At 71.1% G+C, this 54,576-nt stretch carries 56 protein-coding genes and 2 tRNA genes (2 of these 58 running past the window's edge); 35 read left to right on the forward strand and 23 right to left on the reverse strand.

All coding sequences use genetic code 11. From position 1 onward, the window contains the following. Both gltB and BO64_RS15700 read right to left on the reverse strand, forming a co-directional pair. Positions 1 to 3,290: the 5' portion of a glutamate synthase large subunit gene (gltB, locus tag BO64_RS15695; protein ID WP_496404250.1), read on the reverse strand. It extends 1,255 nt beyond the left edge of the window; only the first 3,290 of its 4,545 coding nucleotides appear in the window; the start codon lies at positions 3,288 to 3,290; the stop codon falls past the left edge of the window. A 5-nt stretch (positions 3,291 to 3,295) separates the two neighbouring features. Then, on the reverse strand, positions 3,296 to 4,732 hold the full coding sequence (locus BO64_RS15700) for an NAD(P)-dependent oxidoreductase (RefSeq protein WP_496404251.1): 1,437 nt from the start codon (positions 4,730 to 4,732) through the stop codon (positions 3,296 to 3,298). Positions 4,733 to 4,939: 207 nt separating this feature from the next. Here BO64_RS15700 and BO64_RS15705 point away from each other — a divergent pair, with 207 nt between their 5' ends. Further along, the gene (locus tag BO64_RS15705; protein ID WP_496404252.1) at positions 4,940 to 5,743 is read left to right on the forward strand and encodes an undecaprenyl-diphosphate phosphatase; all 804 of its coding nucleotides are present in this window, start codon (positions 4,940 to 4,942) and stop codon (positions 5,741 to 5,743) included. Between the two features lie 35 nt (positions 5,744 to 5,778). On the opposite strand, the gene BO64_RS15710 is transcribed toward BO64_RS15705, so the two are convergent. Next, a complete protein-coding gene (locus BO64_RS15710) occupies positions 5,779 to 6,756 on the reverse strand; it encodes a complex I NDUFA9 subunit family protein (RefSeq protein ID WP_496404253.1) in 978 nt (325 codons plus the stop codon). 153 nt (positions 6,757 to 6,909) lie between these two features. Here BO64_RS15710 and BO64_RS15715 point away from each other — a divergent pair. The 5 genes from BO64_RS15715 to lptB all read left to right on the forward strand — a co-directional run bounded on the left by BO64_RS15715 (position 6,910) and on the right by lptB (position 9,600). After that, positions 6,910 to 6,995, forward strand: a tRNA-Leu gene (locus tag BO64_RS15715). 48 nt (positions 6,996 to 7,043) lie between these two features. After that, positions 7,044 to 7,661 (forward strand): ribonuclease D, encoded by a 618-nt coding sequence (locus BO64_RS15720; protein ID WP_496404254.1) that lies wholly within the window; start codon positions 7,044 to 7,046, stop codon positions 7,659 to 7,661. Positions 7,662 to 7,674: 13 nt separating this feature from the next. Next, positions 7,675 to 8,298 carry an LPS export ABC transporter periplasmic protein LptC gene (gene lptC / locus BO64_RS15725; protein ID WP_496404255.1) on the forward strand — a complete coding sequence of 208 codons (624 nt, stop codon included), beginning with the start codon at positions 7,675 to 7,677 and terminating at the stop codon, positions 8,296 to 8,298. Between the two features lie 7 nt (positions 8,299 to 8,305). After that, positions 8,306 to 8,842: an LptA/OstA family protein gene (locus BO64_RS15730; protein WP_496404256.1), complete on the forward strand. Its 537-nt coding sequence runs from the start codon at positions 8,306 to 8,308 to the stop codon at positions 8,840 to 8,842. A 32-nt stretch (positions 8,843 to 8,874) separates the two neighbouring features. Next, positions 8,875 to 9,600, forward strand: a complete 726-nt coding sequence (gene lptB, locus BO64_RS15735) for an LPS export ABC transporter ATP-binding protein (RefSeq protein WP_496404339.1) — start codon at positions 8,875 to 8,877, stop codon at positions 9,598 to 9,600. 31 nt (positions 9,601 to 9,631) lie between these two features. Here the strand turns inward: lptB and BO64_RS15740 are convergent, their stop codons facing one another. The 3 genes from BO64_RS15740 to BO64_RS15750 all read right to left on the reverse strand — a co-directional run bounded on the left by BO64_RS15740 (position 9,632) and on the right by BO64_RS15750 (position 13,054). Continuing rightward, positions 9,632 to 9,985 carry a response regulator gene (locus BO64_RS15740; protein WP_496404257.1) on the reverse strand — a complete coding sequence of 118 codons (354 nt, stop codon included), beginning with the start codon at positions 9,983 to 9,985 and terminating at the stop codon, positions 9,632 to 9,634. Beyond that, positions 9,982 to 12,186, reverse strand: coding sequence for a PAS domain S-box protein (locus BO64_RS15745; RefSeq protein ID WP_496404258.1), 2,205 nt, complete (start codon positions 12,184 to 12,186; stop codon positions 9,982 to 9,984). The genes BO64_RS15740 and BO64_RS15745 overlap by 4 nt, the downstream gene beginning before the upstream one ends. Before the next feature lie 139 nt (positions 12,187 to 12,325). Next, a complete protein-coding gene (locus BO64_RS15750) occupies positions 12,326 to 13,054 on the reverse strand; it encodes a CPBP family intramembrane glutamic endopeptidase (RefSeq protein WP_496404259.1) in 729 nt (242 codons plus the stop codon). 184 nt (positions 13,055 to 13,238) lie between these two features. Here BO64_RS15750 and BO64_RS15755 point away from each other — a divergent pair, with 184 nt between their 5' ends. Together BO64_RS15755 and BO64_RS15760 are read left to right on the forward strand one after the other, a co-directional pair. Continuing rightward, the gene (locus BO64_RS15755) at positions 13,239 to 13,361 is read left to right on the forward strand and encodes a MerR family DNA-binding transcriptional regulator (RefSeq protein WP_496404260.1); all 123 of its coding nucleotides are present in this window, start codon (positions 13,239 to 13,241) and stop codon (positions 13,359 to 13,361) included. A gap of 28 nt (positions 13,362 to 13,389) precedes the next feature. Continuing rightward, entirely contained in the window at positions 13,390 to 13,611 is a 222-nt protein-coding gene (locus tag BO64_RS15760) for a MerR family DNA-binding protein (protein WP_496404340.1), read from the forward strand. A gap of 48 nt (positions 13,612 to 13,659) precedes the next feature. Here BO64_RS15760 and BO64_RS15765 read toward each other — a convergent pair whose 3' ends face one another. Together BO64_RS15765 and BO64_RS15770 are read right to left on the reverse strand one after the other, a co-directional pair. After that, positions 13,660 to 13,992 carry a hypothetical protein gene (locus BO64_RS15765; protein WP_496404261.1) on the reverse strand — a complete coding sequence of 111 codons (333 nt, stop codon included), beginning with the start codon at positions 13,990 to 13,992 and terminating at the stop codon, positions 13,660 to 13,662. Positions 13,993 to 14,114: 122 nt separating this feature from the next. Further along, positions 14,115 to 14,822 (reverse strand): helix-turn-helix transcriptional regulator, encoded by a 708-nt coding sequence (locus BO64_RS15770; protein WP_496404262.1) that lies wholly within the window; start codon positions 14,820 to 14,822, stop codon positions 14,115 to 14,117. Between the two features lie 96 nt (positions 14,823 to 14,918). Here BO64_RS15770 and BO64_RS15775 point away from each other — a divergent pair, with 96 nt between their 5' ends. The 5 genes from BO64_RS15775 (at position 14,919) to BO64_RS15795 (ending at position 19,033) form a co-directional block, all read left to right on the forward strand. Further along, on the forward strand, positions 14,919 to 15,497 hold the full coding sequence (locus BO64_RS15775; RefSeq protein WP_496404263.1) for a glutathione S-transferase family protein: 579 nt from the start codon (positions 14,919 to 14,921) through the stop codon (positions 15,495 to 15,497). A gap of 111 nt (positions 15,498 to 15,608) precedes the next feature. Beyond that, positions 15,609 to 17,114 carry an RNA polymerase factor sigma-54 gene (gene rpoN, locus BO64_RS15780; RefSeq protein WP_496404264.1) on the forward strand — a complete coding sequence of 502 codons (1,506 nt, stop codon included), beginning with the start codon at positions 15,609 to 15,611 and terminating at the stop codon, positions 17,112 to 17,114. A gap of 90 nt (positions 17,115 to 17,204) precedes the next feature. Next, positions 17,205 to 17,828 (forward strand): exopolysaccharide biosynthesis protein, encoded by a 624-nt coding sequence (locus BO64_RS15785; RefSeq protein ID WP_496404265.1) that lies wholly within the window; start codon positions 17,205 to 17,207, stop codon positions 17,826 to 17,828. Positions 17,829 to 17,860: 32 nt separating this feature from the next. Continuing rightward, a complete protein-coding gene (hpf, locus tag BO64_RS15790) occupies positions 17,861 to 18,496 on the forward strand; it encodes a ribosome hibernation-promoting factor, HPF/YfiA family (RefSeq protein ID WP_496404266.1) in 636 nt (211 codons plus the stop codon). Positions 18,497 to 18,568: 72 nt separating this feature from the next. Beyond that, entirely contained in the window at positions 18,569 to 19,033 is a 465-nt protein-coding gene (locus BO64_RS15795; protein WP_496404267.1) for a PTS sugar transporter subunit IIA, read from the forward strand. A gap of 100 nt (positions 19,034 to 19,133) precedes the next feature. Here the strand turns inward: BO64_RS15795 and BO64_RS15800 are convergent, their stop codons facing one another. Beyond that, on the reverse strand, positions 19,134 to 19,403 hold the full coding sequence (locus BO64_RS15800; RefSeq protein ID WP_496404268.1) for a DUF1150 family protein: 270 nt from the start codon (positions 19,401 to 19,403) through the stop codon (positions 19,134 to 19,136). A gap of 100 nt (positions 19,404 to 19,503) precedes the next feature. Then, entirely contained in the window at positions 19,504 to 19,926 is a 423-nt protein-coding gene (locus BO64_RS15805) for an Hsp20 family protein (RefSeq protein ID WP_496404269.1), read from the reverse strand. Between the two features lie 155 nt (positions 19,927 to 20,081). Here BO64_RS15805 and BO64_RS15810 point away from each other — a divergent pair, with 155 nt between their 5' ends. Then, positions 20,082 to 21,371 (forward strand): phytanoyl-CoA dioxygenase family protein, encoded by a 1,290-nt coding sequence (locus tag BO64_RS15810; RefSeq protein WP_496404270.1) that lies wholly within the window; start codon positions 20,082 to 20,084, stop codon positions 21,369 to 21,371. Between the two features lie 18 nt (positions 21,372 to 21,389). On the opposite strand, the gene BO64_RS15815 is transcribed toward BO64_RS15810, so the two are convergent. After that, complete coding sequence (locus BO64_RS15815) at positions 21,390 to 21,896, reverse strand: hypothetical protein (RefSeq protein ID WP_496404271.1); 507 nt, start codon at positions 21,894 to 21,896, stop codon at positions 21,390 to 21,392. Positions 21,897 to 21,955: 59 nt separating this feature from the next. Next, positions 21,956 to 22,714, reverse strand: coding sequence for a hypothetical protein (locus BO64_RS15820; protein ID WP_496404272.1), 759 nt, complete (start codon positions 22,712 to 22,714; stop codon positions 21,956 to 21,958). A 165-nt stretch (positions 22,715 to 22,879) separates the two neighbouring features. Between BO64_RS15820 and BO64_RS15825 the strand changes: the two genes are divergently transcribed. Further along, complete coding sequence (locus BO64_RS15825; RefSeq protein ID WP_496404273.1) at positions 22,880 to 23,752, forward strand: AraC family transcriptional regulator; 873 nt, start codon at positions 22,880 to 22,882, stop codon at positions 23,750 to 23,752. A 56-nt stretch (positions 23,753 to 23,808) separates the two neighbouring features. Here BO64_RS15825 and BO64_RS15830 read toward each other — a convergent pair. Both BO64_RS15830 and BO64_RS15835 read right to left on the reverse strand, forming a co-directional pair. Continuing rightward, positions 23,809 to 23,884: transfer RNA gene (locus tag BO64_RS15830), tRNA-Ala, on the reverse strand. Positions 23,885 to 23,987: 103 nt separating this feature from the next. Continuing rightward, entirely contained in the window at positions 23,988 to 24,452 is a 465-nt protein-coding gene (locus BO64_RS15835) for a TIGR02300 family protein (RefSeq protein WP_496404274.1), read from the reverse strand. Positions 24,453 to 24,574: 122 nt separating this feature from the next. Between BO64_RS15835 and aroA the strand changes: the two genes are divergently transcribed. The 12 genes from aroA (at position 24,575) to BO64_RS15895 (ending at position 34,754) form a co-directional block, all read left to right on the forward strand. Further along, a complete protein-coding gene (gene aroA, locus BO64_RS15840) occupies positions 24,575 to 25,906 on the forward strand; it encodes a 3-phosphoshikimate 1-carboxyvinyltransferase (protein ID WP_496404275.1) in 1,332 nt (443 codons plus the stop codon). Then, positions 25,903 to 26,568 (forward strand): (d)CMP kinase, encoded by a 666-nt coding sequence (cmk, locus tag BO64_RS15845; RefSeq protein WP_496404276.1) that lies wholly within the window; start codon positions 25,903 to 25,905, stop codon positions 26,566 to 26,568. Before aroA ends, cmk begins: the two co-directional genes overlap by 4 nt. 125 nt (positions 26,569 to 26,693) lie before the next feature. Next, positions 26,694 to 28,403 carry a 30S ribosomal protein S1 gene (rpsA, locus tag BO64_RS15850; RefSeq protein WP_496404277.1) on the forward strand — a complete coding sequence of 570 codons (1,710 nt, stop codon included), beginning with the start codon at positions 26,694 to 26,696 and terminating at the stop codon, positions 28,401 to 28,403. 169 nt (positions 28,404 to 28,572) lie between these two features. Beyond that, positions 28,573 to 28,860 (forward strand): integration host factor subunit beta, encoded by a 288-nt coding sequence (locus tag BO64_RS15855; protein ID WP_496404278.1) that lies wholly within the window; start codon positions 28,573 to 28,575, stop codon positions 28,858 to 28,860. Positions 28,861 to 28,883: 23 nt separating this feature from the next. Then, entirely contained in the window at positions 28,884 to 29,312 is a 429-nt protein-coding gene (mscL, locus tag BO64_RS15860) for a large-conductance mechanosensitive channel protein MscL (RefSeq protein WP_496404279.1), read from the forward strand. 95 nt (positions 29,313 to 29,407) lie between these two features. Continuing rightward, the gene (locus tag BO64_RS15865; protein ID WP_496404280.1) at positions 29,408 to 30,052 is read left to right on the forward strand and encodes a phosphoribosylanthranilate isomerase; all 645 of its coding nucleotides are present in this window, start codon (positions 29,408 to 29,410) and stop codon (positions 30,050 to 30,052) included. 10 nt (positions 30,053 to 30,062) lie between these two features. Beyond that, positions 30,063 to 31,283, forward strand: a complete 1,221-nt coding sequence (trpB, locus tag BO64_RS15870; RefSeq protein WP_496404281.1) for a tryptophan synthase subunit beta — start codon at positions 30,063 to 30,065, stop codon at positions 31,281 to 31,283. Beyond that, positions 31,280 to 31,420 (forward strand): hypothetical protein, encoded by a 141-nt coding sequence (locus BO64_RS15875; protein WP_496404282.1) that lies wholly within the window; start codon positions 31,280 to 31,282, stop codon positions 31,418 to 31,420. The genes trpB and BO64_RS15875 overlap by 4 nt, the downstream gene beginning before the upstream one ends. Continuing rightward, positions 31,417 to 32,250: a tryptophan synthase subunit alpha gene (trpA, locus tag BO64_RS15880; protein WP_496404283.1), complete on the forward strand. Its 834-nt coding sequence runs from the start codon at positions 31,417 to 31,419 to the stop codon at positions 32,248 to 32,250. The genes BO64_RS15875 and trpA overlap by 4 nt, the downstream gene beginning before the upstream one ends. Before the next feature lie 5 nt (positions 32,251 to 32,255). Continuing rightward, a complete protein-coding gene (accD, locus tag BO64_RS15885) occupies positions 32,256 to 33,179 on the forward strand; it encodes an acetyl-CoA carboxylase, carboxyltransferase subunit beta (protein ID WP_496404284.1) in 924 nt (307 codons plus the stop codon). Further along, positions 33,154 to 34,512 (forward strand): bifunctional folylpolyglutamate synthase/dihydrofolate synthase, encoded by a 1,359-nt coding sequence (locus tag BO64_RS15890; protein WP_496404285.1) that lies wholly within the window; start codon positions 33,154 to 33,156, stop codon positions 34,510 to 34,512. Before accD ends, BO64_RS15890 begins: the two co-directional genes overlap by 26 nt. Beyond that, positions 34,512 to 34,754: a hypothetical protein gene (locus tag BO64_RS15895; protein WP_496404286.1), complete on the forward strand. Its 243-nt coding sequence runs from the start codon at positions 34,512 to 34,514 to the stop codon at positions 34,752 to 34,754. The genes BO64_RS15890 and BO64_RS15895 overlap by 1 nt, the downstream gene beginning before the upstream one ends. Positions 34,755 to 34,759: 5 nt before the next feature. On the opposite strand, the gene trxA is transcribed toward BO64_RS15895, so the two are convergent. The 7 genes from trxA to BO64_RS15930 form a co-directional block, all read right to left on the reverse strand. Continuing rightward, positions 34,760 to 35,089: a thioredoxin gene (gene trxA / locus BO64_RS15900; RefSeq protein WP_496404287.1), complete on the reverse strand. Its 330-nt coding sequence runs from the start codon at positions 35,087 to 35,089 to the stop codon at positions 34,760 to 34,762. Positions 35,090 to 35,191: 102 nt separating this feature from the next. Beyond that, complete coding sequence (addA, locus tag BO64_RS15905; protein WP_496404288.1) at positions 35,192 to 38,632, reverse strand: double-strand break repair helicase AddA; 3,441 nt, start codon at positions 38,630 to 38,632, stop codon at positions 35,192 to 35,194. Then, positions 38,629 to 41,619, reverse strand: a complete 2,991-nt coding sequence (gene addB, locus BO64_RS15910) for a double-strand break repair protein AddB (protein ID WP_496404289.1) — start codon at positions 41,617 to 41,619, stop codon at positions 38,629 to 38,631. Before addB ends, addA begins: the two co-directional genes overlap by 4 nt. After that, positions 41,616 to 42,329: a nucleotidyltransferase family protein gene (locus tag BO64_RS15915; RefSeq protein WP_496404290.1), complete on the reverse strand. Its 714-nt coding sequence runs from the start codon at positions 42,327 to 42,329 to the stop codon at positions 41,616 to 41,618. The genes addB and BO64_RS15915 overlap by 4 nt, the downstream gene beginning before the upstream one ends. Beyond that, positions 42,326 to 43,456 carry an N-acetylmuramate/N-acetylglucosamine kinase AmgK gene (amgK, locus tag BO64_RS15920; RefSeq protein WP_496404291.1) on the reverse strand — a complete coding sequence of 377 codons (1,131 nt, stop codon included), beginning with the start codon at positions 43,454 to 43,456 and terminating at the stop codon, positions 42,326 to 42,328. Before amgK ends, BO64_RS15915 begins: the two co-directional genes overlap by 4 nt. Next, on the reverse strand, positions 43,440 to 43,916 hold the full coding sequence (tsaE, locus tag BO64_RS15925) for a tRNA (adenosine(37)-N6)-threonylcarbamoyltransferase complex ATPase subunit type 1 TsaE (RefSeq protein ID WP_496404292.1): 477 nt from the start codon (positions 43,914 to 43,916) through the stop codon (positions 43,440 to 43,442). The genes amgK and tsaE overlap by 17 nt, the downstream gene beginning before the upstream one ends. After that, positions 43,913 to 44,797: a GNAT family N-acetyltransferase gene (locus tag BO64_RS15930; RefSeq protein ID WP_496404293.1), complete on the reverse strand. Its 885-nt coding sequence runs from the start codon at positions 44,795 to 44,797 to the stop codon at positions 43,913 to 43,915. Before BO64_RS15930 ends, tsaE begins: the two co-directional genes overlap by 4 nt. 98 nt (positions 44,798 to 44,895) lie before the next feature. Between BO64_RS15930 and BO64_RS15935 the strand changes: the two genes are divergently transcribed. Continuing rightward, the gene (locus BO64_RS15935; RefSeq protein ID WP_496404294.1) at positions 44,896 to 46,392 is read left to right on the forward strand and encodes a CoA-acylating methylmalonate-semialdehyde dehydrogenase; all 1,497 of its coding nucleotides are present in this window, start codon (positions 44,896 to 44,898) and stop codon (positions 46,390 to 46,392) included. Between the two features lie 36 nt (positions 46,393 to 46,428). Here the strand turns inward: BO64_RS15935 and BO64_RS15940 are convergent, their stop codons facing one another. Continuing rightward, on the reverse strand, positions 46,429 to 46,899 hold the full coding sequence (locus BO64_RS15940; protein ID WP_496404295.1) for a hypothetical protein: 471 nt from the start codon (positions 46,897 to 46,899) through the stop codon (positions 46,429 to 46,431). 91 nt (positions 46,900 to 46,990) lie between these two features. Between BO64_RS15940 and zapE the strand changes: the two genes are divergently transcribed. Continuing rightward, positions 46,991 to 48,112 (forward strand): cell division protein ZapE, encoded by a 1,122-nt coding sequence (gene zapE / locus BO64_RS15945; protein ID WP_496404296.1) that lies wholly within the window; start codon positions 46,991 to 46,993, stop codon positions 48,110 to 48,112. Here zapE and BO64_RS15950 read toward each other — a convergent pair. Continuing rightward, positions 48,109 to 48,993, reverse strand: a complete 885-nt coding sequence (locus BO64_RS15950; RefSeq protein WP_496404297.1) for a LysR family transcriptional regulator — start codon at positions 48,991 to 48,993, stop codon at positions 48,109 to 48,111. The two genes, zapE and BO64_RS15950, sit on opposite strands and share 4 nt — an antisense overlap. A gap of 173 nt (positions 48,994 to 49,166) precedes the next feature. Between BO64_RS15950 and sdhC the strand changes: the two genes are divergently transcribed. The 6 genes in view from sdhC to BO64_RS15980 are tightly spaced (at most 32 nt apart) and all read left to right on the forward strand, a layout consistent with a single transcriptional unit that may run on beyond the window. After that, a complete protein-coding gene (gene sdhC / locus BO64_RS15955) occupies positions 49,167 to 49,574 on the forward strand; it encodes a succinate dehydrogenase, cytochrome b556 subunit (RefSeq protein WP_496404298.1) in 408 nt (135 codons plus the stop codon). Then, a complete protein-coding gene (gene sdhD / locus BO64_RS15960; protein WP_496404299.1) occupies positions 49,574 to 49,960 on the forward strand; it encodes a succinate dehydrogenase, hydrophobic membrane anchor protein in 387 nt (128 codons plus the stop codon). Before sdhC ends, sdhD begins: the two co-directional genes overlap by 1 nt. Before the next feature lie 7 nt (positions 49,961 to 49,967). Then, a complete protein-coding gene (sdhA, locus tag BO64_RS15965) occupies positions 49,968 to 51,755 on the forward strand; it encodes a succinate dehydrogenase flavoprotein subunit (protein WP_496404300.1) in 1,788 nt (595 codons plus the stop codon). A gap of 22 nt (positions 51,756 to 51,777) precedes the next feature. Continuing rightward, positions 51,778 to 52,560: a succinate dehydrogenase iron-sulfur subunit gene (locus tag BO64_RS15970; RefSeq protein ID WP_496404301.1), complete on the forward strand. Its 783-nt coding sequence runs from the start codon at positions 51,778 to 51,780 to the stop codon at positions 52,558 to 52,560. Further along, on the forward strand, positions 52,458 to 53,669 hold the full coding sequence (locus BO64_RS15975; protein ID WP_496404302.1) for an endonuclease/exonuclease/phosphatase family protein: 1,212 nt from the start codon (positions 52,458 to 52,460) through the stop codon (positions 53,667 to 53,669). Before BO64_RS15970 ends, BO64_RS15975 begins: the two co-directional genes overlap by 103 nt. A gap of 32 nt (positions 53,670 to 53,701) precedes the next feature. Beyond that, on the forward strand, positions 53,702 to 54,576 hold the 5' portion of the coding sequence (locus BO64_RS15980; protein ID WP_496404303.1) for an NAD(P)/FAD-dependent oxidoreductase. Its footprint extends 364 nt past the window's final position; 875 of the gene's 1,239 nt are visible here — the first part of the coding sequence; the start codon lies at positions 53,702 to 53,704; its stop codon lies beyond the right edge, outside the window.

The raw sequence follows: 54,576 nt of genomic DNA on the forward strand, positions 1-54,576 counted from the left end.
TGACGCAGGTTGTTCAGGGTGAGCACCTGATGGGCCTCGGACAGACCCATCTCGAACGGCGCGCCGGCGTACTTGATCGAGGTCTGGGGCGAGGCGCCGGTGCCGCCGACGTTGCCCGAGATGAGGATGATGTCCGCCTTGGCCTTGGCCACGCCCGCGGCGATCGCCCCGATGCCGGTCATGGCGACCAGCTTCACGGTCACCCTGGCGTCAGGATTGATCTGCTTCAGGTCGTAGATGAGCTGGGCCAGGTCCTCGATCGAATAGATGTCGTGATGCGGCGGCGGGCTGATCAGCATCACGCCGGGGGTGGCGTGGCGCAGCTTGGCGATCAGCTCGGTCACCTTGAAGCCGGGCAGCTGGCCGCCCTCGCCGGGCTTGGCGCCCTGGCTCACCTTGATCTCGATCTCGCGACACTGGTTCAGGTACTCGGCGGTGACGCCGAAGCGGCCCGAGGCGATCTGCTTGACGGCCGAGTTGGGATTGTCGCCGTTCGGCAGCGGCCGGTAGCGCGAGCGGTCCTCGCCGCCTTCGCCCGAGACGCTCTTCGCGCCGATCCGGTTCATGGCGATGTTGAGGACCCCGTGCGCCTCGGGGCTGAGGGCGCCCAGGCTCATGCCGGGGGTGACGAACCGCTTGCGGATCTCGTTGACGCTCTCGACCTCGTCGAGGGAGATCGGCTTGGCGTCGGTGCGCCATTCCAGGAGGTCGCGCAGCTGGATCTGCGGCAGGCCCCGCAGGGCCGCCGAGTAGCGCTTGAACAGCTCGTAGTCGCCGCGGTCGCAGGCGCTCTGCAGCATGTGGATCGAGCGGGCCTCGAAGGCGTGGGCTTCGCCCGAGCGGCGGGACTTGTAGAAGCCGCCCACCGGCAGGCTGACGGCCGCCGGGTTCCAGGCCTTGCGGTGCAGCTCCACGGCCTTGGCCTCGATACCGGCCAGGCCGATGCCGGAAATGCGCGAGGGCATGCCGGGGAAGAACTCGGCCACCAGGCTGCGCGACAGGCCCACCGCCTCGAAGTTGTAGCCGCCGCGGTACGAGGAGATGACGCTGATGCCCATCTTGGCGATGATCTTCAGCAGGCCGCCCTCGATGGCCTTCTTGTGGTTCAGGCACAGGTCGCGCAGCGACAGGTCGCCGGTCAGGCCCCGCTCCTGGCGGTCGAGGAAGCTCTCCTGGGCCAGATAGGCGTTCACCGCCGTGGCGCCGACGCCCACCAGGACCGCGAAGTAGTGGGTGTCCAGGCACTCGGCCGAGCGGACGATGATCGAGACGTAGGACCGCAGGCCCTTGGCCACCAGCCAAGCGTGGACCCCGCCGGTGGCGAGGATCATCGGCAGGGCGACCCGGTCGGGGCCCGAGCCGGTGTCGGTGAGGACGATGGTCGAGCAGCCGCGCAGCGCCGCTTCCTCGGCCTCGGCGCGGATCCGGTCGAGATTGGCGCGCAGGGCGTCGCCGGGCCGGGCGTCCTGGGCGGGGATCGGCATGGTGCAGTCGATGACGGCGATGTTCTTCTCGCCAATCACCTCGATGACGCGCTCGTACATGCCGGTGGTCAGGACCGGCGAGTTCAGGACGAACACATCGGTCTGGGTCTCGTCCTCGGCGAGGATGTTGCCGAGGTTCTTGAACCGGGTCTTGAGGCTCATCACCGCCGTCTCGCGGAGCGAGTCGATCGGCGGGTTGGTCACCTGGCTGAAGTTCTGCCGGAAGAAGTGGCTGAGCGGCCGGTAGGTGTCGGACAGCACCGCCAGGGGCGTGTCGTCGCCCATGGAGCCCACCGCCTCCTTGGCCTCCTCGACCATGGGAGCGAGGATCAGCTCGAGGTCCTCGAGGGTCAGGCCGGCGGCGGCCTGGCGGCGCACCAGCTCCTCGCGCGGGAACATCCGCGGCTCGGGGCCGGGGCCGATCTTGTCCTCCAGCTCGACCGTGTTGCTGAGCCAGCGGTCATAGGGGTGCTGAGCGGCGAGGCGGTCGACGATGCCGTCCTCGTCGTAGAGCCGCCCCTCGTTGAGATCGACGGCCAGCATCCGGCCGGGCTCGATGTGAGCCTTGCGGATGATACGGGACTCCTCCACCCGGCACATGCCGGCCTCGGAGCCGATGATCAGCAGGCCGTCCGAGGTCTGGGCGACGCGCATCGGGCGCAGGCCGTTGCGGTCCTTGCCGGCCACGACCCAGCGGCCATCGGTGGCGCAGACGGCGGCGGGGCCGTCCCAGGGCTCCATCACCGCGTTGCAGTAGGCGTAGAGGGCCCGGTGGCTCGCCTTCATCTGGGCGTCGGAGCGGGTGTTCCACGCCTCCGGGATCAGCAGGGCCTTGGCCATGGGCGCATCGCGCCCGGCCCGGACCAGCACCTCGAAGACGTTGTCCAGGGCCGCGGAGTCGGAGCCGCCCGGCTGGATCACCGGCTTCACGTCGTCCTGGTAGTCGCCGAAGGCCGAGGCCGCCATGCGGATCTCGTGCGACTTCATCCAGTTGGTGTTGCCCTTCAGCGTGTTGATCTCGCCGTTGTGGGCGAGCATCCGGAAGGGCTGGGCCAAGCGCCATTCGGGGAAGGTGTTGGTGGAATAGCGCTGGTGGAAGATGGCCACCGCGGCGGTGAACCGGGGGTCCTTCAGGTCGGGGTAGAACTCGTCGATGTGCTCGGCGAGGAACATGCCCTTGTAGATCAGCGACCGGGCCGACAGCGAGCAGATGTAGAAGTGCTGGATGTTGGCCGCGGCGACGCGCTTCTCGATCCGCTTGCGGCAGAGGAAGAGGGCGCGGTCCAGCTGCTCGCCGTCCATGCCGGGCGGCGGGGCGAGCATGATCTGCTCGATCTCGGGACGGGTGGCGTTGGCCTTCTCGCCGATCACCGCGGTGTTGGTGGGCACCTGCCGCCAGCCGTAGATGTAGAAGCCGAAGCGCAGGGCCTCGCTCTCCACGATGGTCCGGGCGGCCTCCTGGGAGGCGAGGTCGGTGCGCGGCAGGAAGACCTGGCCCACGGCGATGGGGCCCGGGCGCACCTCATGGCCGATCCGCTCCACGTGGGCGGCGAAGAAGTCCTGCGGGACGCTGACCAGAACCCCGGCGCCGTCGCCGGTCTTGCCGTCGGCGTCGACGGCCCCCCGGTGCCACACGGCCTTCAGGGCGCGGATGGCCAGCTCCACCACCTCGCGGCGGGGCTTGCCGTCGATGGCGCAGACGAGGCCGACGCCGCAGGCGTCGTGCTGGGCCGTGATGTCGTAACCGCCGTTGGCCTCGAGGAGGGCTTCCCGGTCGCGTTCGTAGCGGGCGAGGATGTCCGTCATGGGTCCTACTCCGCCGCCATCAGGGCGGCGCTGGCGTGGGCGGTGAGGTAGCGGTGCATGGCCTCGGCGGCGTCGCGGCCGTCGCGGATGGCCCAGACGACGAGGCTGGCGCCGCGGACGATGTCGCCGGCGGCGAAGACGCCGGGGATCGAGGTCATCATGCTCCGGTAGTCGGTCTTGAGCGTGCCCCAGCGGGTCACGGCCAGGTCCTCGGCGCGGAAGGCCGTGGGCAGGTCCTCGGGATCGAAGCCCAGGGCCTTGATCACGAGATCGGCCTTCAGCTCAAAGTCGGCGCCTTCGATCTCCTCGGGGCTCTGGCGGCCGGAGGCGTCGGGCGAGCCGAGGCGCATGCGCACGGCGCGCACCCCGGCGGCGGCCAGGGCTTCGCCGGTGATCGCCTTGGGCGCGGCGAGCCATTCGAAGACCACGCCCTCCTCCTCGGCGTGGGCGACCTCGCGGGCCGAGCCCGGCATGTTGGCACGGTCGCGGCGATAGAGGCAGGTCACCGAGGCGGCGCCCTGGCGGATGGCGGTGCGGACGCAGTCCATGGCGGTGTCGCCGCCGCCGACCACCACCACATGCTTCCCCGCGGCGCTGAGGCGCGAGTCGACCGGGCCGTCGCCCAGCTGCTCGCGGTTCGAGGCGATCAGATACTCCAGGGCCGGGACCACCCCGTCCGAGCCGGCGCCGGGGACGGACAGGTCGCGGGCGGCATAGACGCCGGTGGCCAGCAGCACGCCGTCATGGCGCTGCCTGAGCTCGGCGAGGGTGGCGTCGCGGCCGACCTCGAACGACAGCTTGAACTCGACCCCGCCCTCGGCCAGGCGGCGGGTGCGCCGTTCGACGACGTGCTTCTCGAGCTTGAAGCCGGGGATGCCGTAGATCAGCAGGCCGCCGGGGCGGTCATGGCGGTCGTAGACGGTGACCTTGTAGCCGAGCTCCACGAGGCGTTCGGCGGCGGCCAGGCCGGCGGGGCCCGCGCCCACCACGCCCACCGACTGGCCGCGCGGCTCGCCGGCCCGCAGGGGCTGAACCCAGCCTTCTTCCCAGGCCTTGTCGGTGAGGTAGCGCTCGACCGCGCCGATGGTGACGGTGCCGTGGCCCGACTGCTCGATGACGCAGTTGCCCTCGCACAGGCGGTCCTGCGGGCAGATGCGGCCGCAGATCTCGGGCATGGAGTTGGTGGCCTGAGACAGGGCGTAGGCTTCCTCGAGCCGGCCCTCGGCGGTCATCCGCAGCCAGTCGGGGATGTTGTTGTGCAGCGGGCAGTGCGACTGACAGAACGGCACGCCGCATTGCGAGCAGCGCGAGGCCTGCTCGGCCGCCTTGGCGTCGATGAAGTCGCGATAGATCTCATGGAAGTCGTGCGCCCGCGCCTCGGCCGGACGCTTCTCCGGCGTCGACCGCTCAACGACAGTGAATTTCAGCATGCGCTCGGCCATGGGTCCCTCCGCAAGCCGGGCATTTAGAGGCGGAGCCGGCCTCCGCAAAGACGGTAATCAAAAATCGGGACTATCAGAATCTTTGTCACGCCTGATCGGCGTTCGAAAACCGGGCGTCGATTCACATTAGTCCAATTTTGAGATGAACCGGATGTTCACCATAGTGCCGCCCCTTTGCCGCCCTGCCTCATGCTTTGGAGCGCCGTCGTGCCGGACTGGGTCTATGCCGTCATTCTCGGGGTCATCGAGGGGCTGACCGAGTTCATCCCGGTGTCCTCCACGGGGATGATGCTGCTGGCCAAACAGGCCATGGGGCTGAAGGACCCGTTCTGGAACACCTTCGCGGTGATGATCCAGCTGGGCGCCATCCTCGCCGTGGTGGTGCTCTACTTCCAGAAGCTCTGGGGGGCGGTGGCGACCCTGCCGTCCAGCCCGGACAGCCGGCGGTTCGCCCTGTCGATCCTGGCGGCCTTCGTCCCGTCGATCATCCTGGGCCTGCTGCTGCACGACTTCATCAAGTCGGTGCTGTTCGACAGCCCGATGGTGCAGTGCATCTCGCTGGTGATCGGCGGGATCATCCTGCTGTTCATCGACCGCAAGGCGCCGGCGGCCGTACACGACGACGCCATGCGCCTGCCGCTGCGCACCGCCTTCCTGATCGGCTGCTATCAGGTGCTGGCCATGATGCCCGGCGTCTCCCGCTCGGGCTCGACCATCGTCGGCGGCATGCTGATGCGGGTGGAGAAGCGGGCGGCGGCCGAGTTCACGTTCTTCCTGGCGATCCCGACAATGCTGGGCGCCTTCGTCCTCGACGCCTGGGAAAGCCGCGAGCAGCTGGCGGCCGCGGGCAGGGTCGAGCTTCTGGGGATCGGCTTCGTCACCGCCTTCGTGGTGGCGGTGGTGGTCATCAAGGCCATGCTGGCCGTGGTGACGCGGCGGGGCTTCGCCCCGTTCGGCTGGTTGCGAATCGCCATCGGCGGGACCGGGCTTGCGATCCTCGCCCTGACCTGAGCAACGGGGGCCGGCCCTGCGCCCCCGTTCGGCTTCTAGGCGTGGCCGCCCGCGATGGCGCGGGCTTCCTGGTCAGCGTACTGCCCGCCCTTGCGATAGCGGTAGAGGTAGGTCGGCAGCACCGCCTCCAGCGTCGTCGGCGCGAGGCCGAGGTCGGCGAGGCCCGGATACTGGCCGCTGACCACATTGTCGGCCCGCAGGCTGCGCACCTGGTCGGAGGTGACGGGCGGCGGGACGACGCCGGCGACGAGGTCGCCGAGGCCGCCCAGCAGGCCGGCGACGCCGAACGGCACGGGCAGCAGAATGCGGCGTCGGCCGGTCTCGGCCAGCATCATCTCCATGAGCTGGCGGAAGGTGAACTCGGCCGCCCCGCCCAGCTCATAGGTCTGGCCGGCGGCTTCGGGGGCGGCGACGGCCTTGGCGACCGCTTTGCCCACATCGCCCACGAACACCGGCTGGAACCGGGTCTCGCCGCCGCCGATCAGCGGCAGCACCGGCGAGAACGAGGCCATGGCCGCGAACTTGTTGAAGAAGCGGTCCTCGGGGCCGAACACCACGGAGGGGCGCAGGATCACCACATCGGGCCGCGCGGCGCGGACCGCCGCCTCGCCCTCGGCCTTGGTGCGGGCGTAGGCCGAAGGCCCTTCCGGGTCGGCGCCCAGGGCGGACATCTGCACCACGCGGGCGACGCCTCCCGCGGCGGCGGCTTCGGCCACGGCGCGGGCGCCGTCCACGTGCACCGCCTGGAATTTCTGGCGGCCGGTCTCGTAGAGGATGCCGACGAGGTTCACCGCGGCCGCGGCGCCTTCCAGGGCGCGGCGGACCGAATCAGCGTCGCGGACATTGGCCTGGACCACGTCGATCTGGCCCACGTCGCCCAGCAGGCGCATCCGGTAGCCGAGATTCGGGTTGCGCACGGCGACGCGGACGCGCCAGCCGGCCTTGGCGAGCTGGCGGACGGCCTGGTTGCCGACGAAGCCGGATCCGCCGAAGACGGTGACGAGGTTCTGCATAGCCGCTGCCGCTCGGAAAATAGGGGACTTCAGAGGTCTGCGGATTAGACGATGCAGCCCCGCGCCGCAACGCGACTCAAAACTTCTTCAGCAGCAGCGTTGACCCGGCCCGGCCGGCGCCATATGTAGCCGCCTCCCGATCCGACGGACCGGGCCCAGGTGGCGGAATTGGTAGACGCGCTGGTTTCAGGTACCAGTGGTTAATAGCCGTGGAGGTTCGAGTCCTCTCCTGGGCACCACCCCTTCGATAGCGGGGGTGGAGCAAACGGCGTCGGAGTAGAGGCGAAGTGACCACCTACGTTCACGAGGGCGATCTTCCGGCTGGCGCGCTGGCCGGCGCGGCGTTCGTCGCGATCGATTCGGAGACCATGGGCCTCCGGCTCGGGCGGGACCCGCTGTGCGTGGTGCAGCTTTCGGCCGGGGACGGCGACGCCCACCTGGTCAAGCTGGACCGCAAGACCTACGACGCCCCCAACCTGAAGCGGCTGCTGACCGACCCGCAGGTGGTGAAGATCTTCCACTTCGGGCGCTTCGACATCGCCATGTTCTGGCTGCACCTGGGCGTGGTCACCCAGCCGGTCTACTGCACCAAGATCGCCTCGAAGCTCGCCCGCACCTACACCGACCGGCACGGGCTGAAGGACATCTGCCGCGAGCTGCTCGGCGTGGACCTGTCCAAGGCCCAGCAGAGTTCCGACTGGGGCGCGGCCACCCTATCTGACGACCAGGTGGCCTACGCCGCCTCGGACGTGCTGCACCTGCACGCCCTGAGAGAGAAGCTCCAGGAGATGCTCATGCGGGAAGGGCGTGACGGACTGGCCAAGGCGTGCTTCGAATTCCTGCCGCATCGCGCGGTGCTCGATGTCGCCGGCTGGGAAGACGTCGACATCTTCGCCCACTCGTGACGTGGAGGTCGCCATGACGGCGTCCGACGCTACGTTCCAGGCCCCGCCCCGCCGCGCCGATTTCGAGCGCTGGCGCCGGCGTTCGAAGCTGATCCGCCTGCTGCGCATCGTGCTGCCGGCCCTCATCGGCCTGATTTTCCTGGGCCTGGCGGGCAGCGTCGCCTGGTCCACCTTCCGCGCCCAGCCGCGTCAGGCGCAGGGCGAGGACGAGACGATCCGGCTGGTGAACCCGCGCTTCGTGGGCCGCGACGACAAGGGCCGCGCCTTCGTGCTCACCGCCAACTCCGCCGTCCGCGACCGGCAGGACTACCAGCGCGTGCTGCTCGACAAGCCGGCCCTGGTCCTGGACGAGGGCGGTCCCGATCAGCTGCGGCTGAACGGCGCCAAGGGGGTGTTCCACGAGTCCACCGGCAAGCTGCAGCTTTCGGGCGGGGTGAACATGGCCGACCCCCAGAACGCCTTCCAGACCGCCGCTTCGCTGTTCGACACCAAGACCGGGGAACTGGTCGGTTCAGGCCCCATTCAGGGCTCGGGCGGCCTTGGTGAAATCGAAGCGAAGTCCTATGGCGTTTACGGCAAAGGCGATCGCATGGTCTTCAAGGGCGGGGTCCGCGCCCGGGTGAACACGAAACAATAGAGCCCAGATGAAGTCTCCCGTCCTCTCCATCGCGCTGCTCGCGGCCCTGGCGCTCTCGGCTCCGGCGGCGGCCCAGCTCGCCCAGAACACCGACGCGCCCATCGACATGACGGCCGACGAGCTGGAGGTGGCGCAGTCGGCCTGCACGTCCACCTGGCGCGGCAACGCCGAGGCGCTGCAGGGCAACGCCCGCCTGCGGGCCAATGTCATCCGCACGTTCTTCGACTCCAAGCCCGCATCCAAGCCCGGCGCCGCCGGCGGCGGCTGCGGCGACCTGCGCCGCCTCGAGGCCGAGGGCGGGGTCTACTATGTGACGCCCCAGCAGCGGGTGCGCGGCGACAACGCCGTCTATGACGCCCGGACCGAGACCATCGTGCTCACCGGCGACGTGGTGGCGGTGCAGGGCCAGAACGTGCTGCGCGGCTCGCGCATGGTGTTCAACGTCAACACCGGCGAGGGCAAGATGGAGGGGAGCGCCAAGGGCCGGAACCAGGCTGCGCGTCCCCGGGGCGTCTTCTACCCCAGCAAGAAGTCCAACCCGTGACCAAGCCGGAGCGGATCGACACGCGCGCCGGCCTGCCCCTGGAGGGGCTGGTGGTGGACAACATCGGCAAGTCGTTCCGCGGCCGGCCGGTGGTGAAGGGCGTCAGCCTGCGGCTCGCCCGGGGCGAGGTGGCCGGCCTGCTCGGCCCCAACGGTGCGGGCAAGACCACCACCTTCTACATGATCACCGGCCTGATCCCGGCCGACTACGGCGCCATCTATCTGGACGGGGAGAACATCACCGCCCAGCCGATGTACCAGCGCGCCCGCATGGGCGTGGGCTACCTGCCCCAGGAAACCTCGATCTTCCGCGGCATGACCGTGTGGGAGAACGTGATGGCGGTGGTGGAGCTGCGCCAGCGGGACCAGAAGCAGGCCCGGGCCACGGTGACGCGCCTGCTGGAAGAGCTGCACATCGAGCACCTGCGCGATTCGCCGGCGGTGTCGCTGTCCGGGGGTGAACGGCGGCGGGTGGAGATCGCCCGGGCCCTGGCCTCCGAGCCGTCGTTCATGCTGCTGGACGAGCCCTTCGCCGGGATCGACCCCCTGGCCATCGCCGACATCCGCGAGGTGATCGGCTATCTGAAGCAGCGCGGCATTGGCATCCTGATCACCGACCACAACGTCCGCGAGACCCTGGACATCATCGACCGGGCTTCGATCATCCATGCGGGCGAGGTGCTGTTCGAGGGCAGCCCCGACGAGATCGTCGACGATCCGGAAGTGCGCCGGGTCTATCTGGGCGACCGTTTCACCTGATCCGCCGTCGCCGGGCTTTCGCCTGCTCCGGTCAGAGGATCGTGGCCAGGGTGTCCGGGGTGATGGGCTTGATGACGCAGCGGGCGCTGCGCCACTCCGGCGGCATGTCGTCGAGATTGTAGCCGGTGGCGAAGAGGAACGGGGCCGAGCGCCGACGCAGGGCCTCGGCCACCGGGAAGCTCTTCTCCCCGCCGAGATTGACGTCGAGGATGGCGCCGTCGATGGCCGGTTCGGCCTCGATCAGGGCCAGGGCGCGGGTCACGGTCGGGGCGGGACCGACGACCACGGCGCCGGCCTCCTCCAGGAGGCAGCGGATGTCCTCGGCGATCAGATACTCATCCTCCACGAGCAGGATGCGCCGTCCGGCGAGTCGGTTGAGGGTCATGCGAGGATCCGATCCGGCGGGATGGGTACGGCGATGGTGCAGCAGACGCCATCGGCGGTGAGATCATAGGTGGTCTCGGCTCCCAGCTGGTAGGGCAGGGAGCGTTCGATGAGTTCGCGGCCATAGCCGCCGCCGCGCGGCGGGCCGTCGGCGCCGCGCATGTCGGCGCCCCGCTCACGCCATTCGACCAGGAGGCGCCGGTCCTCGCCCTCGCCGGAGACGCTCCAGCGCACGGTCAGCGCCCCCCCGGCGCCGGCGAAGGCCCCATATTTCACGGCGTTGGTGCCGAGCTCATGGAGGGCGAGGGCGAAGATCTGCACAGAGGAGGAGCGCAACTCGACCCCGGGCGGCCCGTCGAGGGTCAGGCGTTCGGCCGGGGCGCCCAGGGCGGACAGCTCGGAGCGCAGGAGTTCGTCGAAGGTGACCCGGGCGCCGGCGGAGAGGCGTGACAGCAGTCCCTGCACCCGGGACAGGGCCTCGAGCCGCGCCGCGAACCGGGGCTCGAAGTCGGCGAGGGTGTCCGATTCGCCGAGGGTCCGGCGGGCCAGGGCGCCGACCACGGTGATCAGGTTGCGGGTGCGGTGCTGGAGTTCGGCCACCAGCACCTGCTGACGCTCCTCGGCCTTTCGCCGCTGGGTGATGTCGCTGATCACGGTGATGGCCCCCGTCACCCGGCCCGCATCGTCGAAAACCGGGGCCATGGCCACGTTGGTCCACACCTCGCGGCCCTCCTCGTCCGTATAGAGCATCTCCTGGCCGGGCGTGACGTGCTCGCCCCGCAAGGCCCGGGAGCCGGGAAACTGGTCGCGGGGCAGCGGCCGGCCCTCGGCGTCCCAGCTGCGCCAGAGGCCGCCGCGCTCGGGATCGCGGGACGGGATGACTCCACTGGGCAGGAAGCGGCGGTATTCGGTGTTGGCGAGGACGGCCTTGCCGCTGGTGTCGATGACCGCCAGGCCAGCCGGCACGCTCTCGAAGGCGGCGGCCAGCCGCGCCTCGCTCTCGCGCAGGGCCATCTCGGCGCGCTTGCGGGCGCTGACGTCGTTGGAGACGCCGAACCACTCCACGATCTCGCCATCCGCGCCGGCCAGGGGCACGGCGCGGGAATGGGCCCAGCCGATCTCCCCATCAATGCTGATGGCCCGGTGCTCCAGGTCGAACACCGAGCGCTCGCGGACCGCCCTGTCGATGGCGGCGAAGATCAGCGGCTGGTCCTCGGGCGGGATGAACTTTTCGGCCCAGCCCGCGAGCGGCTCGTACACGTCGGCGACGAAGCCCTGGCCGGACATCTCGAGCATCACCTGCCAGTCCGGGCTCATGCGGAACACCAGGTGCGGGCCGGCGGTGGCCACCGCCCGGAAGCGGCCCTCGCTGCGGCGCAGGGCGGCCTCGGCCTCGTGGCGGTCGGTGACGTCGCGCCAGAACATCGCCAGGCAGCCGTCGGCGGTCGGATAGGCCCGCATCTCCAGCCAGCGGCCGCCCTCGCGCTGAGGGTAGCGGTGTTCCAGGGAGACCGGGATGCGTTCGGCCATGGCCTTTTGGAGCAGGCGGCCGACCTCGGAGTCCTCCGTCGCGGGAAAGGCCTGCCAGTGGCTGCGGCCGACCACCGCCTCCCGCGGGCGGCCATCCAGCCGCACGGCCTCGCGGTTGTACTCGACGATGGTGAAGTCGGGGGCGATGAGGCCGAACGCCTCGCCCATGCCATCCAGCACCCGGCGCAGGCGCTCGTCACGTTCGGACAGGCCGAGCCTGGCCTGCTCGCGCTCGGCGGCCACCCGGTGGCGGTCGATCACCGCCCCCAGCATGACGGAGAGGGTCGCGAGGAACTGAGCCGTCCCCGCATCGGGCGGCGCTGGGGCAAGGGCGGCGGCCTGCAAGCGGCCCCAGGGCCTGCGGCCCGGCAGGAGGATCTCGGCGTCGGCGAGGGGGGCGAGGCCGTGCCCGGCCAGAAACAGCGGGTGGTCCGCGAGCCGCAGGCGCTCGCGGCCGACGACGCCCGGACGGCATCCGACGCCGGCGCGTACGAGGCCGGCGTCGGTCCCCGGCTCCACCTCGATGACGCAGGCGAGGTCGGCTCTAAGGGCGCCGGCCACGAGACGGCAGGCCTCGTCCAGGATGGCGTCGAGATCCTCGTGGTCGAGCACGAAGTCGGCGAAGTCTGCGAGCGCGCGCTGGCGCCGGATCATGTCGTCCGGGTCGGTCATCCGTCTCCGACGCCCCTCGGCCTCTCGAAGGGGTGAGAGTGAGCCTTGGCGGGGCCCCTGTCATCCCGCGTTCTGCGGGCGTGGGCCCGGGCGCCGGCCCGGCCTGCGCGTGCCGCCGCGGGCCACGGGCCTGACGGGGTCAGAAGAACGAATTGCCGAGGTTGATGAGGTTGTGGGCGATGATCGGGGCGACGACGCCGCCGGTGCGCTGGCGCAGCCACAGGAGCCCGGCGCCGAGGGCTCCGGTGAGGGCGAAGGCGGGAAGGTCCACCGTCAGGCGCCCGTCCGCCCAGCCCACGCCGTGGCCGACGGCGAAGATGAAGGTGACGATGAGGCCCGCGGGGCCGACGGGCGCGCCGAGCAGGCGCCAGCGATCGGGCATGGCCCGGGTCAGGGCGGCCAGCAGGAGGCCGCGGAAGAACAGCTCCTCGTCCAGCCCGGGCATCAGGGCCTGGAAGGCCAGGCGCTCGCCCGAGAGGTCGCGGCCGTCGGCGAGCATGGCCTCGCAGGCCCAGGCCAGGGCGCAGAGGAGGCCGGTGGCCAGGACGGCGGGCCCGAGGCTGCCTGGCGCCTGGCGCAGGGTCAGGCCCGCCTCGGCCCGGTCGTGGCGCAGGATCGCCCAGGCGGCGGCGAGGGTGACGAGGGTGGAGATGGCCTTGCCGGTCCAGTTCCAGCGCAGGGCCCGGGCCCAGGGCAGGGCCTCCTGTACGCCGGCGCCGAGGATAACCACGGCCCAGTAGGCGAGAAGCAGGCCGACGGCGGCGAGCAGCCAGGACCAGCGCACCTGGCGACGGGTGGCGCGCTCGGCGACGGCGACAAGGGCGGCGAAGGCCACGCCGGCGCCGACGCCGGCGACGAGTCCGAGCATGGGACGGTCTCCGTAAGCTTGACTGTTGGCCCTGGTTCTAGCCTGCGGACCCAGGTCCGGAGTCAAGCCGCAACGGCGGCCTGAATGGTGGGAACTCTGACCTTCACGCCGGGCCCCGTGCTGCGCACCTAGCGCCCGCGAAACGGAGGCGGTGATGGCGAGGGGGCCGGCGGATGCTCGGGGGATGACAGTCTCGCGGCTGGCGAGACAGGCCGGGGTCGGGGTCGAGACCGTGCGCTACTACCAGCGCCGGGGGCTGATGCCGGCGCCGCGCCCCCCCGGCGGGGGCCGCCTTCCGGGCCTATGACGAGGCGCACCTGCGCCGACTGCGCTTCATCCGCCGGGCGAAGGCGGCGGGGTTCTCCCTGGACGAGATCGCCGAGCTGCTGGACCTCGATCCGGCCGAGCGTCAGCGGGCCAGCGAGCTGGCGCGGGCGCGGCTTGAGACGCTGGACCGGCGGCTGGCCGAGCTTCAGGCGGCGAGGACGGCCTGGCGGCCCTGCTGTCGAGCTGTGCGGCCGCCGAGGCCGGGCCCTGTCCGATCCTTCAGGCCTTGATGGCCGAGGCGACGGAGGCGTGAGGGGCCGGGCCCTGCCTGGCCCTGGTCAGCGACGCCAGCGCTGGCCGCGCTCGTCCCAGCGGCCGTAGCGGCGCTCGGTGGGATAACCGCTGAAGCCGTAGCCGCACGGGTCGTCGCGCTTGGCGAGCTGGTTGCCGATGATGCCGCCGGCGACGCCCCCAATGGCCGCACCCGCCGCATCGTCGCGGGCCACCGCCGCGCCGGCGGCTGCGCCCACCACCGCGCCCGCGGCCGTCGCAGCGGCGCGGTTGCGCTCATAGTCGCGCTCGCAGGCCGAGGCCCAGCTGCCGCCGCCGGTGCTGGCGCAGCCGCCGAGGGTGATGGCGGCGAGAACGGGAAGAACGAGGATCGGGCGCATGGGCGGCCTCCGGGCGGTTGATGCTAACGCTCCATGCGCAACGGCGCCGCTGGCCGCACGTTCCCGGGCCGTGGACAGGATCTGTCGGCGATGGCCCGAGGCGGCGGTGATGCTCGCGGCGTTCAGCCGGCCGCGTTCATCTGCCGCCACTGCTCCTCCCGCTCGCGCAGCCAGCGGGTGCGCAGGACCGCCGGGCGCTCGGGATAGCGCTCCTCGTGGAATTCGGCGGCGGTGACGCGGTCTGTCCGGAAGCTGCGGAAAGCCCGGCGCAGCTCGCACCAGGCCACCAGCAGGCGGCTCGTCTCATAGTAGCCGATGGCGAAGGGCCAGACGGTGCGTCGGGTCTCGCGCTCCTGCTCGTCACGGTAGGTGAGGGTGATCTTGCGGGCCATGCGGATGCAGCGGCGCACCTCGGCCATGTCGAGGTTGTCGGGGACCGAGCGCCAGGCGGGGACAGCCCGGGTGGCCGGCTCCAGCACCAGGGGGCGGAGCTGCTCGGGGATGACGGCGGCGATCTTGGCGATCAGGTCCTCGGCGGCGCGCTGCAGGGCCGGGTCGCCCCGGACGGCGACCATCTGGGCGCCCAGGACCGCGGCTTCCACCTCGTCGGGCGTGAGCATGAGGGGCGGCAGGTCGAAGCCGTCTTCGAGGACGTAGCCTACGCCGGCCTCGCCCCGGATCGGAGCGCGCTGGCCGATGAGGTCGGCGATGTCGCGATAGACCGTGCGCTTGGAGGTCTCCAGCTCGGCGGCGATGACGTCGGCGGTCACCGGCCTGCGGCTGCGCCGGAGGATCTGGATGATCTGGAACAGGCGGTCTGCGCGGCGCATGGGGCCTCCCGCCACCCTGCTGACAAAACGCTGTCAGCAAGCCGACGCTATGGGTGGCGTGTCAAGCGGATCGGGTCGGGACTGAGGGCTTTGAAGATGATCACCCTGCACGGACACGGACCCGCCGGCGGCCTGCCGGAATCGAACCTGGCCGCCATGAAATCGGAGGTGCTGCTGCAGATCGCCGGCGCGGCCTACCGCAAGGCCTTGATCGGGCTGGCCGGCGCGCCGGTGCTGGAGGCGGGCGGCCAGGCGATCGGCGGCGACGCCCTGGTGCGGGCCTTCCTGGAGCAGGTCCATGGGGTCGACTTCGAGGAAGGGCTGAGCCCGCAGGGGCGGGCCACGGCCTGGCTGATCGAACGGCTGGCCGAGGACCATCTGCGCCCGGCCGCGGAGCAGCCCGAGCCAGACCGCGAGACCCTGGTGCTGGCGGTGCGCTCCCTGGCGGCCCTGGCCGAGCTCATGGGCGAGGCGCCCTATCTGTGCGGGCGCCGGCCGTGCGCGGCGGACGCGGCGGCGTTTCCGGTGCTGGCCAGGCTGATGTCTCCGGCGGGGCCTGCGGTCCTGCGCCGACGGGCCGAGCAGTTCGGGACACTGGTGGCCTATGTGGACCGGCTGATGGCCCGGTTCTACCCGGACTTTCCGTGGCTGACCGAGACCGCCGAGGCGGCCTGATCTTTTTGGTTAACCAAGCTGCGGCCCGGTTAACCAATCGGTTGGAAACGCGGGCCTAGCCTCCCGCCAGCAAGAAACAGGCCACGGGGCCTGGAGAGAGGCTAGAGGATCTTGGCGCTCGCGGCGCGACTGGAGCTGAGGCAAGGGCAGGGGCTGGTGATCACGCCCCAGTTGCAGCAGGCGATCAAGCTGCTGCAGATGTCCAACCTCGAGCTCGAGGCCTTCGTCGAGGCCGAGCTGGAGCGCAATCCGCTGCTGCAGCGGGACGAGCGCGAGCAGGAGGCCGAGCGCGACGGCGCGGCCGAGACGGCTCCGGAGCCGACGGATCTGACCCTCGACCGGGTGGACCCGGCGGCGGCCGGCGCCGAGCTGGACGCGGCCCATGACGAAGCTTCCCCGGGGGAGCGGGCCACGGGCGATGCGCCGGAGGCCGCCGGCGAGGCGGGCGGGGCCGTGGACTGGTCGCGGGCCGGCAAGGGCGGCGGTTTCGACGGCGACCTGGAGGGTCTGGAAGGCGTCCTCGCCCAGGAGAAAAGCTTGGCCGACCACCTGCACGACCAGCTCGCGGTGGCGGGCCTGAGCGCCCCCGAGGCCGCGGTGGCCGGGGTGCTGATCGACGCCGTGGACGAGGTCGGCTACCTGCGGGTGGACCTTCAGGAGGTGGCCGAGCGCCTGGGCTGCGACATGGCCCTGATCGAGCGGGTGCTGTCGGTGCTGCAGGGCTTCGAGCCGGTGGGCGTGTGCGCCCGGGACGTGCGCGAGTGCCTGATGCTGCAGCTGAAGGACCGCAACCGGTACGACCCGGCCATGGCGGCACTGCTGGACAACCTGCCGCTGCTCGCCCGCCGCGACCTCGCCGCCCTGCGCCGGGCCTGCGGCGTGGACGACGAGGACCTGAGGGACATGATCGCCGAGCTGAAGGGCCTGACGCCCCGGCCCGGCGCGGCCTTCGGCGGCGAGCCTGCCCAGCCGGTGGCGCCGGACGTCTTTGTGCGCGAGGGGCCGGGCGGTCTCTGGCATGTGGAGCTGAACACCGACACCCTGCCCCGGCTGCTGGTGGACCAGCGCTACCACGCCCACGTCAGCGGCAAGGCCCGTTCGGACCAGGAGAAGACCTTCGTCGCCGACTGCCTGGCCCAGGCCAACTGGCTGATGAAGAGCCTCGACCAGCGGGCCAGGACCATCCTCAAGGTCTCGTCCGAGATCGTGCGTCAGCAGGACGCCTTCCTGGCCTATGGGGTCGAGCACCTGCGGCCCCTGAACCTGAAGACCGTGGCCGAGGCCATCGGCATGCACGAGAGCACGGTCAGCCGGGTCACCTCGAACAAGTACATGGCCACCCCGCGGGGGGTGTTTGAGATGAAGTTCTTCTTCACCTCCGCCATTGCCTCGGCCGACGGCGGCGAGGCCCATTCGGCCGAGAGCGTGCGCCACAAGATCCGTCAGCTGATCGACGCCGAGGCGCGCGAGGAGGACGTCCATTCGGACGACCGGATCGTCGAGATTCTCAAGGAGGCCGGCGTCGACATCGCCCGCCGCACCGTGGCCAAGTACCGCGAGGCCATGCGCATCCCCTCGTCCGTGGAACGGCGGCGGATGCTGAAGGAAGCCGTCTAGCCACCTTCCGGCCGCTTCCCGCGTTCCTGCCGGCGACGCTCCGTCCTGCCGCCCGGGCGCAGGCCGGGCCTCGGGACCGGATCAGGTGGCATGATGCTGTTGGCCGACGATCATCAGCCGTTGTCGGAGGTGCTGCAGGAGGTGGCTGACCTGCCCTCCGACCGCATCACCGTGGCCGAGCTGATGGACCGGTTCGGCGGGCGGGCCATGGGGGCGCTGCTCCTCCTGTTCAGCCTGCTCTGCCTTCTGCCGCTGCCGCCTGGTGCGACGACGATCTTCGGCGCGCCGCTCCTGCTGCTCGCCCCCCAGCTGGTGGCCGGCCGCCATGCCCCGTGGCTGCCCCAGCGCATCCGCCTGCGTGAAGTCCCGCTGGCCGACATCCGCGGACGGCTGCCGTGGCTGGTCCGCTGGCTGCGGCGGGTGGAGAACCTCTCCCGTCCGCGGATGGGTTTCATGTTCAGCCGCATGGGCGAGCGGGCGATCGGGATCGTCTGCACCGTGCTGGCCCTGATCCTGGTGCTGCCGATCTGGGGCGCCAACATCCTGCCGGCGCTGGCGGTGGCGGTGCTGTCCCTGGCGCTGATCCTGAAGGACGGCGTCCTGGCCCTGCTGGGCTACGTCCTGGCGGTGGCCAGCATCGCGGTCCTGGCGCTCGCGGCGCACATCATCATCCGCATGCTGCAGCACGTCTGGGCGGTCGTCTCCGGCGCTTGACACCAACTGGCGCTGAGCGCGTTGCTAGTGTCATGCAAGTCCAGGTCACCGGCAAACAAATGGACGTCGGGGAGGCTCTGCGCACGCGAGTCACCGACGAACTCTCGGCCAGCATCGAGAAGTACTTCGACCGCGGCGGCGCCGCTGACGTGGTGATCACCAAGGAGGGCAACTCCTTCAAGGTCGACTGCGTCGTCACCCTGGCTTCGGGTCAGCAGCTCAACACTCAAGGGGTGGGCGGCGACGCCCACATGGCCTTCGACGTGGCGCTGCAGAAGATGGTGAAGCGCATCCGGCGGTACAAAAACCGGCTGAAGGACCACCACCAGCAGGCGGTGGCCAAGCAGGCCGAAAGCGCCGCCTACTTCGTCCTCGCCCCGCTGGACCTCGACGATGACGACGACGAGGACGAGGACGACGGGGAACAGGCCTTCCCCGAGCCGATGGTCATCGCCGAAACCGAGAAACCGATCCGGCGGATGACCGTTTCAATGGCGGTGATGGAACTCGACCTGACCGAGGCTCAAGCAATTGTGTTCCGAAACGCTGCGCATGACGGACTCTCGGTGGTATATCGCCGCGCCGATGGAAACATCGGCTGGATCGACCCGGCGCGGACCAAGAACCGTGACGGGCTCGATGGGGACGAAACCGCTTCAGCCCCGTAGCGCTGCCTATTGAGCCGTCCCACCGGGCCGCCAGAGCCGGGACCGACGGCTTCCTTCCGAGTACTGAGAAGAATGAACATCGGCGACCTTCTCGATCGCTCCGCGATCTCCCTGCGCGTCAGCGCGTCCAGCAAACGCCAGGTCCTTGCCGTGGTCGCCGAGATCGCCGCGCGCAGGCTTGAGCTCGACGCGGGCGACATCCTCGCCGCCCTTCAGGAGCGGGAAGACGCCGGCTCCACGGGCGTGGGCTATGGCGTGGCCGTGCCGCATGCGCGGCTCGAAGGCCTGGACGGCATGCGCGGCGTCTTCGTGCGGCTGGAGCAGCCCGTGGACTTCGAGTCGGTGGACGACACGCCGGTGGACCTGGTGTTCGCCCTGTTCGCCCCGCCGGACGCCGGGGCCGAGCACCTGCGAGCTCTGGCCCGGGTGTCCCGCCTGCTGCGCCAGGCCGAGCTGCGCGAGCAGTTGCGCCAGGCCCGCACCACCGACGCCATCTACGCCCTGCTGGTGCAGAACCCCGCGCGCTCGGCGGCCTGAGCCCGCTGGGCCGTCGCCGAGCCGCTGACGACCGGACATGCGAAAAGGCCGGCGGTTTCCCGCCGGCCTTTGCCATGAGTTGGGGGTCGCTGCGCGGCCGTTAGTGGACCGACACCGGCGCCAGTTCGTGGGCCAGGGCCGCGGCCACGGCCGACTCGCGGTCGGTGAGGACGGCGAGGCGCTCGCCGTCGGCCCGGTGGACCGCATAGAGGGTCTGCTCAGGGTCGAGCTCGAAGCCCTGGACCTGGGCCGTCGGCACGCTGGCCAAGATCTCGGCGGCCTTCACGGGGCGCACATAGACCAGATGCGGGGCGCCCAGCGCCGCAAAGGCTTCGGTCGAAAGTACAGGCGTCATCATGACCACCTCCATTTAGCTCAACGCCTCGAACGGTCGCCGGTTCAGCCGGCCGTTCGATTGCTGCACGTCCCGGAAATTCCGGCGACGCATGTGTCAGTTCTGCATCAGCGCCTCAGCCGGCGGTCCGGATCGGGATCGTCTGCACCCGCCTTTCCGGTTCCGGCCGGGCGAGGTCGATGTGGAGCAGGCCGTGCTCCAGGCTCGCCCCTTCCACCACCATCCCGTCCGCCAGCACGAAGCTGCGGACGAAGCCGCGGGCGGCGATGCCGCGGTGGAGGTAGGACTCCTCGGACTTGGATCCGGCCCCGTCCCGCTTGCCCGTGACCACGAGCTGGCGGTCCTCGACGGTCACCTGCAGCTGGTCGGGGGAGAAGCCGGCCACCGCCAGGGTGATGCGCAGGTCGCCGCCGCCGCGGTCCTCGACGTTGTAGGGCGGATAGCTCTCCGCCGCCGCCTTGGCCGCACGCTCGATGAGGCTGCGGGTGTGCTCGAAGCCCAGCAGGAAGGGGCTGTCGAAAATCAGGGACCGGTTCATTCGTCTTCAGAGCCCTCGAAAGAAGCGACTCTCCGGTCCTGCCGCCCGACTTCGGCGCGGCGGGGCCGGACCTTCGGTTATTTGGGGGGCTGGGGCCGGTGTTGCAACGGCGCCGCCCATTGACCTCTGCGGCGGCGCAAGGATTCCGTACGCGCGTGCGCACGCTTCTGAATCTCCTGAAACCCCGGGCGCCCAAGGCCATCGCGCGGCGCGGCGCCCCGTTCCTGATCGCCAGGTCGTCGGCCGAGCATGAGCCGACGGCGGGCCTGATCATCATCGATATCGAGCTCGGAGCCGGCGAGGCCGCAGAAGGGCCCGCCGAGCTGGTGGCGACGGCGGCCTGGGCGGCCCCGGGCGTTGCTGCGGGGACCTACCGCCGGGCCGTGGAGTTGGGGCCGGTGCAGCGGACCTGGGTGGCCCTGCACGGCCACCTCCTGGCCGACGGTCCCGCCACGGTGACGGTGGCGGTCGTCCGCGACGGGACGACCCTGACCGAGCGCCGACTGACGGTGAAGGTCCGCAACGAAGGGCGGCTGGCGGCGGCGGTGGCCGAGAGCCTGAAGGCCACGGGCGTGCCGCTGATCGTCGATGTGCTGGATGCGGCCGCCTACGACTACGACGACCCGCGGCTGACCGCCTGGTTCGACCGGGAGCCTGAGGCGGTGGAGGCGCACCTGGCCGAGCTCGGCAGGACCGGCCGGGCGGGGCCCGAGGAGACCGCCGCCCTGCGCCAGTTCGTGGAGCGCGGTTTCCTGGTGCTGGAGGGCCTGATCCCGCCGGACGAGGTGGCGCGGCTCAACGCGGCCCTCGACGAGGCCGTGGCGCGGAAGATCGAGGGCTACGAGTGGGGCTCGAGCCAGCGCATCCGCAACCTGCACCTGGAGTTCCCGGCGGTCCGCGACCTGTGGCTCAATCCTAAGGTCCTGAAGCTGCTCAACCTGATCTTCGACGCGCCCGCCGCGCCCTGCCAGTCCCTGAGCTACGTCTTCGGCTCGCAGCAGGACCACCACCAGGACACCATCCACCTGACCCCGTTCCCGGCCGGGATGATGTGCGGGGTCTGGACCGCCCTGGAGGACGTGCAGGAGGGCTCGGGCGAACTGGCGGTCTATCCGGGCAGCCACCGCCTGCCGCGGGTCTATATGAACTCGGTGGGCCTGCCGAAGGTGCAGGACGAGGACTGGGACGCCTTCGGCCGGACGGTGATCCCCCGCTGGAGCGCCCTGCTGGCCGAGAAGGGCCTCACGGCCGAGCCCTACCGGCCCAAGGCCGGCACGGTGCTGATCTGGCACGAGAACCTGATGCATGCCGGCTCGGTGCGGCTGCACCCCGAGAAGTCGCGGCGCTCCATCGTCTGCCACTACTTCGCCCGCGGGGCGGTGGCCTTTTACGACTCCAGCGGCATGCCCGGGATCACATGGCAGGGGCCGGTCGAGGCCCGCTGAAGGCCGCTCCGGGTCGCGTCAGAAGGCGATGTGGCCGAGCTTGCAGGCGCCCTTGCCGTCGTGGGTGACCCCATAGGCGTCGAGGGCGCCGGAGGCGACCGTGGCGATGGCCCGCCAGCCCGTGGCGGAATCCGTGATCTCGGGCCGGGCGGCCGGCACGTCGGGGCGGGACAGGCCGGTCTCGCCGGCGCCCACCACCCGATAGGCCTCGTCCACCAGCACGATGCGGCCCACGGCGGCGCGGGTGGCCGTATCGGCGCCCCAGCCGATGATGGCGGCGCCGTCGGCGTAGCGGGCCTCCACGGCCTCGGTGTTGCCCACGCACTCGCCCTCCTCGGGGAACAGCTGGCGCAGGCCCTTGCCCAGATAGTCGGCGGCCCAGGCGGGCTGGGGCGGGCGGGGCGGCGCGCCCGCCTCCACCGGCGGCGCCTTGCCGCGGCGGTCCTTGGGCTCGTCGCAGGCCGTGAGCGCGAGGGCGAGGCCGGCGAGGGCCAGGAGCGGCGGCGTCAGGGCGGATCTCAGCATGGGCGGAAGCTTAAGGGCGCGCCGAAAGGGCCGTAAAGCCGGCTGGCGCGACGGCGCCCTCAGCGGGCCCGGGTGCAGCGGGTGGTGTAGGGATCGATGCGGTGGACCCCGTCCGGCCGGCGGTTCTGCTCGATGTGGAAGACGATGGCCGGCTCGCCCGACCGGTCGCGCTCGACGGCGCCCACGGCCCCGGCCCAGGGGCCGGTCTGGAGGCGGATCTCATTGCCGCTGCGGACATAGCGCCCGCTCGCCGAGGCGCCGGCCTGGTAGGTCCCGGCGGGGGCGAGGGTCAGGCTGACCATCTTGCTGAAGGCGAGGCTGTATTCGGTGGTCTGGCCGAGGCCGACGCCGATGCGGCGGTCCTGATAGGCGCATGTGAGCTTGGCCGTGGGCAGGGGAACGACGGCCGCCGCCGCCGGGGCGCGGGCGGCCTTGCCGGTTCCGGTGAAGGTCCCGGTCTTGAGATCGCCGGCGTGGAAGCTCTCGAAGCGCCCTTCGATGCGGTCGCTGTCGCACTTGCCGGTGAGTTCGGCGCGGCTGCGGCCCTGCTCCACCCGGAAGAGGCAGCGGCCGTTCTCCAGGAAGCCGTGCTTCAGCGGCCCTTCCACCGTGTAGTCGGCGGTGACCACCCGGGCCCGGCCGGTGAAGTCGCCGGCGCGCAGCTGGGCCTCCACCGTGAAGCTGCCGGGACGGCCGTCCGAATCAGTGAGCGAGCCGGAATAGGCGACGGCGCCGTGGTTGGGCGTGAGCGGCGCGGCCATGGCGGCGGCGGAGACGGCGGGAAGAGACAGCAGCAGGACGGCGAGACGGCGACGCATGAACGGACTTTCCCCCAGGGCCGGCGGGCGGCCGGCGCGCGAGGTTCAACTAACAGGCGCTGGACAGGGGGCATTGTAATTATCCGACATGGCGGGGCCGCTGGTCGGGTACCGAGGTGCGCCCACAGCAGGCCTGGGGAGGCCGTCACGAACAGCATCGCGCCCATGTCCGCCCAGGGCCCCGCGGTGGAGCTGCGCTACCGCCTGCCGGCCGCGCCCCTGCGGCCCTACGTCTCGGCCTATCACGTCGTGGAGATCCAGGCGGACGCCGAGCGGCCGGTCGAGGACCTCTTCTATCCCGGCTGGACGAACCTGCGTTTCACCCTGGCCGGCCCCGGCTGGACGGCGCAGCTCGGCGCGCCCGGCTTCGAGCCTGTGCCGTCCGCGGCCCTGTTCGGCGTGACCAGCCGGGCGGCGCGGGTGCGGGCGACCTGGGGGCGGCTGGTCGGGGCGGGAATCACGCCTCTGGGCTGGGTGCGGCTGTTCGGGGCCGACGCGGCGCGATTCGCCGATCGCATCTCTCCGCTGGAGACGCTGGTGGGCGACGCCGAGGCGCTGCTCGCCCGGTTGCGGGCCTGCGACGAGGATGCGGCCCTGGCCGGGGCCCTGGACGCCTATTTCGCCGACCGGCTGGCCCGGAGCGGCGAGCCCCGGCCGGTGCTGCTCGCCGTCCACCAGCTGCTGAACGATCCGGAGACGGCGCGGGTGGAGGACATCGCCGAGGCCTTGGGCCTCTCCGCCCGCCAGGTGGCGCGAATCGCCCAGGCGGTGTTCGGCCTGACGCCGAAGCTGCTGCTGCGCCGGCAGCGATTCACCCGCACCCTGATGGCGCTGCGCGAAGCGGGGGACGGCCCCAAGGTCGGGCGGCTCGACCCCCGCTACCACGACCACTCGCACTTCCTGCGCGACTGCCACCGATTCCTCGGCATGCCGCTGTCGGAGTTCCTGACCCGGCCGCGGCCGATCCTGGAGGCCTCCACCCGGGCGCGAATCGCCCTGCTGGGCGTGGGGGCGCAGTCGCTGCACCCGCCGGGGTGAAGATCGCCATGCCCCGGAAAAGGAGAAGGCCCGCCGGCGTTACCGGCGGGCCTTCATGGTGGAGCTAAGCGGAGTCGAACCGCTGACCTCTTGAATGCCATTCAAGCGCTCTACCAACTGAGCTATAGCCCCGGAGACCGAAGTCCTTCCCGGCTGTTGGCCGCCGGGAAGGCGCGGAACCTATTCAACTCGGTTCGTACGATCAAGCCCGTCTTTTGAGCTTTTTTTCGTCGGCCTATCGATCCTCGTCATCACCCTCGTCAGGCAGGCCTTCGATCTCGGAATCGTCGAAGTCGTCGTCCTCTTCATCCTCGAGGAACTGCACGTCGTCGGCGACTTCCTCGTCGTCCGTGAACTCGCCGAGATCCTCGGTGACGGCCGGGCCGGGCTCGGCCGAATCATCGTCGTCATCGGTGACCAGCGGCGGCTCGTCGGCCACCTCGTCGAGTTCCGGAGTCGCGATGTCCTCTTCTTCGTCCTCGTCGCGCTCGGTCTCGTCGGTGACCTGATCCTCGCGTTCGTCGTCGGCCTCGGTGTCGGGCGTGACGGCGCGGGCGCGGACGCGGCGGTTGCGCACGGCCTCGTCAGGATCGAATTCGGAGTGGCACTTCGGGCAGTGCGCAGGGCGCTTGCCCAGGTCGTAGAACTTGGCTTGGCAGTTCGGGCAGATTTGCTTCGTGCCCAGCTCGGGATTGGCCAAAGGCGACGGCCCTCTGTTGAAGGTAGCGCGGAAAAGCGGGCTCCCTTGCCACGCGCGAAGGCCGCTGTCAAAGCAATCCCCCTTGTGACATTTCGCGTATTCCGGAGGCTCGTTTCCAGCACATGACGGCGGCGCACCTGACCGCCAGCCGCGCAGGGTCCCTGACGGGGACCGTGCGCGCTCCGGGCGACAAATCCATCAGCCACCGCGCGCTCATCCTCGGCGCCCTCGCCGAAGGGGTGACCGAGATCGAGGGCCTGCTCGAAGGCGACGATGTTCGCCGCACGGCGGCCGCCATGCAGGCCTTCGGCGCCGGGGTCGAGCGCACCGGCGAGGGCCGCTGGCGCGTCGAGGGCAAGGGCGGCTTCGCCGAACCCGCGGACGTGATCGATTGCGGCAACGCCGGCACCGGCGTGCGGCTGATCATGGGCGCAGCGGCCGGCTTCGACCTGGCCGTGACCTTCACCGGCGACGCCTCCCTGCGCAGCCGGCCCATGAACCGGGTGCTGCGGCCCCTCGGCGAGATGGGGGCGAGCTGGACCTGCCGGTCGGGCGGGCGGCTGCCCCTGACCCTGAAGGGCGGCGGCCTGCGGAGCCTGTCCTATCGCCTGCCCGAGCCGTCGGCGCAGGTGAAGTCGGCGATCCTGCTGGCCGGGCTGAACGGCCAGGGCTGCGAGGTGATCGAGCCCGAGGCGACCCGGGATCACACCGAGCGGATGCTGCGCGGCTTCGGCGCGGAGGTGGAGGTTTCCGAGGAGGGTCCGGGGCGGCGGATCGTGCTGCGCCCCGGCCAGACGCTGAAGGGCATTCGCGTGCATGTGCCGGGCGACCCGTCCTCGGCGGCCTTCCCGCTGGTGGCGGCCCTGATCACCCCCGGCTCGACGGTGACGGTGCAGGGGATGCTGCTGAACGCGCTTCGCATCGGTCTCCTGGAGACCCTGGGCGAGATGGGGGCGGACCTGGCGGTGACCAACGTTCGCGACGAGGGCGGCGAGACGGTGGCCGACGTCACCGCCTGCTATTCCGAACTGGAAGGCGTGGAGGTGCCGCCCGAGCGCGCCCCGGCGATGATCGACGAATATCCGATCCTGGCGGTGGCGGCGGCCTTCGCCTCGGGGCGGACGGTGATGCGCGGCATCGGCGAGATGCGGGTGAAGGAGAGCGACCGCATCGCCCTGATGGCGGCGGGGCTTTCCGCCTGCGGCGTCGAGGTTGAGGAGGAGCCCGAGGGCCTGATCGTCACCGGCGGCGCGGGCAAGGTGCGCGGCGGCGGGCGGGTGACCACCCACGGCGATCACCGGATCGCCATGTCTCACCTCGTCCTCGGGATGGCCTCGGACCAGCCGGTGACCGTGGACGAGCCCGGCATGATCGCCACCAGCTTCCCGGGCTTCACCGACCTGATGCAGGGCCTGGGTGCGAAGATCGCCAGCGACGAGCCGGCGACGGCATGAGCGGCTTCGTGATCACGGTGGACGGGCCGGCGGCCTCGGGCAAGGGGACGATCGCCAGCCGGCTTGCGGCCCACTACGGCCTGCCGATGCTGGACACCGGCCTGCTTTACCGGGCGGTGGGCGTGCTGGCCGAGCGGGCGGGCGTCGATCTGGACGACGCCGAGGCGACGGCGGCCATCGCCCAGGACCTCACCGCCGAGGCGCTGGACGATCCGGCGTTTCGCACCCGGGGAGCCGGAGAGGCGGCGAGCCGGGTCGCCGTCCATCCGCCGGTGCGCCAGGCCCTGTTCGACCTGCAGGTGGGCTTCGCCCGCCGGCCGGAGGGGGCGGTGCTGGACGGCCGTGACCAGGGGACGGTGATCGCCCCCGAGGCGCCGGCCAAGCTCTATGTGACCGCCAGTCCCGAGGTCCGGGCCGAGCGGCGGTGGAAGCAGCTGACCGCCCAGGGCGAGGCCGTGGCCTATGAGGAGGTGCTGGCCGACATCCAGCGGCGGGACGCCCGGGACGGCGGTCGGGCCGACGCGCCCATGAAGCCGGCGCCCGACGCTGTCTTGCTGGATACGTCCGATTTGAGTATAGACCGCGCCTTCGATGCGGCCCGCCGCATCGTCGAGGCGGCGCGCGCCCGCTGGGACAAGGCCCAAGAGGGACCCTCCCGGTAAGCAAATCCAACCGCGCCAGGCCTCCGGGACGGCCGCGGGCAGATTACATCCCTTAACCCGACGCGCGGACTCCGCCTGGGCCATCACGCCCTGGGCCTCGCGTCCCATTCGAACGAAAGACCCCTATGGCTGACGATCTTAGCCTCAACCCCTCGCGCGACGACTTCGCCGCGCTGCTCAACGAGTCGCTGGGCGGCCGCGACATCATGGAAGGCCAGGTGGTGCGCGGCACCGTCGTGGGCATCGAGAAGGACTTCGCCATCGTGGACGTCGGTCTGAAGACCGAAGGCCGCGTGGCTCTGAAGGAATTCGCCGCCCCCGGCGAGGACAAGCCCGCCCTGAAGGCCGGCGACACCGTCGAGGTGTTCCTGGAGCGCGTCGAGAACGCCATGGGCGAGGCGGTGATCAGCCGCGAGAAGGCCCGCCGCGAGGAAGCCTGGACGCGCCTGGAAGCCGTCTACGAGCGCAACGAGCCCGTCATGGGCGTGATCGTCGGCCGCGTGAAGGGCGGCTTCACCGTCGACCTGGGCGGCGCCTCGGCCTTCCTGCCGGGCTCGCAGGTGGACATCCGTCCGGTCCGCGACGTCGGCCCGCTGATGGGGAAGGAACAGCCCTTCGCCATCCTCAAGATGGACCGTCCGCGCGGCAACATCGTCGTGTCGCGTCGCGCCATCCTGGAAGAAGCCCGCGCCGAGCAGCGCACCGAGCTGGTGTCGCAGCTGCAAGAGGGTGAAGTCCGCGAAGGCGTGGTCAAGAACATCACCGACTACGGTGCGTTCGTGGACCTGGGCGGCATCGACGGCCTGCTGCACGTCACCGACATGAGCTGGAAGCGCGTCAACCACCCGAGCCAGGTCCTGGCGGTGGGCGACACGGTCAAGGTGCAGATCGTCAAGATCAATCCCGAGACCCAGCGCATCTCGCTCGGCATGAAGCAGCTGCAGTCCGACCCGTGGGATGGCGTGGAAGCCAAGTACCCGGTCGGCGCCAAGTTCACCGGCCGCATCACCAACATCACCGACTACGGCGCCTTCGTGGAGCTGGAGCCGGGCGTGGAAGGCCTGGTGCACGTGTCGGAAATGTCGTGGACCAAGAAGAACGTCCACCCCGGCAAGATCGTCTCCACCTCGCAGGAAGTGGAAGTCGTCGTCCTGGACGTCGATCCGTCCAAGCGTCGGGTGTCGCTGGGCCTGAAGCAGGCCATGGCCAATCCGTGGGAGGCCTTCCTGGAGGCCCATCCGATCGGTTCGGTCGTGGAAGGCGAGGTCAAGAACGCCACCGAGTTCGGCCTGTTCATCGGCCTGGACAACGACATCGACGGCATGGTGCACCTGTCGGACCTCGACTGGGCCGTGTCGGGCGAAGAAGCCATGGCGCGCTACAGCAAGGGCGACGTCGTCAAGGCGAAGGTCCTGGACGTGGACGTCGAGAAGGAGCGCATCTCGCTGGGCATCAAGCAGCTCAGCGGCGACCCGATGTCGGGCGACAGCTTCCGCAAGGGCCAGACCGTCACCTGCACCGTCACCGAGGTCACCTCGGGCGGCATCGAGGTGCGGTTCGGCGAGGACGATGCGCCGATGACCGCCTTCATCCGCAAGTCGGACCTGTCGCGCGACCGCGCCGACCAGCGTCCCGAGCGCTTCGCCGTGGGTGACCGCGTCGACGCCCAGATCACCAACGTGGACAAGGCCGCCCGCCGCGTCTCGCTGTCGATCAAGGCGCTGGAAATGGCCGAAGAGAAGGAAGCCATCGAGCAGTTCGGCTCGTCCGACTCGGGCGCCTCGCTCGGCGACATCCTGGGCGCGGCTCTCCGCGAGAAGGCCCAGAAGGAATAGTCCAGCCTCTCAAGGGTTGAACTGAAGAGGCCCCGTCCGGTCCGCCGGGCGGGGCCTTTTTCATGCGCGTCGGCCCGCGCCGGCTTGACCCTGCGTCCGGCGTAAACCCTTTTTCCGCCTTGAACCCGGGGGGAGAGTCGCCCATGGTCGCGCCGGTTCGAGGGGCCTCATGATCAAGTCAGAGCTGATCGCGAAACTCGCCGAAGAGAACCCGCACCTCACCCAGCGCGACATCGAGCGCGTCGTGGGCGTGATTCTGGAGCGGATGATCGAAGCCCTCGAGCAGGGCGGGCGCGTGGAGCTGCGTGGCTTCGGGGCCCTGTCGGTGCGCTCGCGCGAGGCCCGCGCCGGCCGCAATCCGCGCACCGGCGAACCCGTTGACGTCCGCGCCAAGCACGTGCCGTTCTTCAAGAGCGGCAAGGAGCTGCGCGAGCGGCTCAATGTCGAAGAATCGTAACCCCTAGCGTCTGGGAGCCGCGCGTGAGCATCGTCTCCGAATTCCGTGAGTTCATCGCCCGCGGCAATGTCATCGACCTGGCGGTCGGCGTCGTTGTCGGTGCGGCGTTCAACGACATTGTCACCGCCCTGGTGGACAACATCATTATGCCGCCGATCGGCCTTCTGCTGTCGGGCATCGACTTCTCGGACCTGAAGTGGGTGCTGAAGGCGGACAATCCGGCCACCCCCGAGGTGGACGCGGTGGCCATCCAGTACGGCGCTTTCGTCAACACCTGCATCAAGTTCCTGATCGTCGCCTGGGCGGTGTTCATGCTGGTGAAGGTGGTCAACGCCATCCGCCGCAACCGGCACGAGGAGCCCGAGGCGGAGGCCGCCCCGCCGGCCCCGACCCCCGAGGAGTCGGTGCTCATCGAGATCCGCGACCTGCTCAAGGCCCAGCAGGCGAAGTAGCAAGACGCGAAGGCCGCCCGGCCTGAACCCGGGCGGCCTTTCTGTTTCCGGCGCGAGGCTTGCCCAAGGGGCGGGCGAGCGACTAAGCCGGCCCCATGACGGCCAAGGCCAAGATCTGCGGGGTGACGACGCCCGAGGCGGTGCAGGCCGCCCTGGACGGCGGCGCAGCCTTCGTGGGCTTCATGTTCTTCGAGAAGAGCCCCCGCAACATCACGCCCGAGACGGCGGGACGCCTCGCGCCGCCGATCCGCGCCCGGGGGGCGAAGGTGGTGGCGGTGACGGTGGACCCCACGGACGCCGCCCTCGACGCCATCATGGCGGGCCTTTCGCCCGACCTCATCCAGCTGCACGGCAAGGAGCCGCCGGCGAGGGTGCGGGAGCTCGCCCAGCGGACCGGACGCGGCGCGATCAAGGTTCTGCCCGTGGCCGAGGCGGCGGACGTGGAGGCGGCGGGCGCCTACGAGCCGGTGGCCGAGCACCTGATGTTCGAGACCAAGCCGCCCAAGGACGCCGATCGGCCAGGGGGGCTGGGCGTGCCCTTCGACTGGAGCCTGCTGGCGGGGCGGCGCTTCTCCCGCCCCTGGTTCCTGGCCGGGGGCCTCAATCCGTGGAACGTGGGGCAGGCCATCGCCGCCTCGGGGGCGCCGCTTGTGGACGTTTCCTCTGGCGTGGAGCGCGGTCCCGGACTAAAGGACCCGGCCTTGATCCAGGCGTTTCTCGACGCCGTCCGACGCGCCTGAGAGCCCGGCTTTGAACGCGCCTTCCCGACCCAACGACTATTCCGCCTATCCCGACGCCCACGGGCGGTTCGGGGACTACGGCGGCCAGTACGTGCCCGAGACCCTGATGCCGCTGGTCCATGAGCTGACCGCGGCCTACGCCCAGGCCAAGGCGGACCCCGCCTTCCAGGCCGAGCTGTCGGGCTATCTCACCCACTATGTGGGCCGGCCCTCGCCGCTCTATTTCGCCGCCCGCCTGACCGAGCACTTCGGCGGGGCGAAGATTTATCTGAAGCGCGAGGAGCTGAACCACACCGGCTCGCACAAGATCAACAACTGCATGGGCCAGATCCTGCTGGCCCGCCGGATGGGCAAGACCCGGATCATCGCCGAGACCGGCGCCGGCCAGCACGGGGTGGCCACGGCCACGGTCTGCGCCCGCTTCGGCCTGCCCTGCGTGGTCTATATGGGCGCGGTGGACGTGGAGCGGCAGAAGCCCAACGTCTTCCGGATGAACCTGCTGGGCGCGGAAGTGCGGCCGGTGACCTCGGGTTCGGCGACCTTGAAGGACGCCATGAACGAGGCGCTGCGCGACTGGGTCACCAACGTCCACGACACCTATTATCTGATCGGCACGGCCGCGGGGATGCACCCCTATCCGGAGATGGTCCGCGACTTCCAGGCGGTGATCGGCCGGGAAGTGCGCGAGCAGGTGATGGCGCTCGAGGGCCGGCTGCCCGACGCCGTGGTCGCCTGCGTGGGCGGCGGCTCCAACGCCATCGGCGTCTTCCATCCCTTTCTGAACGACGCCTCGGTGAAGCTCTACGGCGTCGAGGCCGCGGGCGAGGGCCTGGACACCGAGCGCCACGCCGCGGCCATCAACGGCGGCCGCCCGGGCGTGCTGCACGGGAACATGACCTATCTGCTGCAGGACGACGACGGCCAGATCACCGAGGCCCATTCGATCTCGGCCGGCCTCGACTATCCCGGCATCGGGCCCGAGCACGCCTGGCTGCACGACGTGGGCCGGGCGACCTATCTGACGGCCACTGACCAGGAGAGCCTGGACGCCTTCATGCTGCTCTCCAAGCTGGAGGGCATCCTGCCAGCCATCGAGAGCGCCCACGCCCTGGCGCGGGTGGGCGACATCGCTCGCGAGATCGGCAAGGACGGCGTCGTGGTGGTGAACCTGTCGGGGCGGGGCGACAAGGACGTGAACACTGTCGCCGCCCATCTGGGACGCCAGATTTGAGCCGTTTCCACGTCGTCATCGCCTGCATCTGCTCGGCCGTCATGGGATTCCTCCTGGGGTTCCTGGTCCGGGCCGAGGTGCGTGTGGCGATCGACACCGACGTCCCCAACCCGCCCGTCGTGGAGCGTTCGCGTTGACCAAGGCCCGCATCGACGCCCGGTTCGCCGCCCTGAAGGCCGAGGGCCGCGCCGCCTTCGTGCCCTATGTGATGGCCGGCGACCCTGACCGGGAGACCGCCCTCGCCATCCTGACGGGCCTGCCGGCCGCCGGCGCCGACCTGATCGAGGTCGGCTTCCCCTTCTCCGACCCCATGGCCGAGGGGCCTCCCATCCAGCGCGCCGCCCAGCGGGCCCTGGCGAAGGGCATGAGCACCCGCGGGACCCTGGACCTGATTCGCGCCTTCCGGGAGACCGACGAGACCACGCCGGTGATCCTGATGGGCTACATGAATCCCATCTTCAGCTGGGGCCTGGCGCCCTTCGCCCAGGCGGCGGCCGAGGCCGGGGTGGACGGCCTGATCGTGGTGGACTGCCCGCCCGAGGAAGCCGATCCGCTGGCCGACGCCCTGGACGCGGTGGGGATCTCGCTGATTCGCTTGGCGACGCCGACCACGGACGATGCGCGCCTGCCGGTGGTGGTGCGCCGCACCTCGGGCTTCGTCTACTATGTGTCGGTGGCCGGGGTGACCGGGGTGAAGGAGGCCGACGCGGCGGCCGTCGCCCCCCATGTGGAGCGGGTCCGCAAGGCCTCGGGCCTGCCGGTGGCGGTGGGCTTCGGCATCAAGACTCCGGAAAGGGCGAAGCAGGTAGCCCAGGTCGCCGATGCGGTGGTCGTCGGCTCCGCGCTTGTGGACGAAGTCGCCGAAGCAGTGGAGATGAACGAAGACGTGACCGTGCGAGTTCTTTCCAAAGTGCAATCCTTGGCTAAGGCTGTGCGCCTCGCGCGAACGAGCCAAACGGCGGTCTGAAAACCATGGCGATGGCTGATCAGCGGAACGACAAGCCCGGCCGTCCGGCCGGCACGCGGGAACGCCGGGGCTGGCTGTCCCGGATCGCGCCCGGGGTGCGAAACTTCGCCAAGCGCGAAACCCCCGAGAACCTCTGGGTGAAGTGCCCCGAGACGGGCGAGATGATCTACCGGCCCGACCTGGAGGCGGCCCTGTGGGTCACTCCGTCCGGCCACCACATGCGGATCGGCGCCGCCCAGCGGATGTCGATCACCTTCGACGACGGCGTGTTCGAGAAGATCGACTGGGAGCCGGTGGTCGAGGATCCGCACAAGTTCCCCGACGACCGCTCATACCCCGAGCGCCTGAAGGCGGCCCGGCAAGCCACGGGCGAGCAGGATTCCATCGCCGCCGCCTATGGCCACATCAAGGGCGAGCCGGCGGTGGTCATGGTTCAGGACTTCCACTTCATGGGCGGCTCGCTCGGCATGGGCGCGGGCGAAGCGTTCATTGCGGCGGCCCGCGAGGCCGTGAAGCGGCAGGTCCCCCTGGTGATCTTCACCGCCTCGGGCGGGGCGCGGATGCAGGAGGGCACCCTGTCCCTCATGCAGATGGCCCGCACGACCCTGGCCCTGAACGAGGTGAAGGCCGCCGGCCTGCCCTACATCGTCGTGCTCACCGACCCCACCACCGGCGGGGTGCTGGCCTCCTACGCCATGCTGGGCGACATCCACCTGGCCGAGCCTAAGGCCACCATCGGCTTCTCGGGCCGCCGGGTGATCGAGCAGACCATCCGCGAGACCCTGCCGCCGGGCTTCCAGAAGTCGGAATTCCTCGCGGAGCGCGGGATGATCGACCAGGTGGTGAAGCGCGCGGACCTGCCGGACGTGCTGAGTTCGATCCTGAAGACGCTTATGATGGGGCGTGAGCGTCTTTCCCCCGCCGCCTGACCTGAAGCCCGATCCCGGTTTCGACCCGATCCGCGCCTCCGACGCGGTGATCCAGCGCCTGCGCGCCAACCATCCGACCCTGATCGACCTGACCACGGGGCGGGTGGAACGGCTGCTGGCGGCCCTGGACCATCCCGAAAAGCGCCTGCCGCCGGTGATCCATGTGGCGGGGACCAACGGCAAGGGCTCCACCACGGCCTACCTGCGGGCCATCGGCGAGGCGGCGGGCCTTAAGGTCCACTGCCTGACCTCGCCGCACCTGGTGCGCTTCGCCGAGCGGATCCGGCTGGCCGGGCGGCTGATCAGCGACGAGGAGCTGCTGGCCCTTACCGACCGGGTGGAGGCGGCCAACGCCGGGGGCGAGATCAGCTTCTTCGAGATCACCACCGTCCTGGCCCTGCTGGCGTTCGCCGAGACCCCGGCGGACCTGTGCATCATCGAGGTGGGGCTGGGCGGCCGGTTCGACGCCACCAACGTCTTCGACGCCCCGGCGGTGAGCGTCATCACCCCGGTGGACTACGACCATCTGGAGATGCTCGGGCCGGGCTTGGCCAAGATCGCCTGGGAGAAGGCCGGGATCATCAAGCCGCGCCGGCCGGTGGTGGTCGCCCGCCAGATGGACGAGGCCCTGGAGATGATCACCCGGGAGGCGGACGACCGCATGGCGCCGATCCTCCAGATGGGCGCCGACTTCGACGCCTGGGAGGAGCGCGGCCGGCTGCTCGTGCAGATGCCCGAGCGGTTGCTGGACCTGCCCGCCCCCAGCCTGTTCGGCGGCTATCAGTTCGACAATGCGGGCCTGGCGGTGGCCGCCGCCCTGACCTTCGACCCCGCCCTGAGCGATGAGGTGCTGGGGCGCGGCGTCTCCTCGGCCGTCTGGCCTGCCCGGATGCAGCGGCTCACGGCCGGGCCGCTCGCCGAACTCGCCCGCCAGCGGGGCTCGGACCTGTGGCTGGACGGGGGACACAACCCACACGCCGGTCGGGCGCTGGCCGAGGCGGCCACTCGGATCATCGACCGGGATCCCAGGCCCCTGACGCTGGTGACGGGCATGTTCGCCCGCAAGGACGCGGAGGGCTTCTTCCGTCCGTTCGCCGAGATGCGGCCGCGGGTGATCGCCACCACCTTTGATTCGCCCCAGGCGGCCCCGGCCGAAGACATCGCCGCCGCCGCCGCGCAGGTGGGCCTGCCCGCCGAGATGGCGCCCGACGTGGACGCGGCGGTGCGCCTGGCCCTGGCGGGGAACGGCCCTGCGCCCCACGTCCTTGTCTGCGGAGGGCTGCATTTCGCCGGCGAAGTGCTGGCGATGAGCCCGGAGACCTGGCCCAGCTGATGCCCGCCAAGCCCTACAGCCTGAGGTTCGCCTTCCCGCGCCATTACCTGATCACCCTGGCCGTGGCCCTGCTGGTGCTGTGGAGCCTGATCGAGATCTTCGGCCGCACCGACGTGGTGCTGATCGGCTGGATCGTCGGCTTCCTGATCGCTACCCGGGTGGTGCGCTTCTTCGTCCTGCGCTATCGGCCGAAACGAAAAGGGCCGCCCGAAGGCGGCCCCGAAACCTCGGCGGACGGCTGAGGCGGTCAGGCGGCGACGCCGGCCTCGGTCAGCCATTCCAGAATCTTCTGCTTGGGCATGGCGCCCACCTTCATGGAGGCCATCTGGCCGCCCTTGAAGAGCATCATGGTGGGGATGCCGCGCACGCCGTAGCGCGAGGGCGTGGTGGGGCTGTCCTCGATGTCCAGCTTGGCGATCGTCACCTTGCCGGCGAGTTCCTCGGAGAGCTGCTCGAGGGCCGGGGCGATCTGCTTGCAGGGGCCGCACCATTCCGCCCAGAAGTCGACGAGCACGGGGCCTTCAGCCTGCAGGACCTCGGTCTCGAAGGTGGCGTCGGTGACCTTCACGGTGCTCATAGGAAACAACTCCTCTCGCGCGCGGCCGGCTGCCGGGTTGGGCGCTTGAACGCCGGCGCACGTCTGTTCGATCCGTCGATGTAGGCGGCCCCGGCGCAGGTATCAACCGCCACGGCGAAGCTCGGCAAGAACCCGCTCCATCAGCTTTTCTGGAACGGTCATCAGCTTCGGCCCGTCCGTCCAGACGAGGGCGGCCTCGATCCGGCGTCCGGGGAACACCTCGTCCAGCACCGCGGCATAGAGCGCCATCTGGCGCAGATAGGCCGGATCCGCGTCCTCGATCCGGTCGGGCGAAGGGCGATTGGTCTTGAAGTCGGCCACCAGCACCCGATCCGGCAGCACCACCAGGCGGTCGATGCGCCCCGAGATCTTCAGGCCGGGCGGCAAGGTTGCGGCGGTCCCGGCGATGGCCACCTCGGACCGGGAGCCGGGGCCGAACACCTCGGCGAATCGCCGATCGTCGAGCACCGACAGGGCCGCGCCCGCCATCTCGGCCCGCTGATCGTCCGAGAGGTCGGGCTCGCGGGCGAGCAGGGCCCGGGCGCCGGCCGCCCGTTCGGCCGGGGGAAGGTCGGGCAACACCTGAAGCAGGCGGTGAATCAGGTCGCCCCGGCGGAAGCGGCCGAGGCCGCCGGCCGCCGAAAGCGGCGAGGGCGCGGCGACATGCGTCCCTTCGCCGAGGTCGGACGGCGAGGCGTAGCGGGCGAAGGCCTCGGGAGCCGGGTCGATGCTGGTCCAGGCCGGCAGGGTGGACGCCCGGGGCGCGGCGGCGTCGACGCGGCCGAGCGCTACGGGATCCGGGCCGTAGCGCTCGATCATGATCTCGCCGCAGGCGGCCGGGCGCACATGGGGGGCGATCCGCTCGTGGGCGAAGCCGGCCTTGATGGCCGCCCACCAGCCCTTGATGCCCTCCTCCTTGCGGTTGGCGGCGATGCGGCCGCAGAGGATCAGCCGTTCCCGGGCGCGGGTGAGGGCCACGTACAGCAGGCGGAGGGATTCCTCGGCCTCCCGGGTCTGGCGCAGGGCCCGGGCGGCGGCCGAGGCCTCGCAGTCGGCCTTGCCGCTGGCGCACCACAGGAAGCCGCCGTCGGCGGTTTCCAGCAGGGGCGATCCCCGGGCGCCCTGTTCGGCGGTGGTCTCGGGGAGGATCACCACCGGCGCTTCCAGGCCCTTGGCGCCGTGGGCGGTCATCACCCGAACCTCGTTGCGGCCGCCTTCCAGCTCGCGCTTCACCACGATGTCGAGGCCGGCGAAGTCCGCGGCCAGGGTCTCCAGGTCATGGACGCCGCGGCCTTCGGCGGCGAGCACCTGGGCCAGGAACTCGTCCAGGGCGTCCTCGGCCTCGGCTCCGAGCCGGCGGAGGAGCCGCATGCGCATGGAGTGGCCGGCTTCGTCGCGGAAGGCGAGGGCCCGGCTGTAGAACTCGAACGGCCCGGCGGGCGCGGCCTCGCGCATGGTCGTCAGGAAGCCCGCCGCGGCGGTCCAGGCGGGCTGTTCCGCGGCCCGGGCCTGGAGGGTCCGCCACAGGGAGGCCTGCCGCTCCCAGGCGAGCTGGAACAGGTCTTCGTCGGTGAGGCCGCAGAAGGGGCTCTTGAGCAGGGCGGCCAGGGTCAGGTCGTCGTCCGGGAAGAGGGCGAACCGGGCCAGGGCCATGAGGTCGTCGAAGACGATGTGCTCGGAGAGCGCCAGGCGGTCGGCGCCGGCCACCGGCACGCCGGCGTGCTTCAGGGCGCGCAGGATCTCCTCGAAGAGGGCGCCGCGCTTGCGGACCAGGATCAGCACGTCGCCGAAGCTGGCGGGCCGGGGCTTGTCTCCCTCCATCACCGCATCGCCCCGGGCCACGAGGTCGCGGACCTCGCAGGCGATGTGACGGGCCAGGACCTTGACCGCGCTCTCGTCGCTCGCGGCGTCGAGGGGCGCGTCCCAGGCCTCGCGGCTCTCGACCGGGGGCTCGCGGACCAGGGGCCAAAGATCGACGCAGCCGCGCTCGCCCGCCCGCATGGGGATGTGCTCCAGGGGCTCGATCCCCGGGGGCACGCCGTTGGCGAACACCGCGTCCACAAAGGACAGCACCTCCACGGTGGAGCGCCAGGAGGCGTGCAGGGGCACGGCCGCGCCCTTGCGGCCGGCGGCGGCGATCTCGGCCACGTAGCGTTCGGTCTCGGCCAGAAGCCGTTCGGGGGCGGCGCCCTGGAAGGAGTAGATGGACTGCTTCTCGTCGCCGACGACGAAGAGGGTGCGTTCAGTCTCGCTGCGGCGGAGCAGGCCTTCGCCGGCGAAGAACTCCCCGGTGAGGGCGCGGACGATCTCCCACTGATCGGGGGCGGTGTCCTGGGCCTCGTCCACCAGGATGTGATCGATGCCGCCGTCCAGCTTGTAGAGCACCCAGGCGGCGGCCGGGCGGCTGGCCAGCAGGGCGCGGGTCTTTTCGATCAGGTCGGCGAAGTCGAGGGCGCCGGCGGCGGTCTTCTCCACCCGGTAGGCGGCCAGATAGGCCTCGGCCAGCATCAGGGCGTCGAGGGTGTCGGCGGCGACCTTTGCGGCGCGGAGCCGGTCCCGGGCCCGGGCGAGGCGGTCCTGTTCGGTCAGCAGGGCCATGCGCAGGCCCTCGTGGGCCTTGAGGCCCGAGGTCTTGGCGACCCAGGCGGCGGGCGTGCCCTCGCCCTTCTCGGTGAAGAGGGCGGCCAGGGCGCCGGCGAAGGTGGGGGCGTCGGCTACGGCCCGCAGGAGGGCGGCGCACTTCACGTCGGTGACGCCGCCGGCGGAGAGCGCCTCGGCGGCGGCGCGCCAGAGGTTGCGGTCGAGGGCGGCGAGGGCCGCGCGCTCCACGGCCTCGGCGTCCTCGCCGGGCTCAAGGGCGCAGACATCCCAGACCCAGGCCGCAGCGCCCGCATAGCCGCCCCGGCTCTCGAAAAACTCCCGCAGCTTGCCGCGGCGGGCCTCGAAATCCAGGAACATCTGCTGGAAGGCCCCGAAGTCGAGGGCCACCGACAGGCGGGCGTAGGCCTCGGCCACGGGCCCCTCGCCCTTGAGGGCGTGGCGGGCGACGGCGGCCCGGGCGGCGGCGGCCACGGAGGCGGCGGCCGCATCGTCCATCACCCGGAAGCCGGGGGAGATGCCGGCCTCCAGCGGAAAGCGCCGGAGCAGCTTTTCGCAGAAGGCGTGGATGGTCTGGATCTTCAGGCCGCTGGGGGTCTCCAGGGCTCGGGCGAACAGCGCCCGGGCCTCGGACAGGCGCCGATCGTCGTAGGAGTCCTTCGGGCGGCCCTCCAGGTCGGCCAGTTCGCGGGTGAGCAGGTCGTCGGCCATCACCGACCAGCCGCCGAGGCGGGCGAACAGGCGGCGCTGCATCTCGGCGGCGGCGGCCTTGGTGTAGGTGACGCACAGGATGGTCTCGGGCTCGGCGCCGGCGAGCAGCAGGCGAGCCACCCGGTCGATAAGGGTCTTGGTCTTGCCCGAGCCGGCGTTGGCCGTGACGAAGGCCGAGATGGCCGGATCGGCGGCGGTGCGCTGGTGTTCCTGGGGCGGGATGTGCAGGGTCAAGCCTCGCCCTCCTCGCCGCTGGTGGACCATTCGAACACCCGGGCCAGGTGGTCGTAGTCGGAGGCGTAGGTCTTCACGAACTGCGGGGCTGTGCGCGAGACATAGGGCTGGTCCGGACGCATGTAGCGGGCGAGCAGCCGGCGCGCCCCGTCGAGGGCCCGAGCTGCGGCCTCGGCGCTCTCGCTGACGGTGGCCCGAACCTCCTCGCGACCGGCGGGACGGCGGCCGGTGACTTCCAGATAGACCAGTTCGCCGGGAACGAGCCGGCCGATGCGCTCGAAGCCGCCGGCGGCGAGGATGGCGGCGGTGAGGGTGAGCTGGGGTGAGAAGCCGGCGTTCACGACCTTCTGCGAGGGCGCGCGGCCGGTCTTGTAGTCGAGGATGTGGCCGTAGCCCTCCGGGTCCGCCTCGATGCGGTCGGCCTTGGCGCCGAGGATGATTTCATGGCCGTCGACGCGAACCGGCATCCTGCCGGTCTGCTCCACATGGATGGCGCGCCCGTCCGTCCGGCGGCGGGCCTCGAGTTCGGCGACCCAGCCGGCGGCTTCTCGGGCCAGGGCGCTTTCCCGGGCCAGGGCCTCCCGGGGCATCCCGGCCTTCTCCAGCTCCTCCACATAGAGGGCCTCGAAGATGGCGGCGGCGTCGGGCGGGAGTTCGCGCGGGTGAGCGATGGCGAAGCGCTCGAAGGCGGCGTGGATGGCCGTGCCCCGAGCCCGCGCCTCCACCGGCTCGTCGGGCCGGTCCAGGGGGCGCAGGTTCAGGATGTCCCGGGCCCAGACGGCGTAGGGGTCGCGTGTCAGGGTTTCTACACGGGTGACGAACAGTTCCCGCGGCCGGGCCTCCACCGGCGGGCAGGGCGCGGGGCGGCCCACGGGGGCGTAGACGTCGGGGGCGTCGAGGCCGCGGGCCCAGGCCAGGGCCTCGGGGCGGCCGGGAATCTGGACGCCCGCGCCTCGGGCGAGGGTCTCCAGCCGCCAGAGCCAGCGTGACTTCACCGCCGGCTGGCCGTCCCGGCGTTCGGCGTGCAGCAGCACCACCTCGGGGGCGCAGGCGGCCTGGGCGAAGTCGTGAGCGGCGAGGCCGACCCGGCGCTCGGGCGGCGGCAGGCCGAGGGTCTTGCGCATGGGCCGCGACAGGAACGGATCAAGGGGGGCTCCCCGCGGCCAGACGCCCTCCTCCAGGCCGGCCACCACCAGGCGGTCGGCGCGCACCAGGCGGGCCTCGATGGCGCCCAGGATGCGCAGGCGCGGATGGGTGGCGCCGCCCGTGCGGATGGTCTCGCCCTCCATCAGCCGGGCGAGAAGGTCGGCGAACTGGCGGGTGGAGACCTCAGGCAGGCCGTGGGTTTCGTGGATCAGCCCGGCCAGGAGCCGGCTCATGGCCTCGCCGCCGTGCCCGCCCCAGAGCTCGGCGCGTCCCCCGCTGGCGTCGGCGGCCAGGGCCTCCATGGTCGCGGCGAGGCGGCGGGCGAGGTCGCTGACCGTTCCCTCCTGGGGCGGGTCGCCGAGCCTGTCCTGCAGGGCGGCGACCAGCGGCAGGCCGGGGTGCTTCTTGGCCGCCAGCCGGGCCTCCAGAGTCTCCCAGCGCCAGGGCCGGGCGCCGCGCAGGCCGTAGCGTTCCAGGATGTCGCGCTGGCGGGCGAGGTCTTCGGGCGTGAAGCCGAGATGCACGTCGGGATGCTTGAGCAGGGCCAGCAGCGTGACGGGCGCCAGGGGATCGACCATGGCCCGGGCCACCAGGCCGGCCAGCACCCCGCAGCGACAGCCGGCCAGGGGCGCCCCCGCGGAGGAGTCCGGCACGATGCCCCAGCGGCCGAGCTTGGCGGTGACCCGACGGGCCAGAACCTGGTCGGGAGTGACCAGGGCGGCGGTCTTGCCCGGCGTCTCCAGGGCCTCGCGCAGCAGGAGGGCGGCGACTGCGGCGGCCTCCTCTTCGGAGCGGGCGCTGACCAGGGACAGGCCCTCGAGGCCGGCGGCAATGGGGTCGATCGTCTCGGCCCGGGCCTCGGCGCGGAGCTGGTCGATGGCGTGCAGCCAGTCGGCGGTGGCCTTGGGCGGGCGCAGGGCCTCGTTGATCACCCGGCGGCGCCAGCGGCCCTGGGCCCGGTGGGCCAGCGACGCGGGCCAGACCTCCACGTCCCCGCGATCGATGCCCGAGCGGGCCAGGAGACGCCGCAGGGCGCCCTGGGGATGCTGCTCGTCCACATGGCGCCAGGCGTCCTCGGCCAGGCTGTCGTCGAGGCCCGGGACGACGACGGCCCCGCGGGGAGCGGCGGCGATCACCGCCAGCAGGTCGGCGGTGGCGGGGGCGGTGCCGGTGGAGCCGGCGGCCACGAGCACGCCCTGGGGCGGCTTGGCGGTCCAGACCTCGGCCAGGCGCCGCAGGAGCCGCACCCGGCGCTCGTTGACGTCGACCACGCCCAGGGCCTTCAGGCGCCTGGGCCACTCTACGAGGGCGGTTTCCAGGAATTCGCGGCTGACGCGCCAGTGCTCGGCGAGGTCGGCCTCCACCAGGCCGGCGAGCTTCTCTCCGGCCTCGATCTCCTCGATCTGCAGGCTGTCGAGGAAGCCGCCGAGGGCGTCGGCCAGCTCCAGGGCGGCCGAGGCGGTGAGCTCCCGCCCGGGCAGCAGGCTCCAGTGCTCGGCCACCAGGCGGGTGAGCTCGAAGCGGCGGCGCAGGGGATCGATGGCGGCGGGCAGGTCGAGGGCGAGGTCGCCCGGCTCGAAGGGCGGCTCCCCGGCCTCCAGGTCGCCCAAGGGACGCATCTGCGGCGGCAGGACGGCGCGGCCATCGGCGGCCCGAACGAAGGCGTCGGCCACGGCCCGGGCGCCCCGGCGGGTGGGCGTCAGGACGAGGGCGTCGGACAGGGCCTCGGGGCCGAAGGGGCTCAGGGCGTCATACAGGCCGCGGGCGAGATCATCGGCGAACGGCCGGTGCGCCGGGATGCTGAACCAGCGCGGCCCGGGACGCTCGAAGAAGGCCGTCACGCGAGCCTCTGCTCCGCCGCGTCCCGGGCGGCTGGATCGCCGACGTGCATCCAGAAGGCGTCCATGGCCACGCCGTGCAGGCGCCCGGCGGCCTGCAGTCGCCGCCAGGTGGGCTGGATCGGGAAGGCCGCGTCCGGCTCGTCGGCCAGGATCTGCGGATTGAGGATGCCGAAGCCGACGTTGGCGTAGGGGGTGGCGACGTCGGGCGAGGTGGAGTGGGTGAGGCGGCCGGCCTCGTCCATGAAAAAGCCCTGCGGGCCCTCGAACCCGATTCCCTGGCCGCGCCTCACCAGCAGCAGGAGAAGGTCCATGCGGGCCGGGTCCCAGGCCGCCTTGAGGGTCTCGAGGGCGGGGCGCTCGCCCTCGATCCAGAGGCTGTCGATATTGGCCAGCATCACAGGACGATCGCCCAGCAGCGGCAGGGCGTGGCGGATGCCGCCGCCGGAGTCCAGCAGCTCGGCCCGCTCGTCGGAGATGACGATGTCGAGGTCGGTGCGGCCGGAGAGGTGGGCCTCCACCTGGTCGGCGAAGTGGTGGACATTGACCACGGCGCGGCGGATGCCCGCGGTCTTCAGCCGGTCCAGAACATGGTCGATGAGCGGCCGTCCGGCCACCGGCACCAAGCACTTGGGCATGGTGTGGGTGAGCGGGCGCATGCGGGTGCCGAGCCCTGCGGCCAGCACCATGGCGGTGTCGGGCGCGGCGCTCACGCGCGGGCCTCCGCCGGAACGTGGCGGTCCAGCCAGCCCCTGAGGGGCGCCAGTTCCGGATCGGTCAGGCAGCGGTCGAGATAGCCCCAGAGCCTGGGCATGAAGGCGGCGTAGCGGGGCTTGCCGTCACGGGTCACCAGGCGGGCGAAGATGCCCAGGATGCGGACGATGTTGAGGGCGCCGAGGGCGTGATAGTCGGCCAGCATCCGGGCCCGGTCCACGCCCGGGCGCAGGGCGAAATAGGTGTCGAGGGCCGCGGCCTCGCAGGCCTCGGAGATGTCCCGGCGGGCGTCATGCAGCAGCATGGAAAGGTCCCAGGCCGGGTGGGCCTTCACCGCGTCCTGGAAGTCGAGGAGGCCGACGCGGGCCCCGCCGCTGCGGTCTGGCAACCAGATCAGGTTCTCGGCGTGGTAGTCCCGGTGGCAGAAGACGCTGGCGCCGGCCGCGCCGTGCGCCCGGATCGGCCGCCAGACGGCTTCCCATTCTGCGAGGGCGTCAGGGCCGAAGGCGAGCCCCGGCTTCAGCTTCGGCAGCCATTCCACGAACAGCCGGTCGGCGGTCTCCAGGGCCGTCTCGTCATAGGTGAGCAGGGGCCAGGACGCCCCGTCATAGGCCAGCACCTCGGGGAGCTCGGCCTCGTGCATCCGCACCAGGGCCTGGATCGCGGCCTCATAGAGCGGAGCCTCGTCCTGGCCGCGCGCGATCAGGCGGGCGAAGAGGTCGTCGCCCAGGTCCTCCAGCACCGCGAGGCCGGCGGCGGCGTCATGGGCGAGCACCTGGGGCGCCGACAGGCCCTGGGCCCGCAGCCAGCCGCTCACCGCGACGAAGGCGTCCACCCGGCCGGCGGCGAGGCGGGCGAGGGCGTTGTAGCCGAGGCCCTGCCGCTCGGCGGGGGTGGCGGCAGGCGGGCAGGGGGCGGTCTCCATGGACGGCGGCTGGTCCATGAAGATGAAGGTGGCGCCGTCCGCCGTGTGCAGGCGCTCATAGCTGCGGGTGGAGGCGTCGCCGCCCATGGGCTGGCGGCGGGCCGCGCCGAAACCCGCAGCCTCGAGGAAGCTGGCCTTCAGCGCCTCGCGCTCGCCGGCGAGGTCGGTCTTGCCGGGGGTCGTGTCAGGGGCGGAACTCAAGCCCTCGTCCTTCCCAGGCCCCGTGCGGGACGAGCCGCACGCGCCTGCCGTCTGCATCGCCGTCCAGAAGGGCGATTTCTACATCGAGTCGGTCGGCGGGCAGGGCGCCCTCCAGCCGCTGGGGCCATTCTATGACCGCCGCACCCTCGTCCAACGCCTCGTCCAGGCCGATCTCATAGGCCTCGTCGGGGTTCGAAAGGCGATAGAGGTCGAAATGGGCGACCTTCAGGCGCGGCCCCTCGTAGAACTGCACCAGGGTGAAGGTGGGCGAAGGGACGTCCTCGTCCGGCCGGGTCAGGGCCCGGACCAGGGCGCGGGCCAGGGTCGACTTCCCGGCGCCCAGGGGCCCGTTCAGGCAGACGGCCTCGCCGGCCTTGAGCTCGGCGGCGATGGCGGCGCCCAGCCGCGCGGTGGCCGCCTCGTCGTCGAGGCGGAAATCGCCTGCGGCCGGCTGGATCATGCGAAGGCCCGCTCCGGGTCGGCGGCGAGCCCCTCCTCGATGTGGCGCTTGAGCTTGAGGGTCACCTCCCCGGGATCGCCCGAGAGCGCGTCCGGCGCAATGGGACGGCCGATGACGAGGCTGAATTTCCGCCCCTGCTTGTTGAGGAGTTCGTGGAAGAGGGTGATGTCACGCAGCTCCTGCGAGACGCCGTGGAAGAGGTGGAACAGGGTCGACCAGGGACCGGCCACATGGACCGGGATCACCGGCGCCCCGTGCCGCCGGGCCAGGGAGACGGCCGTGGGCGCCCAGGGCGGGTCGGCGAGGGTCCCGTCGGGCTGGCGGCGGGCGAGGCGGCCGGCCGGGAAGATGGCCAGGCAGCGCTCGGCCTCCATGGCCTCGCGGGTCAGCTGGAGGGTGAGGCGGGTGCGCTCGCGGGTGCGCTTGGCCTCGACCCATTCCACCGGAACCAGCACCTCGCCGAAGGCCGGGCAGACCCGGTGGGCGTCGGCGTTGGCGTAGAAGCAGATGTCAGGCCGCCGGGCCTTGAGGGCGTCGAAGACGGCGATCCCATCGGCGATGCCGGTGGGGTGGTTGCAGATGACCACGGCCCGGCCGCGCGCGGGCACATGCTCAAGCCCGATGGCCGAGACCTTCACCGACAGCAGGTCGGAGACATGGTCGAGGGCGGCGCGGCCCTGCAGCGGGGCGATGGCGTCGGCCATCCGCCGGGCCTTGGCGTAGTCCAGCAGGGCGTAGAGCAGCGGGCGCAGGACCGGCCAGGCCGGCGAGGCCGAGAGCCGCGGGGCCCGCTCGGCGATCAGCACGTCCACGATGTGCGCGCGGGCCTTCGGGCTGGCGAGGGCCGGGGCGTGGCTGAGCGCGGTCATGGGGCGGAACATGCGCCGCTGCGCCGTGGCCGGGCAAGGCCGGGAGCAGGGCGGGCCGCTGCCCCAGGGGAAACTAGGCGCTTGGGGCCGAGAGGGCGTAGAACGCTGTCATGCGTGACATCACCCACTTCATCGACGGGGCCTCCGTGGCGGGCCGGTCCGGCCGCTTCGGCGACGTGTTCAACCCCAACACCGGCGAGGTCCAGGCCCGGGTGCCCCTGGCCACGGCGGACGAGCTGGACGGCGCGGTCCAGGCGGCGCTGAGGGCCCAGCCGGCCTGGGCCGCGGTCAATCCGCAGCGCCGGGCCCGGGTGATGTTCGAGTTCAAGCGCCTCGTGGAGGCGCGGATGGACGAGCTGGCCGAGATCCTCTCGTCGGAGCACGGGAAGGTGATCGCCGACTCCAAGGGCGACATTCAGCGCGGCCTGGAGGTGATCGAGTTCGCCTGCGGCATCCCGCACGCCCTGAAGGGCGAATACACCGAGGGCGCAGGGCCGGGGATCGACGTCTATTCCATGCGCCAGCCCCTGGGCGTGGTGGCGGGGATCACCCCGTTCAACTTCCCAGCCATGATCCCGATGTGGATGTTCGGCATCGCCATCGCCGTGGGGAACACCTTCATCCTGAAACCCTCGGAGAAGGACCCGACGGTTCCGGTGCGGCTGGCCGAGCTGATGATGGAGGCCGGCGCCCCGGCAGGGGTGCTGAACGTGGTCCATGGGGACAAGGCGGCGGTGGACGCCATCCTCGACCATCCGGACATCAAGGCGGTGAGCTTCGTGGGCTCGTCCGACATCGCCCACTACGTCTATTCCCGGGGCACGGCGAACGGGAAACGGGTCCAGGCCATGGGCGGGGCCAAGAACCACGGGATCATCCTGCCCGACGCCGATCTGGACCAGGCCACCAAGGACATCATCGGCGCGGCCTATGGCTCGGCCGGGGAACGCTGCATGGCGCTGCCGGTGGTGGCCCCGGTGGGCCGGAAGACCGCCGACGAGGTGCGCGAGCGGGTGCTGGCCGAGATCGAGAGCCTGAAGGTGGGCGTCTCCACCGACCCGGCGGCGCAGTACGGGCCGGTGGTCAGCCAGGCGCACCGGGACAAGATCGCCGGCTACATCCAGACGGGTGTCGACGAGGGCGCCGAACTGGTGGTGGACGGGCGGGGCTTCAGCCTCCAGGGCTATGAGAAGGGCTTTTTCATCGGCCCCACGCTGTTCGACGGCGTGAAGAAGGGGATGAAGACTTACAACGAGGAGATCTTCGGGCCGGTCCTGCAGATCGTCCGGGTCGAGACCTTCGAGGAGGCCCTCGAGCTGCCGTCGTCGCACCAGTACGGCAACGGGGTCGCCATCTTCACCCGCAACGGCCGCGCCGCCCGGGAATTCGCCAGTCGGGTGAATGTGGGCATGGTGGGCATCAATGTGCCGATCCCGGTGCCGGTGGCCTATCACACCTTCGGCGGCTGGAAGCGCTCGGCCTTCGGCGATGCGAACCAGCACGGCATGGAGGGGGTGCGGTTCTACACCAAGGTGAAGACCGTAACCGCCCGCTGGCCCGAGGGGGCGGTCGAGGATTCGGCCTTCGTCATCCCGACGATGAAATAGGGCGATCCCTCCCCGGGGACGGGGAGGGACGCGCGCCTACAGCCTGCGGCTGATGATGTCCTTGTTGGCCGTCCGGGTCTTGGCGCCCTGGCTACGGTCCAGCTCCGCGCGGTCCCCGCGGTTGGCGCGGTCGGACGAGAAGGTGGCTCCCTCGCCGGCGGCTTCGCCCCAGTCGGCCTCGGGATCGTCGGCCTGACCGAGCTTGTGGATGTCCACATTGGGCGGCGTGCCGACCCCGAGGTCGCCGGAAGCCCCGGATTCGTCGGCGGTCTCGCCGGCGGCGGCGATGTCGCTGTCGCCGAAATCGGCCTCGCTCGGCCGGTCGCCGTTGGTGGCGCCGTCAAGATCGGCCGCGAAGCTGCGGGGCTCGGGACTGGCGGCGCGCTGGAGACGGTCCGGGTCGCGCTGGGCGTCCATCTCCCGCGCGCCCACGCCGCCGCCCTGCATGCGGGTGCGGTTCGCTTCGGCCTGGCTGGGACTGAAGGTGCGATCGTTCGGGTCGGCCATGGTGGGGCTCCTTGCTGCTGTCCCCTCCTCAACCCGGTGGACCGGCGGCCGTTCCTTGCGCCGTCCGCCGGGGACGGCTAGGCGGAGGGCGATGCCGTCCGCGCTGCAAGCCGCCTATGACGCCCGCCTCGCGGAGGGCGCAATCCGACCCGACGCCGCCCAGGCCGCCGCCCTCGCCGCCCTCGTGCGGCTGGAAGGGGAGCTGGCGGAGGCCCAGCCCGCCGCAGGGCTGAAGGGCCTGTTCCGCAAGGCTGCGCCCCGGAGCCTTCGGGGGGTGTACCTCGTGGGGCCGGTGGGGCGGGGCAAGTCCATGCTGATGGACCTGTTCTTCGAGACGGCGCCCCCGGCGAAGAAGCGGCGCACCCACTTCCACGTCTTCATGGGCGATGTGCACCGGCTGATCGACGCCTGGCGGAAGGGCGACGCCGCCGCCCGCAAGGCGCGGTTCGGCCAGGCCAAGGGGGATGATCCCATCCCGCCGGTGGCCGACGTGATCGCCGGCGAGGCCACCCTGCTGTGCTTTGACGAGTTCCAGGTCACGGACATCGCCGACGCCATGATCCTCGGGCGGCTGTTCGAGGCCCTGTTCGAGCGCGGGGTGACCCTGGTGGCCACCTCCAACCGCCTGCCACACGAGCTCTACAAGGACGGCATCAACCGCCAGCTCTTCCTGCCGTTCATCGACCTCCTGACCTCCAAGGTGGAGGTGGTGTCGGTGGCCGGGCCGCACGACTACCGCCTGGACCGGCTGCGGGCGGCGGGGACCTGGTTCTCGCCCATCGATCCCGACAACGAACGGCAGTTCGACCGCCTGTGGTCTGAGATGCTGGGCCCCGAGGAGGAGACCGGCGAGACCCTGGAGGTGCTGGGCCGGCGGATCACCCTGCCGCATGCGGCCGGCGGGCTGCTGAGGGCGAGCTTCGCCAGCCTCTGCTCGGTGGCCCTGGGGCCGAACGACTACCTGGCGATCGCCGAGCGCTTCCACACGGTGTTCCTGGAGGGCGTTCCCACTCTCAAGCCCGCCCGGCGGGAGGAGGCGCGGCGGTTCGTGATCCTGATCGACGCGCTCTACGAGGCCCGCACGAAGCTGATCGTCCTGGCCGAGGCCGAGCCGGTGATGCTGTATCCCGAGGGCGACGGGGCGTTCGAGTTCGAGCGCACGGCCTCGCGCCTGCAGGAGATGCGTTCGGCCGACTGGCTGGAGGACCGCTAGGCGGGCCTGAGGCTCGCCACCAGCTCGCGGGCGTAGGGGCGCAGCTCGTCCTCGGCCCGGACCACGATCTTCAGCTCCCGCGCCGCCCAGTCGTCGTCCAGCTCGACGATGGAGAGCGCCATGGTCCGCGAGGCCCGGTGGGCGGTGGTGCGGGGCACGACGCCGACGCCCACGCCGCATTCCACCAGCCGGCAGACGGCGTCGAAGCTGCGCAGCTGCACCCGAAGCTTCAGCGGTCGCCCCTCGCGCGTGGCCTTGGCGGTGAGGAAGCGCTGCAGGGAGCTCGACCGCTCCAGCCCCACGAGGTCGTAATCCAGCACCTGGGCGAAGGTGACGCTGCGCCGGGTGGCCAGGGGATGGCGGGTCGCGGCCACCACCACAAAGCGGTCCGACCGGAAGGGGTAGGTCTGCAGCGAGCCCACCTCGACAGTGCCGGCGACGATGCCGATGTCGCCGACGCCCTCGGCGATCAGGCCGACGATCTCGTCGCTCAGCCGCTCCTCGAGATCGACGCTGACCTGCGGGTGGTCAGCCAGGAAGCTGGACAGGGCCTCGGGCAGGAATTCGGTCAGGGCGTTGGTGTTGGCCAGGACCCTCACCTCGCCCGACAGGCCGCCGGCGTAGGCCGACAGGTCCTCGCGCATCCGGGCCTGCTGCAGGAGGATGGCCCGGGCGTGCTTCAGGAGCATCCGGCCGGCCGGGGTGGGCGTCACGCCCTGGCGCGAGCGGGACAGCAACGGCGCCCCCAGGGCGGCCTCCATGTTGCGGATGCGGGTGGAGGCGGCGGCGAGGGCCAGGGCGCTCTTCTCGGCCCCGGCGGTGATGGAGCCAGCGTCCACCACCTCGCAAAACAGCCGCAAGTCGGTCAGGTCGAACCGCATCCTTCGTCTCCCGCGAAGGAACGCTACAAGAAAGACAGATTGTGTCGAAGACCAATCCGCGCGAGCTTCGGCTGCTACGAAGGAAGGTAGGTTGCGCCCGCCCTGCGTTGACACTGCAGGGCGCAGGCTTACAAGCGTGGCCACTTCCAACGATCGGAAACGGACGGGACGGCATGGCGGAAGTTTCGAGGGTGGTGCGCGAGCGGCCGATGTCGCCGCACCTTTCCATCTGGCGGTGGCACATCACCATGGCCTCGTCGATCCTGCACCGCGCCACGGGCGTGGCGCTGTACGTGGGCGCCCTGATCGCGGCGGCCTGGGCGGTGTCGCTGGCGGCGGGCCCCGACGCCTACGCCGTCTACAAGGCCGTGATGGGCTCGATCCTCGGCAAGCTCGTGCTGTTCGGCCTGACGCTCAGCGCCTTCTATCACCTGGGCAACGGCATCCGGCACCTGACCTGGGACCTCGGCCACGGCCTGGACGTGAAGAGCGCCAACGCCTCGGCCGTGGGCGTCTTCGCCTTCACCATCGCGGCCACCCTGGCCGTGTGGGTTATCGCCGCCATGACGGGAGCCCTCTGATGGCCAGCTATCGCACGCCTCTTTCCCGCGCCCGCGGCCTCGGCTCGGCCAAGCACGGCGTGGGCCACTGGATCGGCGAACGCGTCGGCGGCGCGGCGCTGGTCCCGCTGACCCTCTGGGCGATCTACGCCGCCATCCGGCTGGCCGCCCTCGACTACTACGGCGCCGTCGAGTGGATCTCGTCGCCGCTGAACATGACCCTGATGGCGCTGACCATCGCCATCAGCTTCTGGCACATGCATTCGGGCCTGCGGGTCGTCGTGGAAGACTACATCCACAAGACCCTGACCAAGACTGGCCTTTTGCTCCTGAACCTCTTCGTCTGCGGACTGGCCGGCGCGCTCGCCGTCCTCTCCGTGCTGAAGGTCGCGCTGGGAGGCGCGTGAGAGTCCGATGGCCGCTTACGAATTCATCGACCACAAGTTCGACGTCGTCGTCGTCGGCGCCGGCGGTTCGGGCCTCCGCGCCGCCCTGGGTTGCGCCCAGGCCGGGCTGAAGACCGCCTGCGTCACCAAGGTGTTCCCCACCCGCTCGCACACCGTGGCCGCCCAGGGCGGCATCTCGGCGTCGCTGGGCAATATGGGCGAGGACGACTGGCGCTGGCACATGTACGACACCGTCAAGGGGTCGGACTGGCTCGGTGACCAGGACGCCATCGAGTACCTCTGCCGGAACGCGCCGGCGGCGGTCTATGAGCTGGAGCACTGGGGCGTGCCCTTCAGCCGCACGCCCGACGGCAAGATCTACCAGCGCGCCTTCGGCGGCATGACCCGGAACTTCGGCGAGGCCCCGATCCAACGCACCTGCGCGGCCGCCGACCGGACCGGCCACGCCATGCTCCACACCATGTACGGCCAGTCCCTGGCCCATGATACGGAGTTCTTCATCGAGTACTTCGCCCTCGACCTGATCATGGATGAGGGCGTCTGCCGGGGCGTCACCGCCTGGAAGCTCGACGACGGCACCTTGCACCGGTTCCAGGCCCAGCTGGTGATCCTGGCCACCGGCGGCTACGGCCGGGCCTACTTCTCGGCCACCAGCGCCCACACCTGCACCGGCGACGGCGGCGGGATGGTGCTGCGGGCCGGCCTGCCGTTGCAGGACATGGAGTTCGTCCAGTTCCACCCGACCGGCATCTACGGCGCGGGCTGCCTGATCACCGAGGGCGCCCGGGGCGAGGGCGGCTACCTGACCAACTCGGAAGGCGAGCGCTTCATGGAGCGCTATGCGCCGACCGTGAAGGACCTGGCGCCGCGGGACATGGTCAGCCGGGCCATGACCATGGAAATCCGCGAAGGCCGCGGGGTGGGTCCGAAGAAGGACCACATCTACCTGCACCTCGACCACCTGGATCCGAAGATCCTCGCCGAGCGCCTGCCGGGCATCTCGGAGAGCGCCAAGATCTTCGCGGGCGTGGACGTCACCAAGGAGCCGATCCCGGTCCTGCCGACCGTTCACTACAACATGGGCGGCATTCCCACGAACTTCTACTCGGAGGTCGTGACCAAGGCCGGCGACAATCCCGACCAGGTGGTGCCCGGCCTGATGGCCGTGGGCGAGGCCGCGTGCGTGTCGGTGCACGGCGCCAACCGCCTAGGCTCCAACAGCCTGATCGACCTCGTGGTGTTCGGCCGCTCGGCCGCCCTGCGCGCGGCCGACATCCTGAAGCCCGGCGCGACCCAGCCCGAGCTGAAGCCGCACATGACGGAGTCGCACCTGGCGCGCTTCGACCGCTTCCGCCACGCCAACGGCTCGACGCCGACGGCGGCCCTGCGTCTCGAGATGCAGATGGCCATGCAGGAGGACGCGGCGGTCTACCGGACCAGCGAGGCCCTGAAGTCGGGCGTCGCCCGGATGCAGGCGGTGAACGCCAAGCGGCCCGACCTGAAGGTCTCGGACCGGTCGATGATCTGGAACAGCGACCTCATGGAGACGCTGGAGCTCGACAACCTCATCGGCCAGGCCCTGGTCACGGTGACGGGCGCCGAGAACCGCAAGGAAAGCCGCGGCGCCCACGCGCACGAGGACTATCCCGAGCGCGACGACGAGAACTGGATGAAGCACACGCTCACCTGGTTCAACGACGGGACCGGCGAGGTGAAGATCGATTACCGCCCGGTGCACGACTACACCATGACCAACGAGATCGCGCCGTTCCCGCCCAAGGCGCGCGTGTACTAAGAGCGGAAGGAAGAGATCCGAGATGGCCGAATTCCGCCTTCCCAAGAACTCCCGCATCGTCCCGGGCAAGCACTTCCCGGCTCCGGCGGGCGCCAAGCGGGTGAAGACCTTCAAGGTCTATCGCTACGATCCCGACAGCGGCCAGAACCCGCGTTGGGACACCTATGACGTGGATGTGGACGCCTGCGGGCCGATGGTCCTGGACGTCCTGATCCACATCAAGAACAACATCGACCCGACCCTGACCTTCCGGCGCTCGTGCCGGGAAGGGATCTGCGGCTCGTGCGCGATGAACATCGCCGGCCGCAACACCCTGGCCTGCATCCAGGGCCACGACGATTGCCCCGGCGAAAAGGTGGCGATCAGCCCGCTGCCGCACATGCCGGTGGTCAAGGACCTGATCCCGGACCTGACGCTCTTCTACGCCCAGTACGCCTCGATCGAGCCCTGGCTGCACACCGAGACGCCCGAGCCGCAGAAGGAATGGCGCCAGGCCCCGGAGGACCGGGAGAAGCTGGACGGCCTCTACGAGTGCATCCTGTGCGCCTGCTGCTCGACCTCGTGCCCGAGCTACTGGTGGAACCAGGAGAAGTACCTGGGCCCGGCCGCCCTGCTGCACGCCTATCGCTGGATCATCGATTCCCGCGACGAGGCCACCGGCCAGCGGCTGGACGAGCTTGAAGATCCGTTCAAGCTCTACCGGTGCCACACGATCATGAACTGCGCCCAGGTCTGCCCGAAGGGCCTGAACCCGGCCAAGGCGATCGCCGAGGTCAAGAAGATGCTGGCGGAGCGGGTGGTCTGATCCGCCCGGGCCGCGGCGCCGCCCCGCGCGGCCCTGCGGCCGCCCTGCTCGCAGCCGGCCTCCTTCTGGCCGGCTGCGCCACCCTGCCGGCGGCCCGCTCCGGCGCCTGCGCGACGGCGCCTGCGACGCCGGTCACCCTGTCTGAGGATGGCCGCACCGCGCGCCTTTTCCTGGACGTCGCCACCTACAACATCGAGGGCCTTGGTTGGCCCGCTCGCAAGGGGCGCAAGGCCGAGCTCGCCGAGATCGGCCGCCGGCTCGGCGAGCTGCGCGCGACTGGCGAGGGGCCGGACATCGTGCTCTTCCAGGAGGTGTTCTCCAGGCCCGCGGTGGCGGCGGTGGAGTCCGCCGGCTATCCGGCCCTGGCCGCCGGGCCCAAGCGCCGCAGCCGCCGCGACCTGCCGGCCGCGGGCCGCGCCTCTGGCCGGCGTTCGTGGATGCGGGGCGAGATCGGGCTTCGCCTGACGACGGGCGGCCTGGCCATCGCCAGCGTCTATCCCATCATCGACCAGGCCGGAGAGCCGTTCGGCCGCCGGGGCTGCGCCGGGCTCGACTGCCTGAGCAACAAGGGCGCCCTGCACGTCCGTATCGTCATCCCCGGCGCGCCTGTGGCCGTGGACGTGTTCAACACCCACATGAACTCGCGCAAGGCCTCGAAGGCGCCCAGGCGACGCACCCTCTCGGCCCACGCCATCCAGACCGCCGAGCTGGCGCATTTCCTGGAGGTGCGCCGCGATCTGCGCGCCCCGGCCATCCTCGGCGGGGACTTCAACATGCGCCGATCGGAGGCGCGCTTCGAGACCTTCTCGGCGCTCCTGCCCATGACCCTGGTCCACCGCTACTGCAGCGAGGGCGCCGACCGGTGCGACGTGCGCGCCTCATGGGACGGGGACGCGCCCTGGATGGACACCCAGGACCTGCAGCTCTTCGCCGACGGGGAGGCCGTGCGCATCCGGCCGGTGCGGGTGGAGACGATGTTCGACGGCCGCCCGGACAGTCCGGCGCTTTCCGACCATGACGCCCTGCGGGTGGTGTATGAATTGAGCTGGCCGGCGTCGCAGCCCGCAGGGTCGCCGCCGGCCGCCTGCGCTGCCGACGCGTCAAGTTGACGCCGGTGTCACTTTTGGGCAATCGAAGAACCATGACCGATCAAACGGCCCCGACCACCGGCCATGTCGTGATCCTGGGCGCCGGCCATGCCGGCGGCACGGCGGCCGCGCTGCTGCGCCAGTACGGCTTTGCGGGCCCGATCACCCTGGTGGGCGAGGAGCCGATCCCGCCCTACCAGCGGCCGCCGCTTTCCAAGGCCTGGCTGAAGGGCGAGGCCGACGCCGAGTCCCTGGCCCTCAAGCCGCTGGAGTTCTACGCCGAGCACGATATCGATTTCCGCCCCGGCGTGAGGGCGGTTCAGCTGAAGCGCAGCGACCGCACGGTCGTGCTGTCGGACGGCTCGACGCTCTCCTACGACATCCTGATCCTGGCCACGGGGGCGCGGGCCATCGCCCTGCCGATCCCGGGGGCGGACCTGCCGGGCGTCATGTTCCTGCGCACGGCGGCGGACGCCGAGCAGCTGAAGGCGGCCGTGGGGCCGGGCAAGACCCTGGCGGTGGTCGGCGGCGGCTACATCGGCCTGGAGGTCGCTGCCTCGGGCCGGGCCCTGGGGGCCGAGGTGGTGGTGCTGGAGCGCGAGAGCCGGCTCCTGGCTCGGGTGGCCTGCCCCGAGCTGTCGGACTTCTTCCGCGGCTATCACGAGAAGCACGGCGTGCGCTTCGAGCTGGGCTGCTCGGTGGTCGGCTTCGAGGGCGAGGGCCATGTGACCGGCGTGAAGCTGGCCAGCGGCCAAGTCGTGCCGTGCGATGCGGTGGTGGTAGGCGTGGGCGCCCATCCCAACGACGAACTGGCCTCGGACGCCGGGCTGGAGACGGCCCGCGGGGTGGTGGTGGACCTCGACGCCCGCACGTCGGACCCGGCCGTCTTCGCCATCGGCGACGTGGCCCACCGGCCGATGCCGATCTA

The organism is Phenylobacterium composti DSM 19425 (assembly GCF_059568645.1).

Excerpts from the sequence above, each read along its gene's own strand:
- BO64_RS15700 (WP_496404251.1), bottom strand. The coding sequence starts at position 4,732 with ATGGCCGAGCGCATGCTGAAATTCACTGTCGTTGAGCGGTCGACGCCG.
- BO64_RS15710 (WP_496404253.1), bottom strand. The coding sequence starts at position 6,756 with ATGCAGAACCTCGTCACCGTCTTCGGCGGATCCGGCTTCGTCGGCAAC.
- lptC (WP_496404255.1), top strand. The coding sequence starts at position 7,675 with ATGACGGCGTCCGACGCTACGTTCCAGGCCCCGCCCCGCCGCGCCGAT.
- BO64_RS15730 (WP_496404256.1), top strand. The coding sequence starts at position 8,306 with ATGAAGTCTCCCGTCCTCTCCATCGCGCTGCTCGCGGCCCTGGCGCTC.
- BO64_RS15740 (WP_496404257.1), bottom strand. The coding sequence starts at position 9,985 with ATGACCCTCAACCGACTCGCCGGACGGCGCATCCTGCTCGTGGAGGAT.
- BO64_RS15745 (WP_496404258.1), bottom strand. The coding sequence starts at position 12,186 with ATGACCGACCCGGACGACATGATCCGGCGCCAGCGCGCGCTCGCAGAC.
- BO64_RS15750 (WP_496404259.1), bottom strand. The coding sequence starts at position 13,054 with ATGCTCGGACTCGTCGCCGGCGTCGGCGCCGGCGTGGCCTTCGCCGCC.
- BO64_RS15755 (WP_496404260.1), top strand. The coding sequence starts at position 13,239 with ATGACAGTCTCGCGGCTGGCGAGACAGGCCGGGGTCGGGGTCGAGACC.
- BO64_RS15765 (WP_496404261.1), bottom strand. The coding sequence starts at position 13,992 with ATGCGCCCGATCCTCGTTCTTCCCGTTCTCGCCGCCATCACCCTCGGC.
- BO64_RS15770 (WP_496404262.1), bottom strand. The coding sequence starts at position 14,822 with ATGCGCCGCGCAGACCGCCTGTTCCAGATCATCCAGATCCTCCGGCGC.
- BO64_RS15775 (WP_496404263.1), top strand. The coding sequence starts at position 14,919 with ATGATCACCCTGCACGGACACGGACCCGCCGGCGGCCTGCCGGAATCG.
- BO64_RS15785 (WP_496404265.1), top strand. The coding sequence starts at position 17,205 with ATGATGCTGTTGGCCGACGATCATCAGCCGTTGTCGGAGGTGCTGCAG.
- hpf (WP_496404266.1), top strand. The coding sequence starts at position 17,861 with ATGCAAGTCCAGGTCACCGGCAAACAAATGGACGTCGGGGAGGCTCTG.
- BO64_RS15795 (WP_496404267.1), top strand. The coding sequence starts at position 18,569 with ATGAACATCGGCGACCTTCTCGATCGCTCCGCGATCTCCCTGCGCGTC.
- BO64_RS15800 (WP_496404268.1), bottom strand. The coding sequence starts at position 19,403 with ATGGAGGTGGTCATGATGACGCCTGTACTTTCGACCGAAGCCTTTGCG.
- BO64_RS15805 (WP_496404269.1), bottom strand. The coding sequence starts at position 19,926 with ATGAACCGGTCCCTGATTTTCGACAGCCCCTTCCTGCTGGGCTTCGAG.
- BO64_RS15815 (WP_496404271.1), bottom strand. The coding sequence starts at position 21,896 with ATGCTGAGATCCGCCCTGACGCCGCCGCTCCTGGCCCTCGCCGGCCTC.
- BO64_RS15820 (WP_496404272.1), bottom strand. The coding sequence starts at position 22,714 with ATGCGTCGCCGTCTCGCCGTCCTGCTGCTGTCTCTTCCCGCCGTCTCC.
- BO64_RS15825 (WP_496404273.1), top strand. The coding sequence starts at position 22,880 with ATGTCCGCCCAGGGCCCCGCGGTGGAGCTGCGCTACCGCCTGCCGGCC.
- aroA (WP_496404275.1), top strand. The coding sequence starts at position 24,575 with ATGACGGCGGCGCACCTGACCGCCAGCCGCGCAGGGTCCCTGACGGGG.
- cmk (WP_496404276.1), top strand. The coding sequence starts at position 25,903 with ATGAGCGGCTTCGTGATCACGGTGGACGGGCCGGCGGCCTCGGGCAAG.
- rpsA (WP_496404277.1), top strand. The coding sequence starts at position 26,694 with ATGGCTGACGATCTTAGCCTCAACCCCTCGCGCGACGACTTCGCCGCG.
- BO64_RS15855 (WP_496404278.1), top strand. The coding sequence starts at position 28,573 with ATGATCAAGTCAGAGCTGATCGCGAAACTCGCCGAAGAGAACCCGCAC.
- BO64_RS15865 (WP_496404280.1), top strand. The coding sequence starts at position 29,408 with ATGACGGCCAAGGCCAAGATCTGCGGGGTGACGACGCCCGAGGCGGTG.
- accD (WP_496404284.1), top strand. The coding sequence starts at position 32,256 with ATGGCGATGGCTGATCAGCGGAACGACAAGCCCGGCCGTCCGGCCGGC.
- BO64_RS15895 (WP_496404286.1), top strand. The coding sequence starts at position 34,512 with ATGCCCGCCAAGCCCTACAGCCTGAGGTTCGCCTTCCCGCGCCATTAC.
- trxA (WP_496404287.1), bottom strand. The coding sequence starts at position 35,089 with ATGAGCACCGTGAAGGTCACCGACGCCACCTTCGAGACCGAGGTCCTG.
- tsaE (WP_496404292.1), bottom strand. The coding sequence starts at position 43,916 with ATGATCCAGCCGGCCGCAGGCGATTTCCGCCTCGACGACGAGGCGGCC.
- BO64_RS15930 (WP_496404293.1), bottom strand. The coding sequence starts at position 44,797 with ATGTTCCGCCCCATGACCGCGCTCAGCCACGCCCCGGCCCTCGCCAGC.
- BO64_RS15935 (WP_496404294.1), top strand. The coding sequence starts at position 44,896 with ATGCGTGACATCACCCACTTCATCGACGGGGCCTCCGTGGCGGGCCGG.
- BO64_RS15940 (WP_496404295.1), bottom strand. The coding sequence starts at position 46,899 with ATGGCCGACCCGAACGATCGCACCTTCAGTCCCAGCCAGGCCGAAGCG.
- zapE (WP_496404296.1), top strand. The coding sequence starts at position 46,991 with ATGCCGTCCGCGCTGCAAGCCGCCTATGACGCCCGCCTCGCGGAGGGC.
- BO64_RS15950 (WP_496404297.1), bottom strand. The coding sequence starts at position 48,993 with ATGCGGTTCGACCTGACCGACTTGCGGCTGTTTTGCGAGGTGGTGGAC.
- sdhC (WP_496404298.1), top strand. The coding sequence starts at position 49,167 with ATGGCGGAAGTTTCGAGGGTGGTGCGCGAGCGGCCGATGTCGCCGCAC.
- sdhD (WP_496404299.1), top strand. The coding sequence starts at position 49,574 with ATGGCCAGCTATCGCACGCCTCTTTCCCGCGCCCGCGGCCTCGGCTCG.
- sdhA (WP_496404300.1), top strand. The coding sequence starts at position 49,968 with ATGGCCGCTTACGAATTCATCGACCACAAGTTCGACGTCGTCGTCGTC.
- BO64_RS15970 (WP_496404301.1), top strand. The coding sequence starts at position 51,778 with ATGGCCGAATTCCGCCTTCCCAAGAACTCCCGCATCGTCCCGGGCAAG.